Annotated in this window: 45 protein-coding genes and 1 pseudogene; 15 read left to right on the top strand and 31 right to left on the bottom strand. The window is 64.3% G+C overall.

Annotated elements, in window-relative coordinates:
- The first annotated feature begins 61 nt into the window (after positions 1-61).
- The 7 genes from MMB74_RS24460 (at position 62) to treY (ending at position 18,531) form a co-directional block, all read left to right on the top strand.
- On the top strand, positions 62-3,571 hold the full coding sequence (locus MMB74_RS24460; protein ID WP_277431247.1) for a maltotransferase domain-containing protein: 3,510 nt from the start codon (positions 62-64) through the stop codon (positions 3,569-3,571).
- Complete coding sequence (treS, locus tag MMB74_RS24455; protein WP_277431246.1) at positions 3,561-6,962, top strand: maltose alpha-D-glucosyltransferase; 3,402 nt, start codon at positions 3,561-3,563, stop codon at positions 6,960-6,962. The genes MMB74_RS24460 and treS overlap by 11 nt, the downstream gene beginning before the upstream one ends.
- Before the next feature lie 50 nt (positions 6,963-7,012).
- Positions 7,013-9,226, top strand: coding sequence for a 1,4-alpha-glucan branching protein GlgB (gene glgB / locus MMB74_RS24450; protein WP_277431267.1), 2,214 nt, complete (start codon positions 7,013-7,015; stop codon positions 9,224-9,226).
- A 72-nt stretch (positions 9,227-9,298) separates the two neighbouring features.
- A complete protein-coding gene (gene glgX, locus MMB74_RS24445) occupies positions 9,299-11,437 on the top strand; it encodes a glycogen debranching protein GlgX (RefSeq protein ID WP_277431245.1) in 2,139 nt (712 codons plus the stop codon).
- A 37-nt stretch (positions 11,438-11,474) separates the two neighbouring features.
- A complete protein-coding gene (gene treZ, locus MMB74_RS24440) occupies positions 11,475-13,397 on the top strand; it encodes a malto-oligosyltrehalose trehalohydrolase (protein WP_277431244.1) in 1,923 nt (640 codons plus the stop codon).
- Complete coding sequence (gene malQ / locus MMB74_RS24435; RefSeq protein WP_277431243.1) at positions 13,394-15,661, top strand: 4-alpha-glucanotransferase; 2,268 nt, start codon at positions 13,394-13,396, stop codon at positions 15,659-15,661. Before treZ ends, malQ begins: the two co-directional genes overlap by 4 nt.
- Complete coding sequence (gene treY, locus MMB74_RS24430) at positions 15,658-18,531, top strand: malto-oligosyltrehalose synthase (protein WP_277431242.1); 2,874 nt, start codon at positions 15,658-15,660, stop codon at positions 18,529-18,531. The genes malQ and treY overlap by 4 nt, the downstream gene beginning before the upstream one ends.
- On the opposite strand, the gene MMB74_RS24425 is transcribed toward treY, so the two are convergent.
- Positions 18,518-19,288 carry a HAMP domain-containing sensor histidine kinase gene (locus MMB74_RS24425; RefSeq protein WP_277431241.1) on the bottom strand — a complete coding sequence of 257 codons (771 nt, stop codon included), beginning with the start codon at positions 19,286-19,288 and terminating at the stop codon, positions 18,518-18,520. The two genes, treY and MMB74_RS24425, sit on opposite strands and share 14 nt — an antisense overlap.
- A gap of 180 nt (positions 19,289-19,468) precedes the next feature.
- Here MMB74_RS24425 and MMB74_RS24420 point away from each other — a divergent pair, with 180 nt between their 5' ends.
- Both MMB74_RS24420 and MMB74_RS24415 read left to right on the top strand, forming a co-directional pair.
- Positions 19,469-19,810, top strand: a complete 342-nt coding sequence (locus MMB74_RS24420) for an FKBP-type peptidyl-prolyl cis-trans isomerase (protein WP_277431240.1) — start codon at positions 19,469-19,471, stop codon at positions 19,808-19,810.
- A gap of 38 nt (positions 19,811-19,848) precedes the next feature.
- The gene (locus MMB74_RS24415) at positions 19,849-20,691 is read left to right on the top strand and encodes an AraC family transcriptional regulator (RefSeq protein WP_277431239.1); all 843 of its coding nucleotides are present in this window, start codon (positions 19,849-19,851) and stop codon (positions 20,689-20,691) included.
- On the opposite strand, the gene MMB74_RS24410 is transcribed toward MMB74_RS24415, so the two are convergent.
- The 14 genes from MMB74_RS24410 to asd all read right to left on the bottom strand — a co-directional run bounded on the left by MMB74_RS24410 (position 20,636) and on the right by asd (position 36,837).
- On the bottom strand, positions 20,636-21,331 hold the full coding sequence (locus tag MMB74_RS24410; protein ID WP_277431238.1) for a hypothetical protein: 696 nt from the start codon (positions 21,329-21,331) through the stop codon (positions 20,636-20,638). The two genes, MMB74_RS24415 and MMB74_RS24410, sit on opposite strands and share 56 nt — an antisense overlap.
- A 306-nt stretch (positions 21,332-21,637) precedes the next feature.
- Positions 21,638-22,828 (bottom strand): O-succinylhomoserine sulfhydrylase, encoded by a 1,191-nt coding sequence (locus MMB74_RS24405; RefSeq protein WP_277431237.1) that lies wholly within the window; start codon positions 22,826-22,828, stop codon positions 21,638-21,640.
- A gap of 283 nt (positions 22,829-23,111) precedes the next feature.
- A complete protein-coding gene (gene purF / locus MMB74_RS24400; protein ID WP_277431236.1) occupies positions 23,112-24,659 on the bottom strand; it encodes an amidophosphoribosyltransferase in 1,548 nt (515 codons plus the stop codon).
- A 60-nt stretch (positions 24,660-24,719) separates the two neighbouring features.
- Positions 24,720-25,214, bottom strand: a complete 495-nt coding sequence (locus MMB74_RS24395; protein WP_277431266.1) for a CvpA family protein — start codon at positions 25,212-25,214, stop codon at positions 24,720-24,722.
- 8 nt (positions 25,215-25,222) lie between these two features.
- Positions 25,223-26,125: an SPOR domain-containing protein gene (locus MMB74_RS24390; protein ID WP_277431235.1), complete on the bottom strand. Its 903-nt coding sequence runs from the start codon at positions 26,123-26,125 to the stop codon at positions 25,223-25,225.
- Positions 26,126-26,174: 49 nt separating this feature from the next.
- A complete protein-coding gene (gene folC / locus MMB74_RS24385; protein ID WP_277431234.1) occupies positions 26,175-27,485 on the bottom strand; it encodes a bifunctional tetrahydrofolate synthase/dihydrofolate synthase in 1,311 nt (436 codons plus the stop codon).
- 47 nt (positions 27,486-27,532) lie between these two features.
- Positions 27,533-28,405, bottom strand: a complete 873-nt coding sequence (gene accD, locus MMB74_RS24380; RefSeq protein WP_277431233.1) for an acetyl-CoA carboxylase, carboxyltransferase subunit beta — start codon at positions 28,403-28,405, stop codon at positions 27,533-27,535.
- 105 nt (positions 28,406-28,510) lie between these two features.
- Positions 28,511-29,311 carry a tryptophan synthase subunit alpha gene (trpA, locus tag MMB74_RS24375; RefSeq protein ID WP_277431232.1) on the bottom strand — a complete coding sequence of 267 codons (801 nt, stop codon included), beginning with the start codon at positions 29,309-29,311 and terminating at the stop codon, positions 28,511-28,513.
- A gap of 26 nt (positions 29,312-29,337) precedes the next feature.
- Positions 29,338-30,210, bottom strand: coding sequence for a site-specific DNA-methyltransferase (locus tag MMB74_RS24370; RefSeq protein WP_277431231.1), 873 nt, complete (start codon positions 30,208-30,210; stop codon positions 29,338-29,340).
- Between the two features lie 11 nt (positions 30,211-30,221).
- A complete protein-coding gene (gene trpB / locus MMB74_RS24365) occupies positions 30,222-31,415 on the bottom strand; it encodes a tryptophan synthase subunit beta (protein ID WP_277431230.1) in 1,194 nt (397 codons plus the stop codon).
- Between the two features lie 55 nt (positions 31,416-31,470).
- Positions 31,471-32,166 (bottom strand): phosphoribosylanthranilate isomerase, encoded by a 696-nt coding sequence (locus tag MMB74_RS24360; protein ID WP_277431229.1) that lies wholly within the window; start codon positions 32,164-32,166, stop codon positions 31,471-31,473.
- Positions 32,159-32,968 (bottom strand): tRNA pseudouridine(38-40) synthase TruA, encoded by an 810-nt coding sequence (gene truA / locus MMB74_RS24355; protein ID WP_277431228.1) that lies wholly within the window; start codon positions 32,966-32,968, stop codon positions 32,159-32,161. The genes MMB74_RS24360 and truA overlap by 8 nt, the downstream gene beginning before the upstream one ends.
- A gap of 8 nt (positions 32,969-32,976) precedes the next feature.
- A complete protein-coding gene (locus MMB74_RS24350; protein WP_277431227.1) occupies positions 32,977-35,496 on the bottom strand; it encodes a FimV/HubP family polar landmark protein in 2,520 nt (839 codons plus the stop codon).
- Positions 35,497-35,715: 219 nt separating this feature from the next.
- Positions 35,716-36,837 carry an aspartate-semialdehyde dehydrogenase gene (gene asd / locus MMB74_RS24345; RefSeq protein ID WP_277431226.1) on the bottom strand — a complete coding sequence of 374 codons (1,122 nt, stop codon included), beginning with the start codon at positions 36,835-36,837 and terminating at the stop codon, positions 35,716-35,718.
- 9 nt (positions 36,838-36,846) lie between these two features.
- Here asd and MMB74_RS24340 point away from each other — a divergent pair, with 9 nt between their 5' ends.
- A complete protein-coding gene (locus MMB74_RS24340; RefSeq protein WP_277431225.1) occupies positions 36,847-37,245 on the top strand; it encodes a hypothetical protein in 399 nt (132 codons plus the stop codon).
- Here MMB74_RS24340 and leuB read toward each other — a convergent pair.
- The 4 genes from leuB to leuC are packed head-to-tail and all read right to left on the bottom strand — an operon-like array spanning position 37,197 to position 40,518.
- On the bottom strand, positions 37,197-38,264 hold the full coding sequence (gene leuB / locus MMB74_RS24335) for a 3-isopropylmalate dehydrogenase (RefSeq protein ID WP_277431224.1): 1,068 nt from the start codon (positions 38,262-38,264) through the stop codon (positions 37,197-37,199). The two genes, MMB74_RS24340 and leuB, sit on opposite strands and share 49 nt — an antisense overlap.
- A gap of 40 nt (positions 38,265-38,304) precedes the next feature.
- Positions 38,305-38,955: a 3-isopropylmalate dehydratase small subunit gene (leuD, locus tag MMB74_RS24330; RefSeq protein WP_277431223.1), complete on the bottom strand. Its 651-nt coding sequence runs from the start codon at positions 38,953-38,955 to the stop codon at positions 38,305-38,307.
- Positions 38,956-38,960: 5 nt separating this feature from the next.
- Positions 38,961-39,104, bottom strand: a complete 144-nt coding sequence (locus MMB74_RS24325; protein ID WP_277431222.1) for an entericidin A/B family lipoprotein — start codon at positions 39,102-39,104, stop codon at positions 38,961-38,963.
- Positions 39,105-39,108: 4 nt separating this feature from the next.
- Complete coding sequence (gene leuC / locus MMB74_RS24320) at positions 39,109-40,518, bottom strand: 3-isopropylmalate dehydratase large subunit (protein WP_277431221.1); 1,410 nt, start codon at positions 40,516-40,518, stop codon at positions 39,109-39,111.
- A 302-nt stretch (positions 40,519-40,820) separates the two neighbouring features.
- Here leuC and MMB74_RS24315 point away from each other — a divergent pair, with 302 nt between their 5' ends.
- Entirely contained in the window at positions 40,821-43,604 is a 2,784-nt protein-coding gene (locus MMB74_RS24315) for an EAL domain-containing protein (protein WP_277431220.1), read from the top strand.
- Positions 43,605-43,681: 77 nt separating this feature from the next.
- Here the strand turns inward: MMB74_RS24315 and MMB74_RS24310 are convergent, their stop codons facing one another.
- The 3 genes from MMB74_RS24310 to MMB74_RS24300 form a co-directional block, all read right to left on the bottom strand.
- The gene (locus MMB74_RS24310) at positions 43,682-44,410 is read right to left on the bottom strand and encodes an SDR family oxidoreductase (RefSeq protein WP_277431219.1); all 729 of its coding nucleotides are present in this window, start codon (positions 44,408-44,410) and stop codon (positions 43,682-43,684) included.
- Between the two features lie 794 nt (positions 44,411-45,204).
- Entirely contained in the window at positions 45,205-46,470 is a 1,266-nt protein-coding gene (locus MMB74_RS24305; protein ID WP_277431218.1) for a dicarboxylate/amino acid:cation symporter, read from the bottom strand.
- Positions 46,454-47,119 (bottom strand): GntR family transcriptional regulator, encoded by a 666-nt coding sequence (locus MMB74_RS24300; RefSeq protein ID WP_277431217.1) that lies wholly within the window; start codon positions 47,117-47,119, stop codon positions 46,454-46,456. Before MMB74_RS24300 ends, MMB74_RS24305 begins: the two co-directional genes overlap by 17 nt.
- Positions 47,120-47,436: 317 nt before the next feature.
- On the opposite strand from MMB74_RS24300, the gene MMB74_RS24295 reads away from it, so the two are divergent.
- On the top strand, positions 47,437-47,922 hold the full coding sequence (locus MMB74_RS24295) for a GNAT family N-acetyltransferase (protein WP_277431216.1): 486 nt from the start codon (positions 47,437-47,439) through the stop codon (positions 47,920-47,922).
- Positions 47,923-48,049: 127 nt separating this feature from the next.
- Here MMB74_RS24295 and MMB74_RS24290 read toward each other — a convergent pair whose 3' ends face one another.
- From MMB74_RS24290 to MMB74_RS24250, 9 genes are all read right to left on the bottom strand, one after another.
- Positions 48,050-48,574 carry a DNA-binding protein gene (locus MMB74_RS24290; protein WP_277431215.1) on the bottom strand — a complete coding sequence of 175 codons (525 nt, stop codon included), beginning with the start codon at positions 48,572-48,574 and terminating at the stop codon, positions 48,050-48,052.
- 8 nt (positions 48,575-48,582) lie between these two features.
- Complete coding sequence (locus MMB74_RS24285) at positions 48,583-48,867, bottom strand: hypothetical protein (protein ID WP_277431214.1); 285 nt, start codon at positions 48,865-48,867, stop codon at positions 48,583-48,585.
- Positions 48,868-49,101: 234 nt separating this feature from the next.
- Complete coding sequence (gene gltA / locus MMB74_RS24280; protein WP_277431213.1) at positions 49,102-50,406, bottom strand: citrate synthase; 1,305 nt, start codon at positions 50,404-50,406, stop codon at positions 49,102-49,104.
- A gap of 69 nt (positions 50,407-50,475) precedes the next feature.
- Positions 50,476-50,775, bottom strand: a complete 300-nt coding sequence (locus MMB74_RS24275; protein WP_277431265.1) for a succinate dehydrogenase assembly factor 2 — start codon at positions 50,773-50,775, stop codon at positions 50,476-50,478.
- Between the two features lie 52 nt (positions 50,776-50,827).
- Complete coding sequence (locus tag MMB74_RS24270; protein WP_277431212.1) at positions 50,828-51,532, bottom strand: succinate dehydrogenase iron-sulfur subunit; 705 nt, start codon at positions 51,530-51,532, stop codon at positions 50,828-50,830.
- A 28-nt stretch (positions 51,533-51,560) separates the two neighbouring features.
- Entirely contained in the window at positions 51,561-53,336 is a 1,776-nt protein-coding gene (sdhA, locus tag MMB74_RS24265) for a succinate dehydrogenase flavoprotein subunit (RefSeq protein ID WP_277431211.1), read from the bottom strand.
- A gap of 3 nt (positions 53,337-53,339) precedes the next feature.
- Positions 53,340-53,708: a succinate dehydrogenase, hydrophobic membrane anchor protein gene (sdhD, locus tag MMB74_RS24260; protein WP_277431210.1), complete on the bottom strand. Its 369-nt coding sequence runs from the start codon at positions 53,706-53,708 to the stop codon at positions 53,340-53,342.
- Between the two features lie 5 nt (positions 53,709-53,713).
- Complete coding sequence (gene sdhC, locus MMB74_RS24255) at positions 53,714-54,130, bottom strand: succinate dehydrogenase, cytochrome b556 subunit (RefSeq protein WP_277431209.1); 417 nt, start codon at positions 54,128-54,130, stop codon at positions 53,714-53,716.
- Positions 54,131-54,285: 155 nt separating this feature from the next.
- The gene (locus tag MMB74_RS24250) at positions 54,286-55,074 is read right to left on the bottom strand and encodes a GntR family transcriptional regulator (protein ID WP_277431208.1); all 789 of its coding nucleotides are present in this window, start codon (positions 55,072-55,074) and stop codon (positions 54,286-54,288) included.
- Between the two features lie 238 nt (positions 55,075-55,312).
- Between MMB74_RS24250 and MMB74_RS24245 the strand changes: the two genes are divergently transcribed.
- The 3 genes and pseudogenes from MMB74_RS24245 to prpB all read left to right on the top strand — a co-directional run.
- On the top strand, positions 55,313-56,296 hold the full coding sequence (locus MMB74_RS24245; RefSeq protein WP_277431207.1) for a malate dehydrogenase: 984 nt from the start codon (positions 55,313-55,315) through the stop codon (positions 56,294-56,296).
- 208 nt (positions 56,297-56,504) lie between these two features.
- Positions 56,505-57,518 carry an aldolase/citrate lyase family protein gene (locus tag MMB74_RS24240; protein WP_277431206.1) on the top strand — a complete coding sequence of 338 codons (1,014 nt, stop codon included), beginning with the start codon at positions 56,505-56,507 and terminating at the stop codon, positions 57,516-57,518.
- Positions 57,515-57,671: pseudogene (prpB, locus tag MMB74_RS24235) on the top strand (methylisocitrate lyase); the annotation flags it as partial. The gene MMB74_RS24240 and the pseudogene prpB, both read left to right, overlap by 4 nt.

Raw genomic sequence — 57,671 nt, 5'->3', positions numbered from 1 at the left:
GCGCGCTAACCGCGCCGCTTTGGACGTGCATCCACATCGCCGGACGAACTGGAACGGACCGATGGAACATCGTCATACGTATGCGCCGCGGATTTACTTCATTCACCCCCTCCTCGTTGGGCCGCTCGCGGCTTGGCCGGCTCAGTTCGAGCGCGCGGCGGCGCTCGGCTTCGATCACGTTCTGATCGGCTCGCCGTTCGCCACGGGGCAAGCGGCTCACCTGCAGCTCGTAGCCGACCATACACGGCTGCATCCCATCTTCGAAGCGACCGGCGGCGCCGACGACACACTGCGTCGGCTCGCACAAGAGGCGCAGGCGCAAGGGCTCCAGTTGCTTCTGGACATCGTGCTCGATCGCGTCGCGGCCGACGGCGCGCTCATGCGCACGCATCCGCAATGGTTTCATCCCTATGAGCCGGCCCAGGTCCGGCTCGATCCCCGGCACGTGCGGCACGAGGACAACGCAGCCTATGTGAACTTCGGCGATCCGCATGCGGTCACGCAGTGGACGACCTGGTGGGGCGAGCGCCTCACCGCGCTGGCCGATGCCGGCGTCGCGGGGTTTCGCTTCGATTCGCCGCATCACGTGCCCGTCGATGCCTGGCGCGAACTGAGCACGGCCGTGCGCGCCAAGCGGGTGAATGCACGCCTGCTCGCGTCCACGCCTGGGCTCGCGCGGGGCGACCTCGCGCGGCTCGCGCCGGTGGGGTTCGACAGCGTCTTTTCATCGGTGCGCTGGTGGGATTTCCGCGAAGACTGGCTGGCCGACGAACATGCGGCGCTCGCACGCGTAGGCGCACCGATCGCCTTTCCCGAAGCGCCCTACGGGCCGCGCCTCGCGAGCGAGTTCGCTTATGCGGCCGACGCGACCGCGATCGAGCGGGCCTATCGCCGCGCGATCGCCGCAAGCGTCGCACTCGGCACGGGTTGGCTCATGCCAATGGGTTTCGAATACGGCATCGCCGAACCGCTCTCGCCCACGACCGGCACCGCAGCGCGCTATCGCGACGCCTGCGCGGCCGCGCGGTTCGACTTGTCCGCTGCCGTGCGCGAGGCCAATGCGCTGCAACAGCAAACTTCGCTGCTCGCTACCGTCGGCGAAGTGCGTCAGTTGTCGGCCGCGGGCGCGAACGTGGCGGCCGTACTGCGCGGCGAATGCCCCGATTTGCGCGGCGCGCGAGAAGCCGTGCTGCTGCTCGCGAACCCCGATCTGAGCCGCCCGGCGTTCGTCGAGCCCGCGCGCTTTCTCGATGGCGTGCCCGGCGACTTCATGGCGTTCAAGCCTTTGGCCGAGCCTTGCACGACGCCGCCTGAGCCCCTCCAGCCGTTCGCGCTGGCCCCGGGCGAGGTGCGCCTTTATCGTGCCCAGCCATGCCCCCGCGTGGCGACGCCGCGCACCTCCAAACGCGCGGCGACCGCTTCGGCGATGGAGGCGATCGCCGCCCCGCGTATCGCCATCGAGAGCGTGACGCCCTCGGTCGATGGCGGGCGCTTCTTCGTGAAACGCGTCGTCGGCGAAGCGATCGACGTCGGCGCGACGATCTTCGGCGAAGGCCACGACAAGATCGCTGCCGCCGTCATCTGGCGCGCGGTCGACGAAACCGCCTGGCACGAGGCGCCCATGCGGCCCGCGCAGCCGGCCGGGCTCGATCTCTGGCAAGGCCGCATCACCCTCTCGCGCGTGGGCCGCTACGAATTCACGGTGATCGCATGGCGCGACGATTTCGCCTCGCTCGTCGATCACATCCGCAAGAAGCTCGACGCCAATCAAACGGTCGAACTCGAACTCGAAGAAGCGCGTCATCTGCTCGCGCGCGTGCTGGCCGAAGCCGAGACGGCCGACGAAACCGGCGCGCAGCAGCAGATCCATCAAGAACATCGCGAGCATGCCGCTCAGCACGCGGCCATTGCGGAGCTCAAGCGCATCGCGTTGCGCTTTTCGAATGCTAATGCGGCCGCGCGGCTCGAAGTCTTGCTAGCGCCCGAAACGGCCGAAACCGTCGCCAAAGCGCGTCACCGGCCGTTCCTATCGCGCGATGCCACGATCTACCGCATCGACGCCGAACGCGCCGCCGCGCGCTTCGCGAGCTGGTACGAGATCTTCCCGCGCTCGATGAGCGGCGATCCTTCGCGTCATGGCACGTTCGACGACGTCATCGCGCAAATGCCGCGCATCCGCGACATGGGCTTCGACGTGCTCTACTTTCCGCCGATTCACCCCATCGGCAAGATCAATCGCAAGGGCCGCAACAACACGCTCAATGCGCAACCGGGCGATGTCGGCAGCCCGTATGCGATCGGCAGCAGCGAAGGCGGCCATACCGCCGTTCATCCGGAACTGGGCACGCTCGACGATTTCAAGCGCATGCTCGCCGCCGCGCATGCGCACGGGCTCGAGATCGCGCTCGATTTCGCGATCCAATGCGCACCGGATCATCCGTGGCTGACCGAACACGCAACCTGGTTCGCTTGGCGCCCCGACGGCACCCTGCGCTATGCGGAGAATCCGCCGAAGAAGTATCAGGACATCGTCAACCCCGAGTTCTACGCGCACGATGCGAAACCTGCTCTGTGGCTCGCGCTGCGCGACATCATCGCCTTCTGGATCGATGCCGGCGTGCACATCTTCCGCGTCGACAATCCGCACACCAAGCCGCTGCCGTTTTGGGAGTGGATGATCGCCGACATTCGCGCACGTGAGCCGGACGTCATCTTCCTATCGGAGGCGTTCACGCGCCCGCGCCTCATGTACCGGCTCGCGAAACTCGGCTTTTCGCAGTCCTACACGTACTTCACGTGGCGCGAGTCCAAACGCGACTTCACCGAATACCTGACCGAACTCACGCAAACCAACGTACGCGAATTCTTCCGGCCGAACTTCTTCGTCAATACGCCCGACATCAATCCGCGCCATTTGCAGGCGCAAGGGCGCGCAGGCTTCATGATCCGCGCGGCGTTGGCTGCCACGTTGTCGGGGCTGTGGGGCGTGTACAGCGGCTTCGAGCTTTGCGAAGCGTCGGCATTGCCGGGCAGCGAGGAGTATTTGGACTCGGAGAAATATCAACTGCGCGCATGGGATTGGCACCGGCCCGGCAACATCGTCGACGTCATCACCATGCTCAACCGCGTGAGGCGCGCCAATCCCGCCTTGCACTCGCACCTGGGCCTCACGTTCCTCACCGCGCACAACGATCGCATCTTGTTCTTCGAGAAAGCCACGCCTTCACGCGAGAACGTGGTCCTCGTTGCGATCAGCCTCGATCCGTTCGCGGCGCAAGAGGCCGACATCGAACTGCCGTCGCAGGTGTTCGAGCACTGGCGCATGCAGGAGTGGGACGCCCTCGCCGCGACCGATCTCGTGACAGGTGCGACCACCGAATGGCGCGGGCGGCGCCAACACGTGCGGATCGAGCCGGATCGGCCGTTCGCGATCTGGCGCATTGCGCCGGCCGCGGGCATGCCGCACGATGAACGCGCGCAGACATTGGCAGTGCAACTCGGCCACGCGGGCCACGCAGCGCACGGCAGCCACGGCCGGCGCGACGCCTCGGAGACGCACCATGAAGCGTGAAGATCACCCCCTCGATTCGGCCGCCACCGCGCAGACCGGATCGGCCGACAACGCGCGCACGTCGCGGCGTGCGAGCAAACCGGCGCTGTCCGACGATCCGCTTTGGTACAAAGACGCGATCATCTATCAAGTCCATGTGAAGTCGTTTTTCGATGCAAACAACGATGGCGTAGGCGACTTTCCCGGGCTCATCGCCAAGCTGGACTACATCGCCGAGCTCGGCGTCGACACGATTTGGCTGCTGCCGTTCTATCCGTCGCCGCGTCGCGACGACGGCTACGATATCGCCGACTACCGCAACGTTCACCCCGATTACGGCACGCTGTCCGATCTGCGCCGCTTCATTCAAGGCGCGCACGCGCGCGGCATGCGTGTCGTGACCGAACTCGTGATCAATCACACGTCGGATCAACACCCGTGGTTTCAGCGCGCGCGCCGCGCCAAGCCCGGATCGAATCATCGCAATTACTACGTCTGGTCCGACACGGACAAGAAGTACCAAAACACGCGCATCATCTTCATCGACACGGAGCCGTCGAACTGGACGCACGACCCCGTCGCGGGCGCTTATTACTGGCATCGCTTCTACTCGCACCAGCCCGATTTGAACTTCGACAATCCGGCCGTGCTGCGCGAAGTGCTGCAGGTCATGCGGTTTTGGCTCGATATGGGAATCGACGGGCTGCGGCTCGATGCGGTGCCCTACCTGGTCGAACGCGAGGGAACGAGCAACGAGAACCTGCCCGAAACGCACGCGGTGCTCAAACGCATTCGCGCCACGATCGACGCCGAATATCCGAACCGCATGCTGCTCGCCGAAGCGAACCAATGGCCCGAGGACGTGCAGGAATACTTCGGTAGCGAAGACGAATGCCACATGGCATTTCATTTCCCGCTGATGCCGCGCATCTATATGGCGATCGCGAGCGAGGATCGGTTTCCGATCACCGACATCATGCGGCAGACGCCGGAGTTGCCACCCTCGTGTCAATGGGCAATCTTTCTGCGCAACCATGACGAGCTCACGCTCGAGATGGTCACCGATTCCGAGCGCGACTATCTCTGGAATACCTATGCGAGCGATCGGCGCGCGCGGCTCAATTTAGGCATTCGCCGCCGCCTTGCACCGCTGATGGAGCGCGATCGGCGCCGCATCGAGCTCATCAACTCCCTGCTGCTCTCGATGCCGGGCACGCCCGTGATTTACTACGGCGACGAACTGGGCATGGGCGACAACATTCATCTTGGCGATCGCGACGGCGTGCGCACGCCGATGCAGTGGTCGTCGGATCGCAACGGCGGGTTCTCACGCGCGGACCCCGAGCAGCTCGTTCTGCCGCCCGTCATGGGCACGCTATACGGCTTCGATGCGATCAATGTCGAAGCCCAGACGCGCGATCCGCATTCGCTGCTCAATTGGACGCGCCGCATGCTAGCCACGCGGCGATCCAAGCGCGCGTTCGGCCGCGGCACGATTCGCTTCTTGCGGCCGTCCAATCGCAAGATCCTGGCGTACCTGCGCGAGATGGAGGGCGAAGCGCCGATACTGTGCGTGGCGAACCTCTCGCGCGCGCCCCAAGCCGTCGAACTCGACCTGTCCGAGTTCGCGGGGCGCTCGCCCGTCGAGATGACGGCCGACTCCGTGTTTCCCGCGATCGGTCAACTCACGTATCTGCTGACGTTCCCGCCGTACGGTTTTCTATGGTTCTTGCTCTGCAGCAACGAAGACCGTCCGTCCTGGGCGCAGGCGGGCTCCGAGCAGCTGCCGGAGTTCATCACGCTCGTGCTGCGCGCGGGGCAAACAGGCCCGACGCCGGAGAACGTGCGATTGCTCGAATCGGAGGTACTGCCGTCGTACTTGAGCCGCCGCCGCTGGTTCGCGTCGAAAGACCAGAAGCTGCATGCCGTGCGCCTAGCCGCGCTGACCACGATCCCCGACGCGGGCTTCGCCTTCACCGAGATCGAGGCCGATGTCGGCCGCCACACGGAGCGCTACGTTCTCCCACTTGCCATCTCCTGGGGCACCGAGACGACGGTGCCGCTGTTCATGCAACTCGCCCTTGCGCGCGTGCGGCGGGGCCGCAACATCGGCCATCTGACCGACGCCTTCGCGCTGCCGCTGTTCGCGCATGGCGTGCTGCAAAAGCTGCGCGAACGGGCCGTCGTGCCGACGGTGCAAAAGAGCGAAATCCGCTTCGTGCCGACGGCGCGGTTCGACGAGCTGGACTCGCTTGGCGCCACGCCGGAAATTCGCTGGATCGCCGCCGAGCAAAGCAATAGCTCGCTCGTGATCGGCGATCGCGCCGTGCTCAAGCTCGTGCGGCGCCTCATCGGCGGGATCCATCCCGAAGCCGAAATGAGCCGGCATCTGACGGAGATCGGCTATGCCAACACGGCGCCGCTTTACGGCGAGGTCGTGCGCGTCGATCCGCAGGGTGTGCCGCACACGCTGGCGCTGCTGCAAGGCTTCATCGACAATCAGGGCGACGCATGGAACTGGGTGCTCGACTACCTGCGCCGCGTGATCGACGAACTCGTTCTCGCGCCCGAAACCGAGGACGCCGATAGCGAGAAACTCGAAGGCTATCGCGCCCTCACCGGCACGATCGGACGGCGCCTGGGCGAATTGCATGCCGCGCTGGCGGCGCCCAGCGACGATCCCGCATTCGCCGCGGAGAAAGCGACGCGCGCCGACGTGCGCGGTTGGATCGACGGTGCGCGCTCGATGCTCGAGCACGCACTCGACGTGCTGGCCGCCGAGGCCGCCAAGGAAAATGGCCCGCTGGATGAAGAGACGCGCGCGCTCGCGCAGGAGCTCGTCGGTCGGCGCGCGGCGCTCGTCACCGCATTGGAACGGCATGTGCCGCACGACGTAGATGCGTTGCGTATCCGCGTTCACGGCGATTTCCATCTTGGGCAGGTGTTGATCGCACAAAGCGATGTCTACCTCATCGATTTCGAGGGCGAGCCGGCCCGCAGCTTGGAGGAGCGCCGCATGAAGCGCAGCCCGCTCGTCGACGTGGCCGGCATGCTGCGTTCGCTTTCGTATGCCAGTGCGGCGGCGCAGCCCGTTTCGGAAAATGCGCCGGCGCAAACGGCCGACCGCAAGCGCGCACTGTTCGAACGCTTCCTCGAAGAAGGCCAACAGAGCTTCCTGGCGGGCTATCGCGAAGCGGTCGGCCGTGCCGTGCATCCGCTCGTTGCGCCGCAAGCGGAAGGCCCCTTGCTCGACCTGTTCCTGGTCGAAAAAGCGGCCTATGAGGTGCGCTACGAAGCCGCGAACCGGCCTACTTGGCTCGGCTTGCCGCTGCGCGGACTTTCCATGCTGGCCGCGCGCATGCTTGGCAAGTCGGATGACGGCGACGCGGCCCCCGCGCCCGCGCAAACCTGAGAATCGCGGAAATGGGCTCCTTGAACGATCAAACTTCACGCATTCGCGAGATCGCCGACCGCGATCCGCTGGCGGGCATGCATCCTGTCGATATCGAAGCGCTCGTCGACGGGCGGCACCCCGATCCGTTTTCTCAACTGGGCATGCACCGCACGAGTTCGGGCTACGCCGTGCGCGCGATGCTGCCCGGCGCCGCCGGCGTCGAGGTTCTCTCGCGCGCAAACGGAGAATGCCTCGGCAAGCTCGGGCAGATCGACGCGGGCGGGCTGTTCGCCGGACCTGTGAAGCGCGCCGAACCTTATCGGCTTCGCGTCGATTGGCATGGCGTCGAGCAAGAGACGGAAGATCCTTACTCCTTCGGGCCGGCGTTGTCCGAAGACGCTCTCGCGCGCCTGGCGCGCGCCGACCCCTATGCGGTGCTCGATTGTCTGGGCGCGCGGCCTTGCACGCTCGAAGGCATTCCTGGCGTGCGCTTCGCCGTCTGGGCGCCGAATGCGCGACGCGTATCCATCGTCGGCGACTTCAACACATGGGACGGCCGCCGCCATCCGATGCGCCTGCGGCACGTGGCCGGCGTGTGGGAGCTGTTCGTGCCGCGTCTCGCGGCGGGCGCACGCTACAAGTACGAAATCGTCGCGCGCGACGGCCGCACGTTGCCCCTGAAGGCGGACCCCTGCGCGCTGCAAACGGAGCGCACGCCCGCCACGGCGTCGATCGTCGCCGATTGGGGCGCGCTCGAGCAATTCACTTGGACGGACGGCGCTTGGATCGCCAACCGCGGCACACTGCAAAACGCACGCGCGCCGATCGCCATTTACGAAGTGCACGCCGAGTCTTGGCTGCGCATCGAAGAGGACGGCCGCCGCGGGCTCGACTGGTATGAGCTGGCCGATCGGCTCATCCCGTACGCACTCGGGATGGGCTTCACGCACGTCGAATTCCTGCCGATCGCGGAACACCCGTTCGGGGGCTCGTGGGGGTATCAGCCGCTCTCGCCGTTCGCGCCGTCCGCGCGTTTCGGTCCGCCGCAGGGATTCGCACATTTCGTCAATCGCGCGCATGAGGCCGGGCTAGGCGTGATTCTCGATTGGGTCAGCGCGCACTTTCCGAACGACGCGCACGGCCTGATCCAATTCGACGGGACGCCGCTTTACGAGCACCAAGACCCGCGCGAGGGCTACCACCAAGACTGGAACACGATGATCTACAACCTCGGCCGCAACGAGGTGAGCGCGTTCCTGGTCGCATCGGCACTCGCGTGGCTGCTGCGCTATCACGTCGACGGCTTGCGCGTCGATGCGGTTGCGTCGATGCTCTACCGCGACTATTCGCGCGCCGAGGGCGAGTGGGTGCCGAATATCTACGGCGGCCGCGAAAACCTCGAGGCGATCGCATTCTTGAAACGCGTCAACCACGAGGTCGAATATGCCCCGGGCGTGCCGGGCGCCATCACGATCGCCGAGGAATCGACCGCATGGCCCGGCGTCACGGCCCGCCCCGAGGAAGGCGGGCTCGGCTTCCAGTTCAAGTGGAACATGGGGTGGATGCACGACACGCTGCATTACATGCAGGAAGACCCCGTTTATCGCCGCTACCATCATCACAACATGACGTTCGGAATGGTCTACGCCTATTCCGAACGCTTCGTTCTGCCGCTCTCGCATGACGAAGTCGTGCACGGCAAGGGCTCGCTGCTCGGCAAGATGCCCGGGGACCGCTGGCAACAATTCGCCAATCTGCGCGCGTACTTCGGTTTCATGTGGACGCACCCGGGCAAAAAGCTGCTCTTCATGGGCGGCGAGTTCGCGCAATACGCCGAATTCAACCACGACGCGTCGCCGCATTGGCACCTGCTCGACGAGCCGATGCACCACGGCGTGCAAACGCTCGTGCGTGACTTGAACCGCCTGTATGCGGCCGAACCGGCGTTGCATGCGCTCGACTGCGATCCGGGCGGCTTCGAATGGCTCGTCGGCGACGACGCTTCGAACAGCGTCTTCGCGTATCGGCGCTGCGACGGCAGCGGGCGGGAGGTTGCCGTCGTCTGCAATTTCACGCCCGTGCCGCGCCACGGATACCGGATCGGCATGCAGCGCGCCGGCTGGTGGGCCGAAATCCTCAACACCGATGCAGCCGCATACGGCGGATCGAACGTGGGCAATGCCGGCGGCGTCGTCACGGAAGAGATCGCCAGCCATGGCAAGCCGCAATCGGTCGTGCTGACGTTGCCGCCGCTCGCCACCATCGTGCTGCGCGCCGAGTGACGGCCGACGCCTTGGCGCCCCCAGCCCGACGCGACACGAGCGCAGCGATTCACATCAGAACAAGGACGCGGCATGTCGAACTCCCTACCCAGCCGGCTCGACCCCGGCACGCCGTATCCGCTCGGCGCGACGTGGGACGGGCTCGGCGTGAACTTCGCCGTGTTTTCAGCGAATGCGGAGCAAGTCGATCTGTGCCTGTTCGATCCGGCCGGACACAAGGAGCTCGCGCGTCTGCCGCTGCCGGAATGCACCGATGAAATCTGGCATGGGTATCTGCCCGGCGCGCACCCCGGCACGGTCTATGGGCTGCGCGCATACGGCCCCTACCTGCCGCAATACGGCCATCGCTTCAATCCGGCCAAGCTGCTGATCGATCCCTACGCCAAAAAGCTGACGGGGTCGTTTCGCGCATCCGATGCGCTGTTCGGCTATCGCCCGCATTCGAGCCGGCACGACTTGTCGCTCGACAAACGCGACTCGGCGCCCGCCATGCCCAAATGCGTGGTGATCGACGAAGCCTTCGACTGGTCGCGCGACGTACGCCCCGAAGTGCCATGGCCGGAGACCGTCATTTACGAAGTCCATTTGCGGGGCGTGTCGATGCTCAATCCCGACGTGCGCCAACACGAGCGCGGCACCTTCGCCGCGCTCGCGTCCCCGCGCTTCATCGAGCACCTGCACAAGCTCGGCATCACCGCGGTGGAATTGCTGCCGATTCACGCTTTTCTCGACGAGCGCTTCCTGCTCGAACGCAAGCTGACGAACTATTGGGGCTACAACACGAGCGCATTTTTCGCGCCCCACCCTTCATACCTTTCGAGCCGCCGCTTGAACGAAGTGCGCATCGCCGTGCGGCAACTGCACGCGGCCGGCATCGAAGTCATTCTCGACGTGGTCTATAACCATACCTGCGAAGGCAACGAACTGGGGCCAACCGTGTCTTGGCGCGGACTCGACAATGCCAGCTATTACCGGCTCATTCCCGGCGACGAGCGCTACTACATCAACGATACCGGCTGCGGCAACACGCTGAACCTGTCGCATCCGCGCGTGCTGCAGATGGTGATGGATTCGCTGCGCTATTGGGTGAGCGCCTTTCACATCGATGGATTCCGTTTCGATCTGGGCGTCACGCTCGGGCGCGAAGGCACCGGCTTCGATCCCGGGTCGGGATTTTTCGACGTGATTCGGCAAGACCCGGTGCTATCGCAGCGCAAGCTGATCTCGGAACCCTGGGACGTCGGCCCCGGCGGCTATCAGGTTGGCCGCCATCCGCCGGGCTTCGGCGAGTGGAACGATAAATTCCGCGATTGCGTGCGGCGCTTCTGGCGCGGCGATGCGGGGATGCGGGCCGAACTCGCCGCGCGCATCGCCGGCTCCGCGGAACTGTTCAATCATCGTTTCAGACGGCCGTCGGCATCGGTGAACTACGTCGCTTCGCACGACGGGTTCACGCTTGCCGATGTCACCGCTTACGAACAGAAACATAACGAAGCGAACGGCGAGAACAACGCCGACGGCCACAACGAAAATTGCAGCGCGAATTGGGGCGTGGAAGGCCCCACCGAAGATGCGCAGATCAACGCAACGCGCGCACGGGTCGCACGCTCGATGCTCGCGAGCGTCTTTACCTCGCTCGGCACGCCGATGCTCGCTGCCGGCGACGAATTCGGACGCAGCCAGCAAGGCAACAACAACGCATATTGTCAGGACAACGCATTGTCGTGGCTCGATTGGCACCTGGCCGAATCGGAAGAAGGCCGCGTGCTGACTGCGTTTGCAGCGCGCCTGATCGCGCTGCGGCGCCAGCATCCGCTGCTGCGCGATACGCGCTTCTTGCGCGGCGACGTCGATGTATCACCGGGCATCAAGGACGTCGACTGGTTCGACGAACGCGGCGAGCCGCTCACGAGCGAGGCATGGCAAGACCCGCAGGCGCGCGCGCTGACGTTGCGCCGCGCGGGCCGCGACCTCGACGGCAACATCGAGGTGCTGCTGTTGATGCACAACGGCTCCGAGACCGATCTCATGTTCTCGCCGCCCGCGCCGCGCCTGGAATGGAATGTGCTCGCGGACAGCACTGACCCCGGCTCGCCTGCGCATCGACTCGACGGCGAACAGATGCGAGTCGGTGCGCACGGTTTCGCGTTACTCGCCGCGCAACCGCCGCAACCCGAGCGCTCGCCGCATGCCGGCGCGGCAGGTGCTTAGATCATCGTTCCGAATGCGCACACAAGGAGCCGCTGATATGTCCGACCACCGATCCGAGCTCGCGTATCGGTTGCCGTTCGGCGCCGAGGTCATACGAGAGCCTACGGGCGCCACGCATACGCGCTTTCGTCTTTGGGCGCCGGCGCGCTCGGCCGTGCGCGTCGAATGGGAGTATGAAGGGCAACCGGGCGTCGTCGACATGTCGCCCGCCGGCCAGGGCTGGTTCGAAGCGCACGCCCCATGCGGCGCGGGCGCGCGGTACCGCTATCGTCTCGACGGCGAGTTGGCCGTGCCGGACCCGGCTTCGCGCTTTCAGCCCGAGGACGTGCACGGGCCGAGCGAAGTCGTCGACCCCCTCGCCTACCGTTGGCTGTGCGAGCAATGGAGCGGGCGCGCGTGGGAGGAGATGGTCGTCTACGAATTGCACGTGGGGGCGCTCGGCGGCTACGCCAATGTCGCTCGCCGCCTGCCGCACATCGCGCAACTGGGCGCGACGGCGATCGAGTTGATGCCGCTCAACGATTTCCCCGGCCATCGCAACTGGGGCTATGACGGCGTGCTGCCGTTCGCGCCCGATTCCGCTTATGGGCGCCCAGAAGATCTGAAAGCGCTGATCGATCGCGCGCACGAATTGGGCATCGCGGTGCTGCTCGATGTGGTGTACAACCACTTCGGCCCCGAGGGCAATTATCTGTCGCAGTACGCGCGCGCCTTTTTCCGCAACGACGTCGTGACGCCCTGGGGTCCCGCCATCGATTTTCGGCGCAGGGAAGTGCGCGGGTACTTCTGCGAGAACGCACTCTATTGGCTGCACGAATACCGCTTCGACGGCCTACGCCTAGATGCGGTCCACGCCATCGGCGACGACGGTTGGCTGCGCGAGCTAGCCGATCGCGTGCACGCTTCGATCGCACCGCAACGACAGGTGCACCTCGTTCTCGAGAACGAGCGCAATACGGCCAGCCTGCTGCAAACGCACTTCGACGCGCAATGGAACGACGATGCGCACAACACGCTGCACGTGCTGCTCACCGGCGAACACGAGGGGTACTACCGCGCCTACGCGGATAAGCCCATTGCGAAACTCGCGCGCGTGCTGTCGGAGGGCTTCGTCTATCAGGGCGAGCCCTCACCGATCCACGACGGTGCGGCGCGCGGCGAGCCGAGCGCGCACTTGCCGCCGACGGCCTTCGTCATGTTTCTGCAGAACCACGATCAAATCGGCAACCGCGCGTTCGGCGAACGCTTGCGCACGCTCTGCGCGCCGCAGGCGCTGCTTGCGGCCACGGCCCTCTTGTTGCTGTCGCCGCAAATTCCGCTGCTGTTCATGGAGGAAGAGTTCGGCTCGACGCAGCCGTTTTTGTACTTCACCGATTACGGCGGCGAACTCGCTCAAGCCGTACGCGACGGCAGGCGGCGCGAATTCGCAAAGTTCTCGGCTTTCAGCGATCCAGAGCGACGCGCGCGCATCCCCGATCCGAATGCGGCGCAGACTTTCGCGTTGTCTTCGCCGCCGACGGAAGAAGAGCCGAACAACGGCGCGGGCGCCGCATCGCGGGCCAACGGAGCCGGGGACCGGACCGGCTGGCTGCATTTCTATCGCTCCGCACTCGCCGTGCGCGCAAAGCTCATTGCGCCGCGCTTGCGCGGCGCCCGCGCGCTCGGCGCGACGCTGTTGCGAACGGCCGGCGGCCTGGACGCCAATGCGCTCGTCGCGCGCTGGCGGCTGGGCGACGGCGAGACCTTGACCATCGCGCTCAGTCTGACCGCCGATACCCTGCCATTCGATGAACAGCCCGAAGGCATGATCATCTTCGAAACGCCGCCGCGCACGCGCGACATCGTCGATGGCAAGGCGCTGCCCGGCTATGCGTTCGTCGCCTGGCTCACGGGCGACGTCAACACGTTCGCTTTGGGGCATGACGTCCGCGCTCCCACACCGCCAAGGAGCGATGCATGAGCGGACCCGCCGCCTCCTCGCCGCCCGGCCGCGAAACGGTCGAGCGGATCGCCGCGCGCGCCGGCTTCGAAGTCCACTGGGACGATGCGAACAAACGAACGCATCGCGTGAAGCCCGAGACGCTCACCACGTTGCTGGCCGCGCTGGGCTTGCCGTGCGATACGCGCGAGCGGGCCAACGAGACGCTGGCGCTGCTCGATGCCGAACGCGCCGAGCGAGCACTGCCCCCGCTCGTGACGGCCGAGTGCCATCGCGCGACGGCGCTACCGATTTCGCCAGCTCAGGCGGGCGCGACCTACCGCATAGAACTCGAGAACGGCGGCGTCGTCGAAGGCCGCTTGGGCACGCCCAAAGGCGAATCGGCGCTGCTCGCGCCGATCGCCGAGCCGGGCTATCACACGCTCGAGCTCGGGGGGCAACGCATACGGCTCGCGGTTGCACCGCCGCGCTGCTATACGATCGACGACGCGTGCCGCGACGCAGGCGGCATCGGCGCCGCCCAGGCGGCACGGCGCGCCGACGCCGATCCGCCGCGCACGGCGGCGATCTGGGGCATTGGGGCGCAACTCTACGGCTTGCGTCGCGCAGGCGATGGCGGCATCGGCGATTACACCGCGCTCGCCTGCTTAGCGCGCCATGGTGCGCAAGCAGGCGCGGACGCATTGGCCATCAGCCCCACGCACGCGATGTTCAGCGCCGATGCGGGCAAGTTCAGCCCCTACTCTCCGTCGTCTCGGCTGCTTCTAAACATCGCCCACATCGATCCGGCCGCCGCGTTTGGCGCCGATGCGCTCTCATCGGTACTCGATTCGCCCCGCGCGAGCGGCGAACGCTCGCTGCGGGAAGCATGGGCAGAAGCCGAAGCGCTGCCGCTCGTCGATTGGCCGCGTGCGCTGACGCTGCGCTTGACGGTGCTACGCGCGCTCTACGAGCGGTTTTGCGCGCACGAGCGAGCGAGCGCCACGCCGCTCGCTGCGCAATTCGACGCATTCTGCGCGCACGGGGGACAGGTGCTCGAGGACCACGCACGCTTCGAAGCGATCGACGCCATCGAGCGGGGCGAGCACGGCATCCATCATTGGCGCGATTGGCCCGCATCGCTCACGGATCCGCGCAACCCGCAGGTGCAGGCATTCGCGCGCGATCATCGCCATGAAGTCGACTTCCATCGTTTTCTGCAGTGGCTCGCCGCCAACGGCCTGAAAAGCGCCCAGCAAGCCGCACGAGAAGCCGGCATGGCGATCGGCGTCGTGACGGATCTCGCCGTCGGCTGCGATAGCGCAGGCAGCCACGCGTGGTCCTATCCCGACGACATGTTGCAGCGCGTCTCGGTGGGCGCGCCTCCCGATCTGTTCAATCAAGCCGGTCAGGCGTGGGGGCTGACCACGTTCTCGCCGCGCGCCATGCGCAGCCAGGGCTTCAGTGCTTTCATCGACATGCTGCGCGCCACCTTCGCCCATGGCGGCGGCATGCGCATCGACCACGTGCTCGGCCTGCAACGGTTGTGGCTCGTGCCCGAAGGCGCGAGCGCGGCAGACGGCGCGTACTTGCGCTACCCGATCACGGACCTCCTGCGCTTGATCGCGCTCGAATCGGCGCGTCACCGCGCGATCGTGATCGGCGAGGACTTGGGCACGGTACCCGACGGATTCCGCGACCGCCTGGCGCGGCACGGCTTGCTCGGCATCCGCGTGCTCTGGTTCGAACGCGGCGAAGAAGGCGGCAGCTTCATGCCGCCATCGCAGTGGAGCCGAAGCGCGCTCGCCACGACGACCACGCACGACCTGCCGACGATTGCGGGCTGGTGGAGCGGCGCCGACATCGCCTGGCGCGATCGCATCGGCCAAACCGCCCCACGCGCGGACGGCCGCGATCCGGTGGCGCTCGCCCAGACCGAGCGGGCGGCCGATCGCCATGCGCTGTGGCGCGCGTTCCAGCATGCGGGCGTGGCGCCATTGGGCGTCGGCGCGCCGCCCAAAGATCAGGCGCCGATCGATGAAGCGATCGCCTTCGTGGCGTCGACGCCAGCTCCGCTCGCGCTCTATCCGCTCGAAGACCTGTTGGGTCTCGCCGATCAACCGAACTTGCCGGGCTCGATCGACGAGCACCCGAACTGGCGCAGACGTCTGCCCTCGCCCATCGATGCGCTATTCGAAGACAGCGCCTTGACCGACCGTCTGCTCGCGCTATCGAGCAAACGCCGGCGCGGCACGCGTGCTCGATCCGCCCCCAGCCCCGCTCCCGAACCGTCCCGCAAGCCATGACCGTCCCGCGCTCCACGCTACGCCTGCAGCTTCACCGCGGCTTCACGTTCGACGATGCGCTCGCGCACGTAGACTACTTTGCCACGCTCGGCGTGAGCCACTTGTATCTGTCGCCCATCACAGCCTCGGTTCCCGGGTCGCTGCACGGTTACGACACGATCGATTATGCGCGCGTGAATCCGGAACTCGGCGGGGAAGGCGCGCTGCTGCGACTGGCCGATGCCGTGCATGCGCGGCAAATGGGGCTCATCGCCGACATCGTACCGAATCACATGGGGATCGCGGGCGGCCATAACGGCTGGTGGCTCGACATCCTCGAATGGGGCCGCCACGGCACCTACGCGCGCCACTTCGACATCGACTGGCACTCGCCCGATCCTGCGCTGCGCGGCAAAGTGCTCGCGCCGTGCTTGGGTGCGCCCTACGGCCAAGCGCTCTCGGCCGGCCGCATTACGCTCTCGTTCGATGCGGGGCAAGGCAGATTCTTCGCTTGCTATGCCGAGCATCGATTCCCGATTTGCCCGATCGACTATCCGCAGATCTTGCGCGCCGCGACGCAAACAGCGCCTGCGGCATTGGCCGCCCTCGCCGATCGCTTCGACGGCCTGACCACGCAATCGGAACACCGCGAGCGAGCGCAGGCGGCCTTGGAAGCGATGCGCGCATTTGCGGCGGAACACGGAGCGAAACCGTTCGACGCGGCCCTCGAAGCCTATTCGCCCGGCACGCCCGCCTCGCGCGAGCGGTTGCATCGCCTGCTCGAGCGTCAGTTCTTTCGGCTCGCCTGGTGGCGAACCGCAGCGGACGAGGTGAATTGGCGGCGGTTCTTCGACATCGGCACGCTCGCCGCCGTGCGCACCGAGCGCGCCGAAGTGTTCGATGCCGTGCACGCGCTCGTCTTGCGCTTGTTCGCGCAAGGCGTGATCGATGGCGTGCGCGTCGACCACGTCGACGGTCTCGTCGATCCGCGCGAGTACTGCCAACGCCTGCGCGAGAAGCTCACCGAGCGCGAAGCCGAGCGGCCGCCGCAGCTCGACCATTCGCGCGCTTACGTCGTTGTCGAAAAGATTCTCGCGCGCGGCGAAGCGTTGCCTGCCGACTGGGGCGTCGACGGCACGACGGGTTACGACTTCATGAGCGATGTCGGCGCGCTGCTGCACGATCCGCAAGGCGAGGCGGCGCTGACGGCCGCATGGGCAGAGCTCTCGGGGTCGCGCGAAACCTTTGCCGATGCGGCCCGGGAGGCGCGGCGCAAGATCCTTGCCGAAAACCTATCGGCCGAACTCGATCGAGCGGCACGCGGCCTGCACCGCATCGCACGCGAGAACCCGAGCACGCGCGATTTCACGTTCAGCGCGATTCGGCGCGCGGTGTCCGAACTGGCGGTGCACTTCCCCGTGTATCGCATGTATCCGGCCGCCGGCGTACGCACGGCCGCCGACGATGCCTATTTCCGCCAAGCATTGAACGCCGCGCGCAGTGCGTTGGCGCACGGCGACCATGACGTGCTCGCGTTCATCGATGCATCGCTCGGCGGGCAGCGCGAACCGGGCGCCGCCGATGGCGCGCCGCCGAGCCGCGAACGGCGCACCGCTGCAACGCTGTTTGCCCAACTGACCGCGCCGCTGGCCGCCAAGGCGATCGAAGATACGACCTTCTATCGCTACGGCCGCTTGTTGTCACGCAACGAAGTGGGCGCCGACCCGAGCGAATTCGCGCTGAGCGTCGATGGGTTCCACGAAGCGAATCTCGAGCGCGCGCGGCGTTTCCCGTACGCGCTCGTGGCGACGGCCACTCACGATCACAAACGAGGCGAAGACGTGCGCGCCCGGCTTGCCGTGCTGAGCGAAATCGCCGATGAATGGACTGCGAAACTGCGCGCGTGGTCCACGCTCAACGCGCCGCATCGTCGTGCCTCGTCCTCCCCGTCGCCTATCGGACTTTCGACGGCTTGCACGCCCTTGCCTGGACCCGCGCCGGATTGGGCGCCGGGACCCGCTGCCGAAGCGATGCTTTACCAAACGCTGGTGGGCGCATGGCCTTACGAGCTGGACCATGCCGATGCCGACGCCGTCCAAGGATTCGCCGAACGCGTCGCGCAATGGCAGTTGAAGGCCGCGCGCGAAGCGAAACGGCAGACCAGTTGGCATGCTCCCGACCAAGCCTACGAAGCCGCCTCGCGCGCCTTCTTGTTCGATATCCTGGCGCCGCAGCGGCGGGAGGGATTTCTGCAGGAACTGTCGTCCTTCATCGCTCGCATCGAGCGAGCCGGTGCGATCAACAGCCTGCTGCAAACGATCTTGCGAATGACCTCGCCGGGCGTACCCGATTTGTACCAGGGCGCCGAGCTGTGGGATTTCAGTTTGGTCGATCCCGACAACCGTCGGCCTGTCGACTTCGGCCGGCGCAGTGCCTGGCTCGTCGACACGCCGCCGAGCGAACAACTGCACAACTGGCGCGACGGCCGCGTCAAGCTCGGGATCGTCCATCGCGCGCTGACGCTGCGCGCCGTGTCGCCGGCGCTGTTTCTCGAAGGCTCGTACATTCCGCTGACGGTATCCGGCACGCGCGCGCGTCACGCGATCGCCTTCGCACGCCAGCACGGCGACGCGTACGCGATCGTCATCGCCACCCGGCTGTCCGCATCGCTGCTGCCCGAGTCCGGCGACCTGCCCCTCGTCGATCCGAGCGCGTGGGAGGACACTTCGATCGAGTTGCCTGCCGCCCTCGCGGGACGCGCACTGTTCGACTGCCTCAGTCCCGCCGCGCAGAAAGCTGACCAAGCGGGCAGGCTTTACTTGCGCGAAGCGTTGAGGGCACTGCCCGTCGCCCTGCTCGTCGAAGAAGGCGTGCCCGTCACTGCGCAGTAAGCGGCACGCGCAGCACGAGCGACGAGCGCTCGCCGTCGACGGTCGCACTCTGTTCGAAGGCCCCCCCATGTGCCGCTGCGACGCGTTGCGGCAGCGCGAGCGCCCACGCAATGCGCCCAGCCTCGCGGGGCTGCATCGCCTGACTGCGCGCGAAGGGCTCCATGGCGTGCGGCAACTCGGCATCGGACAACGCAGCGAAACTCGCCGTATAACCCACTTCGACGCGCCAAGACGCGTTCTCGAGACTGCTGGCGAGCGTGATGGCCGCGCCGGGCGCGCTCGCTTCGGTAGCAAAAACGAGCATGGTCCAAATCGCTTGAGCGAGGCGCTCGCGATCGCCGTCGCACCACTGCGCATCGACCGACGATTGAATCTCGATGGGCGTGCCGCGCGCTTCGACGATGGCGAGCCTCGCATCCGCGAGCGCGCGCTCCACGGCCGCACTGATCGGAAACGACTCGCGCGCGAGCGGCAACGATTTGGTTTCCGCGCGCGTTTTGTCGACGGCATCCTCGAGCAGCTTCACTTGCTGCTCGACGCCCGAGCGAATGCCGGCCAGCGCGCGCTGAGCGGATGCATCGGTCGCATCGAGCTTGCGTTCGAGGACATACGCCCAGCTATGAATCGCATTGAGCGGGCTGCGTAAATCGTGAGAGACGAGGGACAAAACATGATCGCGCATGAACAGCGCGACTTCGGCCCGCAGATGAGCGAGACGTTCGTCGGATGCGGCAACGGCGTGGGAAAACGTCGACACGGTCGGCCTCTCGAAAAGTCGCTCGGCGGCCCGGGCCGCGGCGGCGCGCGAGCAAGCGCGGCCCGCAACGTTGCACAACCGGGTGACGCCGTAAGCGTGTTGAGCAGACGGACATTATAGGCACCGTGCCGGGCTGAACGCCTACAATGGCGGTTTCATCACCATTGGAGCGTAACGACCATGACGACCGTCACTACAGAATCGGGGTTGAAGTACGAAGATTTGACCGTGGGCGCAGGCGCCGAGGCCGCGGCGGGCACGACCGTCACCGTGCACTACACGGGGTGGCTCACAGACGGTCAGAAGTTCGATTCGAGCAAGGACCGCAACGATCCGTTCGCCTTCGTCCTCGGTGGCGGCATGGTCATCAAGGGTTGGGACGAAGGCGTGCAGGGCATGAAAGTGGGCGGCGTGCGTCGTCTGACCATTCCGCCGCAACTGGGCTACGGCGTGCGTGGCGCGGGCGGCGTGATTCCGCCCAACGCGACGCTCGTTTTTGAAGTCGAGTTGCTCCAGGCATAAGCGTCGGCCGGCGAGCGACGCAAGCAAGCCATACGAAGATGAACGATCGCGCGATCGAATCGCCCGCCTTGTCGCTGCGTCGTTACGGCGCCGACAGCGCCTGTGACGTGCATGCGTTTCATCAGATCGTGCTCGGCGTGGACGGTGTGATGGAGATGGCCGTCGACGGTGTCGGCCACCGTATCGACGCGCGTCACGCGTGGTTGATTCCGGCCGGTTCGCGCCACGAGTATGCGGGCGTCGGCGAGAACCGGCAGTTGGTGCTCGACGTGCCTTGCGCATCGCTCGCACTGCCCGAACGCTTTTTTTCGCGCGCGTTGGCATTGACGATGAACGACGCGCTCGCGGCGCTCGTGCGCGATACCGCTTCCTATGCGGCGCGCGCCATGCCGGCGGCGACACCGGCCGGCGGCCACGAAGCAAGCGAAGCGGAACGCAGCGATGCGGATCTCGCCCGCTCGGTGGGCATGAACGAGCGAGCGCGCCGTTTGGCATGGGACACGGCGGCGCGCTTGGCCATCGTTTTGGGCGAGAACGTCGGCGTGCAAGCCCCCGCTTCTCGGCTCGACTACGCGCGCATCGACAACTGGTTGCGCGCGCATCTATCCGAGCCGCTGCGCGTGGTCGATCTCGCGAGGCACTGCGGGTTGGGCGAGCGGCGCTTCCATCAGTTGTTCGAGGAAGCATTCGGCACGACGCCTCACCGCTATTTGCAGCGGCTTCGCCTAGACACGGCGCTCGTACTGCTGTGCGCCTCGCGCAAAACTTTGACCGACGTCGCACTGACGGTCGGTTTCGGCGATCAGAGCGCCTTTACGCACGCGTTCACGCGACGCTTTGGGATTCCTCCAGGCCAATGGCGGGGGAAGCCGGCGCATTGAGGGCCGAGCGCGGGGAATGATCATCGACGTCCGATGCGGGTTCGTTCTCCGCAGGTTCGTCGCTCGCATCAACTGCCTGGGGCTCGAAGTATTTGGGCACGTAGGTCCAATTAAACGGGTTGACGCATTCGAAGACATGCTTCCAGGGCCTGGACTTCGCCAGTTTCATTCGGTATGCGCTGTAATAGCCGTTGAGCGCTGAATTGGCCTGTTCCGCCGCATAAGCGGCGGGCTCATGCATGTTTTGCTGTGTTGCATGGTCAGACGCCGCATCGAAGTTGATGTCGTAAGCCCAGACCATATCGTCAATAGAGGTCCTTCGGTGAACCGCCACGGTCCCTTTGAAGGCCTTCACTCGCTTGCCGGTGATATTCGCGAACTGCTGCGCGAAAGAGCGCTCATCGCCGTTCGCCGAGTGACAGATGACGAGGCGGATACAGTCCACGCCGGAAAGATCTCCCGCCGCTTCGGCGAATGCCCCCGGGTCGAGCCGCCCGTGCTCGGAACCGACTATGAGCGCCGTGCCGTCCTTACCGAGTTCGCCGTGGGCAAAAAGATTCGCTCGTTTTGGGTATTTCCTCGTGCTGTCGAAGAACTTGAAAGCGTTGACATCGGGGGCCACCCGCCTCACGTCGCTCATGGCCCGCTTAGCGGCCTTGTGGTCCCTTATCGAATCCCGCTGCCCTGCGTGCTTGGGCTCACGAGCAGAGAAGGCATGACCCGGCATCGGTATCTCTCGAGGAGGAAGCGCGGCAAATGGATAAACGACCCGCGCAGCAGATGCAAACTTGGAGCCAACGTAGCATCCAGCGACGAAAAGGTAAATCGCTAACGTCGCCCCGGCAGCGGGCACCAAGGGGTTGTCTCACATTGTCGATGAACGAAGCGATTCACCGCGGGGACCTGCCCGCGGTGCTCCGGCAAAGCGGGTCGCACTTCGCCACGCTCACTGCTGCAAGCCGTGCCCCAAGTCTCGGCAGATATCGTCCGCATCCTCGAGCCCGATCGCCACGCGAAGCAGGGCCTCGGATATCCCGGCCGCAGCGCGCGCTTCTGTCGTGATCCGGCTGTGCGTGGTCGTTGCCGGGTGCGTGATCGTCGTGCGCGTATCGCCCAAATTGGCCGTGATCGAGCACAGCTTCGTCCCGTCGATGACGCGCCAAGCGTTGGCGCGCTGCGCCTCGGGCGTGTCGCCGACCACCTCGAATGCGAGCACCGAGCCGCCCGAGCGTTGCTGGCGCTGCGCGATCTCGTATTGCGGATGCGATTCGAGTCCCGGATAGAAGACGCGCTTCACGCCGGGATTGGACTCGAGCCAGCGCGCCACATGCAGCGCGCTGGCCGAATGGCGCTCGGCGCGCAGCGATAGCGTCTCCAACCCCTTCAACAGGATCCACGCATTGAACGCGGACAGCGTCGGCCCAGCGGTGCGCACGAACGGAAACACTTTTTCCATGATGAAGGCGCGCGTGCCGACCAGCGCACCGCCTAGCACCCGTCCCTGACCGTCGATGAGTTTCGTCGCGGAATGCATGACGACATCGGCCCCAAGCTTCAAAGGCTGCTGCACCGCCGGGCTGCAGAACGAATTGTCGACGACGAACAAGGCCCCCGCCGCTTTCGCGATCTTGCCGATGGCCTCGATATCGCACAGTTCGGTGAGCGGATTGGACGGCGTCTCGACGAAAAACAGCTTCGTCTCGGGCCGCACCGCCGCGCGCCACGCATCGAGGTCGTTCGGGTCGACGTATGTCGTCGCGATGCCGAAGCGGCCGAATATCTGCGAGAACATGCCGAGCGTCGAGCCGAACAGCGCCCGCGAACTGACGATATGATCGCCCGCCTGCATCGCCGCCATCACGACCGACAGGATCGCGCTCATGCCCGAGGCCGTCGCAATGCATGCTTCCCCGCCTTCGAGCGCCGCCAAGCGCTCCTGAAACATGGTGACGGTCGGATTCGTGAAGCGCGAATAGGTGTAGTAATCCTCGGAATGCTTGAAGCGTTCTGCCGCCTCGGCCGCGCTGTTGAAGCAGAAGCTCGACGTCAAGAAGAGCGCTTCCGAGTGCTCGTTGTAGTCCGTGCGCACAGTGCCGGAGCGCACGGCGAGCGTATCGAAGTTCAAAGAGTCGTCCATAGTCCTGATGCCTTATGCCTTGAGCGTTAGACGCCGTTTCGCCGGAGTCTGGAAGCCGGCAGCCGCAAAAGCGGCAGCCAGCAAAAAGCCCGCTTCGCGTCGGCAAAAGCGGGCTTCGTATGCGGGGTCCGTCTCGGCGTCGGACGGCGCAATCGCCGTCTTTCGCTTTAGCTGTTTCGGGTCGCCCCGCGTCCGCAAGCTGAATTCAAATCGACGCTGAGTGGCATCTTAGCACGCCCATCCCAGCGCACGCCTGCCGCCCGACGACGCGGGCCGGCGCGGCTTACTCGACCGACAGCTGCAAATGCAGTTGCGAGCGCGTCATGGCGCCGTCCACGGCGTCGCCGGCCGAATCGCGCTCCGACTGCGATTGCGGCGAGAGCCGGGCGCGTTCGATGACGTCGAGATACTGTGCCGTGACATCGCCCGTGATGTAATCGCCGTCGAAGCAAGACGCCTCGAAACGCGTCAGCATCGGATTGATGTCGCGCACCGCTTGCTTGAGCGCATCGACATCCTGATAGACGAGATGATCGGCGCCGATGATCTTGGCGACTTCCTCGTCGGTGCGGCCATGGGCGACGAGTTCGCTGCGCGTGGGCATGTCGATGCCATACACGTTGGGGAACTTCACGGGCGGCGCAGCAGACGCGAAGATCACGCTCTTCGCCCCCGCATCGCGCGCCATCTGCACGATCTCGTGTGAAGTCGTGCCGCGGACGATCGAATCGTCGACGATCAGCACGTTCTTATCCTTGAACTCGATCGCCATCGCATTGAGCTTTTGGCGCACCGACTTCTTGCGCACCGCCTGGCCCGGCATGATGAAGGTCCGGCCCACGTAGCGGTTCTTGAAGAACCCTTCGCGGTATTCGACGCCGAGCTTGGCCGCCACCTGCATCGCGGCGGGCCGCGACGAATCGGGAATCGGCATGACCACGTCGATCGGCACGTCGGGCAGGACGCGTTTGATCTTGGCGGCGAGGTAGTCGCCCATGCGCAGGCGCACGTTGTAGACGGAGACGCCATCGAGCACCGAATCGGGACGCGCCAGATAGACGTACTCGAAAATGCAGGGGTTCAGGCTCGGCGTATCCGCGCACTGCTGGCTGTGCAGATGGCCGTCGTTGTCGATGAAGATCGCCTCGCCGGGCGCGACGTCTCGCACGAAATCGAATCCGATGCCTTCGACGGCCACCGATTCCGATGCGACGATCCACTCGACGCCGTGTTCCGTTTCATGCTTGCCGATGCACAGCGGGCGAATGCCGTACGGGTCGCGAAACGCCAGCAATCCATAACCGGCGATCAACGAAACGATGGCGTACGAACCGCGCACGCGGCGATGCACGCCCGCCACGGCCTTGAACACCGTGCCGGGATCGAGCTGCAGGCCCGAGCTTGCCAGTTGCACCTCGTGCGCGAGCACGTTGAGCAGCACTTCCGTGTCCGAGTTCGTGTTCACATGACGCCGGTCGATGCGGAACATCTCGTCTTTCAGTTGCTGCCAGTTCGTCAGATTGCCGTTATGCGCGAGGATGATGCCGAACGGCGCATTCACGTAGAACGGCTGTGCCTCTTCTTCGCTCGAGGCCGAGCCAGCTGTCGGATACCGCACTTGGCCGATGCCCGCGGTGCCCGGCAAACTGCGCATATTGCGCGTGCGGAACACGTCGCGCACCATGCCGTTGGCCTTGTACATGTGGAAAGTGCTGCCGTTCGCCGTCGCGATACCGGCCGCATCCTGGCCGCGATGCTGCAACAGCAGAAGGCTGTCGTAGATCAACTGATTGACCGGGGAGTGGGAGACTACGCCTACGATGCCGCACATGGCAGGTCCTTCAAAGATACGAAAAACGATGGTGCCGGCCATGGGGCCGACGCACGCGCTTCACACGCGAACGTACGCGGCGAGCGCCGGGGGAAGCAGAGGCTTCAACTCATGCACGCCTCGCTCGACATAGGGCCGCAGCAAAGCGTCGCGCCAAAATTGTTGCTTCGGCAGTTCGGTCAACCCGGCCAGCGCCACGAGCAACAACACGAACACCACGCCGCGCACGATACCGAACAGCAATCCGAGCGACCGATCCACGCCGCCCAGCCCTGTCACGGCCACCAACCGTGCGATCAGCGCATTCGCGACACTCGCCACGAGCACCACGCCCACCATGATCGCCGCGAACGCCAGCAACCACTGCGTGAGCGCACCGCCGGGCCAGTCGCTTGGAATATAGGGCACCAGGAGCTGCACATAGCGCGAAGCGACAAAAAAAGCCACGACCCAGCCGATCAGGCCGAATATTTCCGAAAGCAACCCGCGCCACGCACCGCGCAGCGCCGACAGGCCGATCACCGCAAGCACGGCGTAATCGAACGCGGTAAGCATCGATGCCGTCACTGCGACGCGTTGCCCGTGCCCGCCGCCAAGCCGGCCTCGCGCACCTTCGCGACCGCCGCGGACGCCGCCGCGCGATCGGCGAACGGACCGGCGAACAGCATCGTGCGGGATTTGCCATCGGCTTGCTTGCGATGTTCGATGTAAGCGGGCACGCCCGCCGCCTTCAGCTTGCTCTCCCATGCGCGGCCGCTTGCCTCGTCGGCGAACACGCCGAGCCGTACGGCGAAACGCGAACCGGGCGGTGCCGCCGGCGTACCCGAATCGGGTTTTGCCGCGCTGGGGCCGGGAACGGTGACGGTTTTCGCCGTTTGCGCTGCCTCCGCGGGGGGAGTCGCCGCCGGGGCGGTGCTCGTCTGCTTCGATTGCGTCTGCTTCGATTGCGTCTGCTTGGATTCTGCCTGCTTGGATTCCGTCCGTTTGGTCGCGCCTTGCGCACGGCTTGAAGACTGCGAGGTCCCGCTGGCTGACGCGGCAGCCAGCCCCGCCGTGCCGGGACCGGAAGCCGTCGCACCGCTCGCATCGGCGCGATCGGGCGCAACGGCGTCTTGCGTGTCCTCGGGGATGTCGTCGCTAGCGCGGGACGGAACCGTTGCCGGGCGATTCGGAATGTCGATCGCGATGTCGTTGGTCACCGGCTTCGGATGGGAATCGAGCACCATCGGCAGGACGACCACGGCGGCGAGCACGAGCGCGATCGCGCCAACTAGGCGCCGGCGCGCCCGTTGCTTTTCTGGAAGCGTCGGATCGAGCAGCATCGCATCGGCGTCGGCCGCGCGCTCTTTGCGACGGCTCGGTCGCTCGTCGCGTGCCTCGAACGTGCCACCGCTACGCGCGGATCTAGCGCTGGCGCCACGCCGGCGCGGCGTGTCGTCTTTTTTGCCGAACGAGAAAAAGCCCATGAATCCGCTGAGTTCGAGGGGGGGCGGCCGTCAGTGCGGCGCGCGTCGGTCAATGTTGCCGCGACTTGCGGTAGGCCATGACGCCCGCAACAGTATAGAAGCTACCGAAAACCACGATTCTATCATCGTCCGTCGCTCGGCTCAGCGCATCTTGGAAAGCTTCGGCCGGCGAGGCGAAACGGCGGATGCTGCTGTCGGGGCCGTCTTCGACGCCCTCGGTCCGCAGGATCTCATCCAGGTCCGCCGCGCTCGCGGCTCGGCCAAGCGGCAAATCGGTCAAGCACCAGTGATCGATTTCGCCTTTGAGATGTTTGACGACGCCCGCGATATCCTTGTCGCGCATCGCCCCAAAGACGGCGTAGGTGTAGCGGAAAAAGCCCATGCTGCCCAGATTTTGAGCCAGGACGGCCGCCGCATGGGGATTGTGCGCGACATCGAGCACGATCGCTGGCCGTCCAGGCAGCACCTGAAAGCGCCCGGGCAGCTCGACGTTGGCCAACCCGAGCCGCACGTCTTGAGCGGAAACGGGCAGCCGGTCTCGCAGCGCCTCGAGCGCGGCCAGCGCCGCGGACGTATTGATCAGCTGATTCGCCCCGCGCAGGGCCGGATAGGCGAGCGCCGAGCGCCGCGCCGTAGGGCCGACGTAGCTCCACTGTTGCCGCTCGCTACCCGCCTGGCCTTCGTAGCGGAAGTCGCGCCCGAAGAGCCAGAGTTCGGCGCCGATCGCTTGCGCATGATCGATCAACGATTGCGGCGGAGCGGGATCGGCGCAGATCGCGGGCCGGCCAGGGCGAAAAATGCCCGCCTTCTCGTAGGCGATCTTCTCGCGCGTATCGCCGAGATACTCCGTGTGATCGATGTCGATGCTCGTCACGATTGCGCAGTCGGCGTCGACGATATTGACGGCGTCGAGCCGCCCGCCAAGCCCGACCTCGAGAATCACGGCATCGAGCTCGCGCGACGCGAACCAGTGCAAGATCGCAAGCGTCGTGAATTCGAAGTAAGTCAGCGACACGGGTTCGGCCAAGCGCGTGCGCGCCGCCTCAACCGCTTCGAAATGCGGCAGAAGCTCGTCGTCGGTCGCATTGCGGCCGTCGATGCGCGCGCGCTCATTGAACTCGAGCAGGTGCGGCGACGTATGGCAACCAACGTGGTAGCCGGACGCGCGCAGGATCGACTCGAGCATCGCGCAAGTCGATCCCTTGCCATTCGTGCCGCCCACCGTGATGACAGGACAGTGAAACGCAAGTCCGAGCGCATCCTTGACCTGGCCGATGCGCGTGAGCCCCATGTCGATGCCGACCGGGTGCGCCGACTCGAGATGCGCGAGCCAAGCGTCGAGAGTGGGAAAATGAGTCATCCAAAACCGCGGGCCGTCCCGCGTGAGATCTGCAGTTGACTTACCGTTCAGGCGACGGCATCCGCGGGCTGGCGCGTGAGCAGCGCGATCAGACGCGCCAACTCTTCGCGAAGCTTGCGGCGATCGACGATCATGTCGATCGCCCCCTTTTGCAACAGGAACTCGGCGCGCTGGAAGCCTTCGGGCAGTTTCTCCCGCACCGTCTGCTCGATCACCCGCGGGCCGGCAAAGCCGATCAATGCCTTCGGCTCTGCGATCACGACATCGCCAAGGAATGCGAAGCTCGCCGATACGCCGCCCATCGTCGGGTCCGTCAGTACGGAGATGAACGGCAATTTGGCGTCGGCAAGCTTGGTCAGCATTGCAGTCGTCTTGGCCATTTGCATCAACGACAGCAGGCTTTCCTGCATCCGCGCCCCGCCCGAGGCCGTGAAACAGATGAACGGGACTTGTTGCTCGATCGCGTTTTGGGCGCCGCGCGCAAAGCGCTCGCCGACGACCGAGCCCATCGACCCGCCCATGAACGCGAACTCGAAGCAAGAAACGACGACCGGCAGCGTATGAATCGCGCCACCCATCACGACCATCGCATCGGTTTCTCCGGTTTCGTCCATCGCATCTTTGATGCGGTCCGGATACTTGCGGCTGTCCTTGAACTTCAGTGCATCGACCGGAACGATCTCCTGACCGATTTCGTAACGGCCTTCCGCGTCGAGCAGCCCGTCAAGGCGCGCGCGCGCGCCGATGCGCATGTGATGGCTGCATTTCGGACAAACATGCAAATTCGCCTCGACGTCGTTGCGGTACAACACCGCCTCGCACGACGGACACTTGACCCAAAGGCCTTCCGGGATGCCTTTGCGGCTTTTCGGATCGGTCTGTTTGATCTTCGGCGGCAATAGCTTGTCGAGCCAGCTCATCGTTGTTCCTTCAATTGTATTGTTCCGTACGTACGTCGCACGCAGCGCCTTCACCACCCCGCGCCGGCCAGCTTCCCCCGTCCGGCGAGAGGCCCTGCGCTACATTCAACCGGCGTCGAGCGCCTTGCGGATCTCGGCAACGAACGCCGTCAGCTCCGTTGCGGCCGACTGCGCCGGCGCCTGTTCGAGTAGCTGCACCAGGCGGCTACCAATGACCACGGCATCGGCCACCTCGGCAACCGCACGCGCCGTGGAGGCGTCACGAATACCGAATCCGACCCCAAGAGGTAGCTTTACTTGCGACTTGATCGCCGGGATTTTACTCGCGATGCTGGAAACGTCCAGATTTGCCGAACCGGTCACCCCTTTGACCGACACATAATAGACGTAGCCGCTCGCCACCTCGGCGACGGCCGCGATCCGCGCATCGGTCGAAGTGGGTGCGAGCAAGAAGATCGGATCGATACCCGCCGCGCGCATGCTCCGGGCGAAGTCGACCGATTCCTCGGGCGGGTAATCCACCGTGAGAACGCCGTCCACGCCTGCTTGCGCCGCCGCTTCAACGAACGCTTCGATGCCCATGCGCTCGATCGGATTGGCGTATCCCATGAGGACCACCGGCGTCGTGGCGTCCTGCTCGCGGAACCGCTTCACATCGGCCAGCACGTGCTTGAGCGTCACGCCGTGGGCCAGCGCGCGTTCGGACGAACGTTGAATGACGGCGCCATCGGCCATCGGGTCCGAGAACGGCACGCCCAGTTCGATCACATCGGCGCCTCCGGCCACAAGCGCATGCATGAATTCCACCGTGCGGGCCGGGTCCGGATATCCAGCCGTAATGAAGGGAATCAACCCCTTCTTGTTTTGTGCGGCCAAGGCCGCGAAAGTCTGTTCGATGCGGGACATGATGTCTTCTCTGCCAATAAGCGCGACTACCGTGCCGCTTCCAAGGCAACGGCGGGCGCGTCGGACGATATGCCGCTGACAGCGGCGACTCGTTCGCGCGCGATCGCGCAGTAATTTTCATTGATCTCATAGCCAACGAATGCGCGCGCATGCCGCGCACAGGCCACCGCCGTCGTGCCGCTGCCCATGAACGGATCGAGCACGCGCCCGCCCGGCGGACAGCTTGCGAGCACCATCCGCTCGACGATCTCGAGGGGCTTTTGCGTCGGATGATCGACGCGCTCGGCATGCTGCCGATGCAGCCTCGACACCGACCAGACATCCTTCGGGTTGTAGCCCACCTCGAGCCACTTGCTCCCCTCGAACAGCTTGCGAGAGCGCGCCTTCTTCGTGGCTGCGTCGTACGGAATCCGCACGGGGTCGAGGTCGAAGTAATAGTCCTTCGACACGGCGAACAATCCGATGTTGTCGTGCACCGACGTGAAACGCCGCGTCGTGCCGCCCATGCTCGGCACGCGCCGGTCCCAGATGATCTCGTTGACCATCGTGAGCTTGGTCTTCAAGAACGAAAAGATTTCCGGCGCGTACTGCCAAGTGCAGAACACGTATAGCGAGCCGCTCGCCTTGAGCTTCGGAACGGCCAGCTCGAGCCAAGCGCGCGTCCACTCGAGAAACGCCTCGCCCGAGCGCATGTCGGAATCGTTGCCGTAATCCTTGCCGAGGCCGTAGGGCGGATCGGCGACGATCAGATCGATCGATCCGTCCGGCACCGTCTGCGCATCCGCCAAGAAATCGCGGTTGCGCAGATCGATGGCCGGACGCGGCGCACCCGAGCTGCCGAGCGCGCCGCCCGCGGCCGCAGGCCGCGGTGCGTCGAATTCGTCGATGAGATCGCGCATGCTTCGGTGGCTCAGAGCGCGAGGCCCGAGCGTTCGGCGACTGTATGCATATCCTTGTCGCCGCGGCCAGAAAGATTGACGAGCAGATGCGTCTCGCGAGAAAGCGAAGGCGCGATCTTGGCCGCATAAGCGAGCGCGTGGCTCGACTCGAGCGCGGGGATGATGCCTTCGATCCGGCAGCAATCGTGGAACGCCTTGAGCGCTTCCTCATCGGTGATACCGACGTATTGCGCGCGGCCGCTGTCCTTCAACCAGGCGTGCTCGGGGCCGACCCCCGGATAGTCGAGGCCCGCCGACACCGAATGTGTCTCGATGATCTGGCCGTTCTCGTCCTGCAACAGGTACGTGCGATTGCCGTGCAGCACGCCGGGGCTGCCGCCGATGAGCGAGGCGGCGTGCCGTCCCGTCTCGATCCCGTCGCCCGCGGCCTCGACGCCGATGAGCTTGACCGCCGCATCGTCGATGTAGGGATAGAAGATGCCCATGGCGTTGGAGCCGCCGCCGACGCAGGCGATGACCATGTCAGGCTGGCGTCCCGTGAGTTCGGGCATCTGCACGCGGCACTCGTCGCCGATCACCCGCTGGAAATCGCGGACCATCATCGGATACGGATGCGGACCGGCAACCGTGCCGATGATGTAGAACGTGCTCTCGACGTTCGTGACCCAGTCGCGCATGGCTTCGTTCAGCGCATCCTTGAGCGTGCGCGAACCGGACTCGACCGGCACGACGGTGGCGCCGAGCAGCTTCATTCGATAGACGTTGGCCGCTTGCCGCCGCACGTCCTCGGCGCCCATGTAGACGACGCATTCCATGCCGAAACGCGCTGCGATCGTGGCGGTCGCGACGCCATGCTGGCCGGCGCCCGTTTCGGCGATCACGCGCGGCTTGCCCATGCGCTTGGCGAGCAACGCTTGGCCGATCACGTTGTTGACCTTATGCGCGCCCGTGTGATTGAGGTCCTCGCGTTTGAGGAACACCTGCGCCCCGCCGAGCAGCTCGCTCCAGCGCCGCGCGTGGTAAATCGGCGACGGGCGCCCGACGAAATATTTGAGCTCGCGCTCGTACTCGGCGATGAACTCGGGGTCCTTGCTGTACTGCTCGTAGGCCAAGCGCAGCTCGTCCAGCGCATGGACGAGCGTTTCGGCGACGAAAGTGCCGCCGTATGGGCCGAAATGGCCCCGTTGATCCGGAAGGTCGTACATGGTTGTCACTCTTCGCAGCGGCGGCGAGGCACGTCCGGCCGCGCCGCCTAGGCTTTCACTCGGCGTCCGCTGCGCGCACTGCACGCACGAACGCCGCCATTCGGGCGGGATCCTTCACGCCCCTGGCGCCCGGCACTTCGATGCCGCTCGACACATCGACCGCGTACGGGCGCACGCGCCGAATGGCGTCACCGACGTTTTGCGCGTTCAACCCACCACTCAAAACGGCCCGACGCGCGAGCTCTGCTGGAATAAGTGACCAATCGAATGTCTTCCCGCCGCCGCCATAGCCTTCGACGAGCGTGTCGAAGAGCAAGCCGCCGGCTGACGAATAGTTAAGCGCCGATTCTACCAAATCGCGGGGCTGCGTATCCGCCGCGACGCGCAATGCGCGCAGCCAAGGCAACCCGGCCACGCTCGCTAGCTCCTCGCATTGCGCGGCGGTTTCGTCGCCGTGAAACTGCAGCATGGTGAGCGGCACGTTGCTCGCCACTTCACCGATCCAGTCCACGGTCGGATTCACGAACAAGCCTACGATCGAGACGAAAGGCGGCAGCGCGCGAGCGAGGTCGATCGCCTCGGCGACGCCGACCGAGCGCGGACTCGGCGGATAGAAGACCAAGCCGATCGCATCGGCTCCGAGATCGACGGCTAGCTCGACGTCTGCCCGGCGCGACAACCCGCACAGCTTGATGCGCGTGCGGTGAGGGATCGAGCCGGCGGCGGGCGAAACGGGGACGGCGCTAGACATGGCTTGACTCGCTCCAAATGCCGCTCCAAGGTACGCTGCCGAGGGGCGCGGGCGGCACCGCGAAGACCTCGGGATAGCCGACATGGGCCAGGTACAAGCCTTCGGGCATGAACGTCGGCGCGGCGCGGTTGCGGTCGCGGCTTGCGAGCACATCGGCCAGCCACGGCACCGGGTAGCGCCCCCGGCCTACGGCCACGAGCGAGCCCATCAGATTGCGGACCATGTGATGCAGGAACGCGTTCGCCCGAAAACGAAAGTGGATGATGTCGCCCGCTTGGCGAATGTCGATCTCGTAGAGATGTTTGACCGGCGTCTTGGCCTGGCACTCCGACGAGCGAAACGCCGAGAAGTCGTGCTCGCCGAGCAGGCACCGCGCGGCGGCGCGCATGGCCTCGAGGTCCAGCGGCGTATGAATCCAGCCCGCGCGCCCTGCCAGCATCGGCGAGCGGACGGCATTCACGTAGAGCATGTAGTAATAAGTGCGCTCGAACGCCGAAAATCGCGCATGAAAAGCATCGGGCATCCGCTTGGCCCACAGCACGGCCACGGTCGGCGGCAGGAAGGCGTTCGTGCCGCGCACCCAGGAAAAGTCCTCGCGATCGAGATCGGTGTCGAAATGCACCACCTGCCCGAGCCCATGCACCCCCGTGTCCGTGCGGCCCGCGACGACCGTCGGCAACGGCTTGCAAGCGAAATCGGCCAGCGCGCGCTCCAACGCGTCTTGCACAGTCTTGCCGTGAGGTTGGGACTGCCAGCCGCAAAACGCGGTGCCGTCGTATTGGATCCCGAGAGCGATGCGCATGGTAGCCGTCACGAAAGCGGCGCTAGCGTCGCCAGCAACGCGTGCGCGTCCTCTCGCGTAGCCGCATCGTTGGACTCGATGACTTCGTGAATCAGCGTGCGCGCGCCGCCGAGATCGCCGAGCGCGATATATTCGGCAGCGAGATCGAGCTTGTTGCGCGCGATCTTGGCGAGTTGCTCGGGCGTGAATTGCGGCAACGGCGCGGCGGCGGCCATTGCGCCTTCGCTTGCGTCCGCACCCGGGAGATCGAGGTTGAACGAAAGCTTGAGCGGCCCGACCGGCGCAGCGCCCAGCCCTGTCACGCTAGGCGCGGCTAGCGGCTCGGCAGGGGCAGCTTCGGGCTCGTGGGCCGCGTTCGCCTTTGGCTCGTGCTGCGCGGAAGGCTCCGCGTGCGGCTCATGCGGCGCGGCCGCTGCGGTTACTTGCGGCGACGGCTCGCTCTGGGCTGATTCGGTCCCGGCCTGTTCGTGCGTTTCCATGTCATGAAATGGAACCGACGCATTGGGGCCGGGCTCAGCGCGCGGAGGCAAACCGAGGTCCAGGGCGCCTAGCGCCGCGACGGCTTCCGGCGGAAGCGTTGCATCCGGGCGAGATGCACTTGCCGGTTCGCCCGATTCGGCTTCGAGTTCCTGCTCATGCTCCGATTCGGAGTGTGCCGCAGGCGCTTGCGCTGCTTGGGGCGCGGTTTCGATCGCAGGCGTTGATTCCGGCGAGGATGTCGGCTGGGGTCCCGGCTGAAGTTCGGGCTGGGGTTCCGGCTCGATGCCCGGTTGCGGCTGCGCGATGACGTCAGTCAACTCCGGAACCGTCGCGCCCTCGGGCGGGTGCTCGACCGGCACCTCGGCACGGGGGCGTTGCTCGGGCTCATCCGCGCGCGGCCATTCCGACGACGCGCTCGCCTCGGACGTCGTTTCCTCCGCCGCGCCACCGTCCTGCGTCTCAGCCAAGCCGGATTCGTCGCTTTCGGCGGCTGGAAGCGCGAACATCGAGTTCTCCGGATCGAGCTGACGGCCGAGCGCGGCAACGTGGACCCAGTTCGGACCGCGCCCGCCGGAAAGGCGATAGATGCGTTGCGCGATTTCGTCGAACCCGCGCACGTTCCCGCGCTCGGCGTAACGTCCGGCGAGCCCCATCAGCGCACGTTTGCTCGTGGGATTTCGCGCGAGGATGCTCAGAAATTCAGCTTCGATGGGGTCGTCCGCCGGCGTAGCCGGCCTGGCCGGCGGCCGCGCCCTCTCGCTCTCCTCGGCCGCCGGCGCCGCGCTCGCGGCGCCACCGGTGGAGGCCGCGGATGCAACCGCTGCGCGCCGCTTGCGCCGGCTCATGCCGAGCGCGACGAGCAAAACGAGCAGCGCTGCCGCCACAGCGGCCGCCATGGCGGCGATAGCCGGGATGTCGTCGCGCGCTACGCCGTAACCGCCCACGCTGATGAAACGCTGATTGGCGGCAGCCGCGGCGCGCGAAGGTCCTGGGGCAGGCGCAACCACGCCGGACGCGGGCGGCGCGGCAGCGAAACCTGATGCGCCCACGGGTGCATTGCCCGTCGCGCCGGAACGACTCGACGAAGACGTTCCGAACCCGTGCCGCTGCAATTCCATCAACACCCTGTTCTTGAGCGTCAGTAGTTGCTGCAGGCTCGAGACTTTGGGGTGTGACGCTGCCATGGCGGCCGCTGTGGCGGCGGAAGCTCCCGCCTTGCCCGCCGCGCTCGCGGCGGTGACAGTCGAAGCGCCGGCCGTTGCCGCACCGCTCGCTGCCGGTTGACTGGCCGCGGCGGCCGAGGCAGCGCCGGCCGCGGACTCCTGGGTCGCACTTGCCACTGCTTCCGCGGGCGCGCTCGACGCAGCGCTGGGCGCGGACTCGATCGCTCCGCTCCATGCATGCCCGCCAGCCACCGCTGCCGGAACGTTCGGTTGCGGATGCGTCGCGGGCGACGCCACCGGCTTGGCGGGCGCCGCGGCACCCGCGCCAGCGGATGCCTGCGATACGGCCGCCGCGGGCGCCGATGCCGGCGCCGCCGATTGCGCGCCGCTTGCCTTCGCGCCGGCAGCAGCAGCCTGCGAAGCCGCGGCAGCCGTCGAAGCTGCGCTCGGCGCACTCGGCGCACTCGGCGCACTTGACGCGGCTGGCGCGGCCGGCTCAGGCGCGCTCTTGGCTAGCGCGCCCGTCTCATCGAGCGGCGGCACATTCAGCACGGCGCCCAACTTCAACAAGCTAGGATCGCCGCGCGAAAACGCGGACGGATTGGCATCGAAAATGACTTTCGCCGCGCGGCTGAGCACGGCCTTGTCGTGCGACTGGGTGGCGGCCGCGGCGATGTCGGCGAGCGATTGCCCGGGCTTCACCGCGTACTGAGTGGTTCCGGGAGCAACGGCCGGCGTCGCTGCTTGGGCGCTCGAGGCGGTGGCGGGGGCCACGGCGGCGGGCGCGGCCATTGCACGCGGCGACGCGCCGACGAGCCATGCGAAGACGAGCGCCGGACCGGCGATCGCGAGCGGGACGGTGCGACGCGTCGAACGTGTTGTCATGAAGATGTCACGCGCGTCAAGCGCGCCTCAATATGGCGTTTGGGAGAGACCAACATTTGCTGCGGCAATGAAAAAGGCGTCGCGACAAGGCGACGCCTTTTCGGGGTTCCTCTGCGTCGTAGCCGCATAGTTTACGTGAGGAACCCGGTCAAAACCACTGCGAGGCATGGCGGGCGGCTCGATTCGGCGCCCGTGGCGGACTGCCCCGCGCGATGCAGCTTACTTCTCCAACAGGATGCGCAGCATGCGGCGCAGCGGCTCGGCGGCGCCCCAAAGGAGTTGATCGCCCACCGTGAACGCGGACAGGTATTCGCCGCCCATGGCGAGCTTGCGCAACCGGCCGACCGGCACCGACAGCGTGCCCGTCACGACCGCGGGCGACAATTCGCGCATCGATGCTTCGCGCTCGTTCGGCACGACCCTCACCCAATCGTTGGCCGCTGCGAGGATGCCGTTGATCTCGTCGAGCGGCACGTCCTTCTTCAGCTTGATCGTCAGCGCTTGCGAGTGGCAGCGCATCGCGCCGATGCGCACGCACAGGCCATCGACAGGAATCGAACCGGCTTGTCCCATGGCAGGCTTGCCGAGAATCTTGTTGGCCTCGGCGCCGCCCTTCCACTCTTCCTTGGACATGCCGTTGCCGAGATCCTTGTCGATCCAGGGGATCAACGACCCGGCCAGCGGCACGCCGAAATGCTGCGTCGGCATCGCGTCGGAATTCATCGTTTCGAGCACGCGGCGGTCGATATCGAGAATGGCGGAGGCCGGATCGGCCAGTTGCGGCTTGACGGCGTCGTGCAATGCGCCCATTTGCGAGAGCAGCTCGCGCATGTTTTGCGCGCCCGCGCCCGAGGCCGCCTGATACGTCATGGCCGTCATCCAGTCGACGAGGTCCGCGCTGAACAAACCGCCGAGCGCCATCAGCATCAGGCTGACGGTGCAGTTGCCGCCGATGAAATTCTTCGTGCCTTTGACGAGTGCGTCCTTGATCACGTCCAGGTTCACCGGATCGAGAACGATGACGGCGTCGTCAGCCATCCGCAGCGACGACGCAGCGTCGATCCAGTAACCGTTCCAGCCCGCCGCACGCAGCTTCGGGAACACCTCGTTCGTGTAATCGCCGCCTTGGCAGGTGATGACGACGTCGCACTTCTTCAGATCGTCGATGCTCTTGGCATCCTTGAGCTTCGTCTCGTTCTTGGCGAACGACGGCGCGTTGCCGCCCACGTTGCTGGTGCTGAAAAACACCGGTTCGATCAGATCGAAATCGCCTTCCTGCTGCATCCGCTGCATCAGGACGCTGCCGACCATGCCGCGCCAACCTACGAGACCTACGTTCATGACTAACCCTTGGAGTGGACGCTTCCCCGCAACTTTGCCCGGCGTGACCGCGCGGGGAAGACGAGCGGGCACGACGGACGATCAGCGTTTCGTGATCGTTTTGGGGGTAATCGTAATAATGGCGATGGCGCCGGCAATGCCGACGACGCCAGCCATGGCGAACCCGCCCGCACGGGCCGTATCGCCGTGCGGGGTTTCAATCGAGGAGATTGGGGACAATTTCGCCATCGGCACAGTCTACACGAAAAATCCACATCGGCGCGCCAGCCGGTGCAGGCGATCCAGCAAAAAAACCTTGATTTCAGCGGTTTCGTGCGAACGGAGCAACGACGCCCGGCCGCACGAAACGCCGTCGCGGATCAGAGCGCCGCGCGCACCGCGTCGCCCATTTCCGCCGTGCCGACCTGACGGCAACCCGGCGTGGCGATGTCGCCCGTGCGGTAGCCCGCCTCGAGCACCTTCTGCACCGCCTTCTCGATCCGGTCGGCCTGTTCCGCCCTGTTCAGCGAATAGCGCAGCATCATCGCCGCCGACAATATCGTTGCGAGCGGATTGGCCACGCCCTTGCCTGCTATGTCGGGCGCTGAGCCGTGCGAGGGTTCGTACAGGCCCTTGTTGTTGCGATCGAGCGATGCCGACGGCAGCATGCCGATCGAGCCCGTGAGCATGGCCGCCTCGTCGGACAAAATGTCGCCGAACATATTGCCCGTCACGATGACGTCGAAGGATTTCGGCGCCTTCACGAGCTGCATCGCGGCGTTATCCACGTACATATGCGACAACTCGACGTCCGGATATTCCTTCGCCACGTCGATCATGACGTCCTTCCACAACTGCGACGTCTCGAGCACGTTGGCCTTGTCCACCGAGGTCAGCCGCTTCGCGCGCTTTTGCGCCGCTTGGAACGCGACGTGCGCGATGCGCCGCACCTCCGGCTCCGAGTAGCGCATCGTGTCGAAACCCTCGCGCGCGCCTTCGAAAGGACCGTCCGGCGCTTGCCGGACGCCGCGCGGCGAGCCGAAATAGATGTCGCCGTTCAGTTCGCGCACGATCAAGATGTCGAGGCCCGAGACGATTTCGGGCTTGAGCGAGGACGCGCCCGTCAGTTGCGGATAGCAGATCGCCGGGCGGAAGTTGGCGAACAGCTCGAGATGCTTGCGCAATCCGAGGATCGCCTGCTCGGGGCGCAGCGCGCGTTCGAGCGAATCGTACTTCCAATCGCCCACCGCGCCGAACAAGATGGCGTCGGCCGCTTTCGCGAGCGCCAGCGTCGATTCGGGCAGCGGATGCCCTTTCGCCTCATAACCGGCGCCGCCGACGGGCGCCTCTTCCATCTCGAATTTTTCGCCGAGCGCATCGAGCACCTTGACCGCTTCCTTGACGATTTCCGGGCCGATGCCGTCACCGGGGAGCACAGCAATTTTCATTAGGAGTCCTATCGGGTTGTCGGTTTGCCGTTTTGTCGCTTCAGCCGATGATTCGGTGGCCGAGCCAAGGCTGCTTGGCGATCCGTTCGGCTTCGAACGCGCGAATCTTGTCGGCGTGACGCAGCGTAAGGCCGATGTCGTCGAAACCGTTCAGCAGGCAATATTTGCGAAAGCCGTCGACTTCGAATGCGTACTCGCGGCCATCGGGCGTGCGCACACGCTGCGCTTCGAGGTCGATCGTCAATTGATAGCCGTTGAACGCGTAGGTCTCGTTAAACAGATGATCGACCTGTTGCTCCGAAAGCACGATCGGCAGCACGCCATTCTTGAAACAATTGTTGAAGAAAATATCGGCGAAGCTCGGGGCGATCAGCGCGCGAAAGCCGTACTGCTGCAACGCCCACGGCGCGTGCTCGCGCGAGCTGCCGCAACCGAAGTTCTTGCGGGCGAGCAACACCGATGCGCCCTGATAGCGCGGCTGATTGAGCACGAAGTCGGGGTTCAGCGGCCGGCGCGAATTGTCCTGGCCGGGCTCCCCATGATCGAGGTAACGCCACTCGTCGAACAGGTTCGGCCCAAAGCCGGTGCGTTTGATCGACTTCAGGAACTGCTTCGGGATGATCGCGTCGGTATCGACGTTTTCTCGATCGAGGGGCGCGACGAGCCCGGTATGTACGATGAATTTATCCATGTTCTCTACTCCGCAGCCTTCTTGATGGCGTGGCCCGCATCGGTCATGTCCTGACCGAACCCGGCAACCGTGTTGCAGCCCGCGAGGCCCAGCAAGGTACCGGCAAGCGCAATCGATGCGGCGCGCCGCCAGAACGTCCAAGCTTTCATCACCTCACCCCAATTTGCGAATGTCGACGAAATGACCTTCGATCGCGGCAGCCGCGGCCATCGCCGGGCTCACGAGGTGCGTGCGCCCGCCCGCACCTTGGCGCCCTTCGAAATTGCGATTCGAAGTCGAGGCGCAACGCTCGCCCGGATCGAGCCGGTCGGCATTCATCGCGAGGCACATCGAACAACCGGGCTCGCGCCATTCGAAGCCGGCATCGACGAAGATTTTGTCGAGCCCTTCGCGTTCGGCCTGCGCCTTGACGAGCCCAGAGCCCGGCACGACCATTGCCAGCCGGATATTCGACGCGACACGGCGGCCGAGTTTCTTCACCACGTACGCAGCGGCGCGGATGTCCTCGATGCGTGCATTCGTGCACGAGCCGATGAACACCTTGTCGAGCTTGATCGACTCCATCGGCACGTTCGGCTCGAGCGCCATGTACTGCAGCGCACGCTCCATCGCGCCGCGCTTGACCGGATCTTTTTCGCGCTCCGGATCCGGCACCCGGCCGTCTATCGCCGTCACCATCTCCGGGGAAGTGCCCCAGGTCACTTGGGGCACGATGTGGGCCGCGTCGATCTCGACCACCCGGTCGAAATGCGCGCCCGGATCGGAGACGAACGTGCGCCAGTATTCGACGGCGTGATCCCATTCGACGCCCTGCGGCGAATACGGCCGGCCCTTCAGGTAGTCGATCGTCGTATCGTCGACGGCGACCATGCCTGCGCGCGCGCCGGCTTCGATCGCCATGTTGCAGACGGTCATCCGGCCTTCCATCGACAGCGAGCGGATGGTCGAGCCGCCGAATTCGATTGCGTAGCCCGTGCCGCCGGCCGTGCCGATCTTGCCGATCACGGCGAGCACGATGTCCTTGGCCGTGCAGCCGCGCGGCAACGGACCCTCGACCTTGACGAGCATGTTCTTGCTCTTCTTTTGCAAGAGCGTTTGCGTGGCGAGCACGTGCTCGACCTCCGACGTGCCTATGCCGTGCGCGAGCGCGCCGAACGCGCCGTGCGTCGACGTATGCGAATCGCCGCACACGATCGTCATGCCAGGCAGCGTGGCGCCTTGCTCGGGACCAATGATATGAACGATGCCTTGGCGCATGTCGTTCATTTTGAATTGCGTGATGCCGTAGGCGTCGCAGTTGGCATCGAGCGTATCGACCTGCAGCTTCGATACGGGATCGGCGATCCCGTGGCTGCGATCGGTCGTCGGCACGTTGTGGTCCGACACCGCCAGGTTCGCGCTCACGCGCCACAGCGGACGTTCGTTGAGCTTGAGCCCTTCGAACGCTTGCGGGCTCGTGACTTCGTGCAGCAAATGACGATCGATGTAGAGCAACGTCGTGCCGTCTTCTTCGGTATGGACGACGTGCGAGTCCCACAACTTGTCGTAGAGAGTCTTTGACATGGTATGCGCGGTAATCGTGGCAACGGGCAATTCCCGGTGCGGTCGATTATGCCACGCCGACCGCCGCCGCGACACCGGCGCATCCGGAAAAAGTGATAAAAAACAGTGAGTTGGCTGGTAGTTCCAGTACCAGGTTCATATCTTCCCGGGTACGCCGGCGCAGCCATTAGGGTGATCGCTCACTGAAGTATTTTTGCCGGCGACCGATATACGGGTAGGGAAGCATAGTGCGGCTGGTCGCCGGTGTTTCCCTTTGCGCGTCTCCCCATGCCTGTGCTTTTACGCGCCCTTAGTTCGATCCGATGAAATTCGCCCGCTTTTTCGACCTCGCCGGCCTCGCGATGAGATGGTGGCAGCGCCATACCCATGCGGCCAGCCGGCTTCCGCTCACCGTTGCCTTGGTGCTGGCGGGAATCGGCATGTTCGCAGTCGGCACCGGATACACGCTGTTGTGGAGAGAGCACGTCGACGGAATCAGAATTCACGCAGCGGGCCTACGCAATCAGATCGATGTGCTCCAAACCATCTACCTGCGCGCCAATGCGGATTTTCTAGAAGGCTTCGGCACCGCTCGCCAGGCGTCCTTCGCGTGGCCGGTCGCGCGCGTAGGCGCCGCCGTCGCTTCGTTCCAGCAATTGGAGCAGGGCTATGCGAACAGCCCGAAAGATGCGGCGACGGTTCGCCTCCTGCGCGAGGAAACCGCGCGCTGGGCATGGCAACTGGCCGAAATTTCCGTCAACGCTCGCCTGGAAGGCCAACGCGCGTCCGTGGATAGCGCACGGCTGCTCGATGCGAACCGGTTGCTAGAACAGATCGTCGCACAGCTCGCCAGCTTGAGGGAGGCGCAAACCGCGATATTGCACGCCGGCTCCGAAAGCGCCAACCAGCACATCGAAATCGAGGGGATCGTGCTCGCGCTCAGTGCACTCGTGGCCTGCTCCTTGCTCGGTTACGCGTTCATCGCCCACTATCGCGAAGGCCTTGCGCGGCAACGCGTGCGCGTCATCGCCGAGGAACACGAACGGCGCTTCCAAGGGTACTTCGAGCATCATCCGCTGCCGATGCTAATCTTCGACGTGGACACACTGCAGATCATCACCGCGAACCGCGCGGCGGCAACGCAATACGGCACCACCCGGGACGACCTGTGCGCACGCAACATGGCGTCGCTCTATGCGCAAGCCGACATGGCGGCATTTCGTCGCGATCTGAGCAAGATGCATTCGACGGCCACCTCGAGCGGAGCGGCGGGCATATGCCGGCAGCGGCGCGCGGATGGAACGCCGGTCTATGTCGATCTTTCCTTTCACTTCCTTACCTACGCCAAACGCAAGGCATGCTTCATCACCGCCATCGACGTCACCGAGCGCAAGCGCGCCGAACTCGCATTGCGGCTGCGTAGCCGCGCTCTGGACGCCATCGGCAATGGCGTGCTGATCAGCCGGGCGGAGGAGGACGGCGAGGTGATCGAATACGCCAACCCGGCCTTCGAAAGAATAACGGGCTACGCGCTGTCCGAAATGATCGGCCACGACTACGCATCGTTGTGCGGAGGACGCAGCGAGCGCGAATTGCTTCCGCAAATTCGCGCCTCGATAGCGAAGGGAAGCGACTCGACCGTGCTACTGCAGAGCCGGCGCGCAAACGGCGCGCCGTTCTGGAATCAGATGGATATGGCATCGGTATCCGATGAGCGCGGCGCGCTCGCGTACCACATCACGGTGGTCAGCGATCTGACCGAGCTGATCGAGTCTCGGGACCGGGTCGTCATGCAAGCGCGCCGAGACGCGCTGACCGACCTGCCGAACCGGCTGACGTTGCGCGAGCTGGTCGACCAAGCGATCAAAGAGGAGCGCGGGTTCGCGTTGCTCTTCATGGACCTCGATCGCTTCAAGGACGTCAATGACAGCCTTGGTCATGGCGCTGGCGACCGCCTATTGCGCAAGGTCGCGGAACGCCTGTCCGCTTGCCTCGGCTCGGACAGCGTCGTTACGCGCTATGGGGGCGACGAGTTCGTGGCCATGCTCGGTCGGCCGCACGAAGACGGCAGGCTTGCCGCGCTGCTCGAGCGCGTCACGCACGCCTTCGAAGCGCCCGTCTCCCTCGACGATACCCAGTTGCGCGTGCAGATGAGCATCGGCGTAGCGTGCTACCCCGCGGACGGCGCAGACGCCGAAACGCTGCTCAAGCATGCCGATCTTGCGATGTACGAGGTCAAAGGGCGAGGCCGAAACGGCATCGAGCGCTTCAAACGCAATCTAGCGGACGCGGCAGATCAGCGAATCGCGCTATTGCGCCGGTTGCGCGATGCCGTCGATCGGAACGCATTCGAGCTCGTCTATCAGCCGCAGATCGACGTGCGCGAGCACCGTCTATGCGGCGTCGAAGCGCTGATCCGGTGGCGGGACCCGCAGATCGGCACGGTGAGCCCGTCCACGTTCATTCCGCTCGCCGAAGAGAACGGGATGATCGAACAGATGGGCGAATGGGTCCTCCATACCGCTTGTGCGCAAGCCAAACAGTGGGCGCACATCTATCCGCGATTGCGAATGTCCGTCAACGTTTCGCCCAGTCAGCTCGCGCGCGAGGATTTTTGCGACGTCGTGCGACGTGCGCTCGCGGCGTCGCAGCTCGCCAGTCCCCAGCTCGAGCTCGAGATCACGGAAAGCGCGTTGGTGGTGCCCGGAGCACTTCCGGCGCTGCACACGCTCAACCAGATGGGTCTATCGATCGCGATCGACGATTTCGGCATCGGCTACTCGAGCTTGTCGTATCTGCGCACGTTCCACGCCGATAGGCTGAAGATCGATATGTCGTTCGTCCGCGGAATCGGCGTCAATCGCACGGACGAGGCGATCATCCGCGCCGTCCTGGCGCTCGCGCGCAACTTGGATTTCGACATCGTGGCCGAAGGCGTCGAAAGCGCGGACCAACTGGCGTTCCTCCGGGCGAGCGGCTGCCATGTGATGCAGGGCTACTATTTCGCCAAGCCGCTGCCTGCCGCAGAGATTCCGGCCTACTTCGCGAGATTCGAGGCCGCATCGCCGATCGCATACGCGGCGGCCTCCGCCGTAAGCGATCGATGATCCGCGCAGCCTGCTCGCCGCATGAGCGCGTCGAGGCATGACATGCCGTGGACGTCGCAGCGTTGGGCGTGCGGGCGTTACAGATCGAAGTTGGTGGGCATCAGCACGATGTCGCGGACCGTCACGCCGCGCCGCCGCGTCAACATGAAGAGGATGGCCGACGCAACTTCGTCGGCTTCGATCAGGCTGCCCGAGTCTTTTGCCTCTTTGAGTTTTTCCTCAGGCCAATCGGCGAGCAATGCGCTGATGACGGGGCCGGGCGAGACCGCCCCGACGCGTATGCCATGTTTGAAGACCTGACGACGCACCGTTTGCACGAAACAATTGATCGCCCATTTCGACGAAGCGTAGACAGGCTCCCACGGTGTGGGGAAATGTGCGGCCAGTGAACTCGTCACGATAATGTCGCCGGTCCGCCTCTCGATCATATGCGGCAGGACGTCATGGACGTTCTTCATCACGACGTTGATATTCAGGTGCAGCATTCGATCGATCGCCTCGCTCTGTGCGTCGACCAAATCGCCGCCGACGTAGGTTCCCGCATTGGCATGCAGGATATCGATCTGTCCCGCCATTTCGAGCGCGCGCGGCACGAGTGCGGCGCACGCTTTCGGATCGAGCAGATCGATCACGAGCGGCATGGCGGCCTCGCCGCGTTCACCGCATAGCGAAGCCAACGCGGCTTGATCGCGATCGGCCAGCACGACGCGTGCGCCGGCCGCTAACATCGCATCGGCGCTCGCCCGCCCGATTCCCGACGCTGCGCCGGTTACGACAGCGACTTTTCCCTGCAATTCTCCTGACATCGTCTCCGCCCTTTTTTGGTTGGTCGTCGTCGCCGGCTCGATCGAGCAGCGGTGATGGGTAGACAGCCGCAATCGCGACTAATGAAACGGCACTTTGCGGCGTCGCAGCACAGACCGGCTCGCAGCGGCCGGATGCCGAGTACGATCATTTGCTCTATTTACGAGCAAATGATCGTACTCAGCGAGCGAGTTGTCAAGGGGACTCCAGAGTGATCATGAAGGCGTGACGCAACGACCGGTTCACCGTGCGCCAGCAGTTCAATGCGCTTGGCGGCTCTATGCCCGCCCTCGTCTGGCCGCTCGCGCAGCCTCGAACCTATTGCTATCGGCGGGCCGTCAACGTCGGCAAAGGCTAATATCCCATTTCGCAGTCGACGAGCCATGCCGACATGCACTCGAAGCGAACCAGAAGAACGATGACAGAGCTCGGATACAAGAAAGCCCCGGGGGGACGCTGGCGCACCCCAACATCAAATCGCTCATCTTCAGCAAGCTGAGTCCCGATACGAAGTGCCTCTGGGATGTCGGCGCTGGGACCGGTCAGATCTCGATCGAATGGCAAAAGTCGCACTCGGATTGCCGGGTCTATGCGATCGAACGCGACGGCGCTTGCATTCAGACCCGCAAAACGGGGCGACTTGAGCGCGACGAGGCCGCCTGCGTCCGAGGCCTGAACAAAGCTTTACTGGCAGGCGGGACACGACACCGGCGGCGCGTGCCATGAGGGATCGAGAACGTTCGGTTGGTTTGCCACCGCGTACCAGCGGGCAGTAACGGCTGGAACCATTGCGCCCTTAAGCGTTCCCGCGTAACGACGCCAGCGCTTGCGAGCGGTCGCTTCGCTCGAGCGCCGGCTGCAACGGCTCGCCCGAAACTCGCAGCGCAAATGCCGTCGCGACGGTGCTCGCATAGACATTCAATGCCGTGCGGCCCATATCGAAGAACGCATCGACGCCGAGAATCAGCAACACAGCTTCCGCAGGCAGACCGATGGCTGCCAGAATGACGGTAATCGCGACAACCGCCCCTGACGGCACGTTGGCGGCGCCATCGATCATGATCGTCGTCAGCACGACAATCGTGAATACGAGAGGCCAATTCCACGTCAAGTGATAGACGTCGGCCAAATAACCGACGGCTAACGCGGTATAGAGCACCGCACCGTCGCGATTGAAAATGTACGAAAGCGGCAGAATTGTCGATGCAATAGGCTGCGGCACGCCCATTTCCGTCAATTTCTTCAAATGCAGCGGAAACGTGATTTCCGATGAACGCGTCGTGAACGCGAGAATCAGCGGTTCGCTCACGTGTTTCACCACCGCTCGCGCCGAAAGCCCCGTGGCCTTGACGATCAGCGTCAACAAGATCGCAAGAATCGCCATGCCAAGGTAAGCGACGCCGAGCAACTTGAGCAACGGCGTCAACGCGGACGTGCCCTTGGAGGCAAGCAAGCCAGCCAGCGTCGCAAAAATGGCGACCGGCGAAAATGCGACCACCCAATCGGTCAACTTGAACAGTGCGGCGAGCATCGAATCTAGCACCGCCACGAGCGGGCCCGCCTTATCTTGCACGGCAGCCAACGCGGCGCCTAGCAAAACGCCGAACACCAGCACGGGGACCGAGTTGCCGGCGGCGAGCGCCGACACGACGTTCGCCGGTATGAGATCGACCACGAACTGCATCCAATCGACGCCCCCGGCCAGATTCTTCGGCATCGAGGCGGTCTCGGTCATGCTCGCGCCTACGCCCGGGTGAAACAGAAAATTGAGCCCGAGACCAAGCGCGGCCGCAACGAACGTCGCCACGACGAAAAATGCGATGCTGAGCACCGCGGTACGCCCCAGGCGGCCGCGCTGCGCACCGGCGCGGAATGTGCCGACGGTGACCGACAGGAGGATCAACGGCATGACGACCATTTTTATCGCATGGGCGAACATGGCCGATAGGAACGACAGCTTCGTCGCAATAGCCGGCACGAACATGCCGAACAACGCACCGAGCACGAGCCCTGCGACCATCTGCACGGGAACGGAAAGAATCCCTTTACGCTGGTTTGCCATGTTGCCCTCGGATGAGTTTGATTCTGGCGTCGGTGCCATCCAGGATGTGATTCCACATGTGCCGACGTGCAGCTTCCGGCTCTCTTGTTTGAATGGATGCGTAGATGCTGAGGTGCTCCAACGTGCCGCGGCGCACGGTCGCAGCATCATCCCGATGCAACTCGTTGAGGGCAAGCCCCGTTTGGGCCCGCAACATCCTGTAGGAGGTGTAGAGCCGATCGTTTTTTGCGGCGGCGAACAGCTCCTGATGAAAGACCCACCCGATGCGCTGCTCTGTCATCAGATCGGACGACCCCTCATCGACAATGCGGCGTAACTGCTGCGCCGCGGCCGCCAAACCGTCGGTCGGCCCGCTCACCGCCGCCAAATAGGCCGCCGTGCTCTCCAATGCAAGCCGCACTTCAAATATTTCACGTAAGTCGATTTTGGTCGGGGCAGTCACGTAGGTGCCTTTGCGAGGAATGACCTCGACCAGCCCTTCCACCACGAGGCGCTGGATCGCCGAACGCACAGGCATATGGCCAAGCATCAACTCGTCGGCCATATTGCGCGGTGAAAGGGGATACCCAGGGGCAAGGCGCCCGTCGAGAATTCGAGAGCGGATCTGCGTATAAGCCGTTTGCGTATCGGATTGACGGTCTGCCGCCATCTGAGATCTCAATTGGTTCGTTATTTCCGAAAAATTATTCCGTCGGCCAAGAGGGTACGCTCTCGTACAACGAAATGGACCCTGATAATCCTGGGAGTATAAACGCACTACCAATTCCGGTACCCCTGTGCGCAACGGCGCCAGTAATCGAGCCAGCGAGCGATCGATCAAGCAACCGGAGGCGGTCAATTCCATAGCATATTGCACTATCCCTCGCACATTGGGCGACTGTATGATAGATAAAATGGTCTTACACGCTCGAATCTATATGTAAAACATTAGAAAGATTCGCAAATAACCGACAAAGTAGATTCGCTATGCCCGATAGCCCCGCGTTCTTTTCCATACACGCCGTATCGGTGGAGCACGTTATCCCGCTACGACGCACGATCCTTCTCGACAACCCGGCCAACCCGTGCCGCTTCCGAGGCGACGACGAACCGACAACGTTGCACATTGCCGTCTACGATCCGGAACGCATCATCGCCGTCGCAACGGTGTGCGCTGAAGCGTTGCCCGGATCGCAAAGCGACTCGACTTGGCGCTTGCGCGGTGTGGCCGTCGAGCCCCAGGCGAGAGGATTTGGATTCGGCCGCACTTTGATCAAGCTGTGCTTCGACCATGCTCGCCAGCACGGCGGCAGGCTCGCTTGGTGCACCGCGCGCGAATCAGCCAGCGGATTCTACGAGGCGCTCGGCTTCACATCTTCGTCTCCCCCTTTTACCTTACCCTCGAGAGGCGACCTGCTGTTCTACGAAATGCATTATGTGTTGCCCGGTAAGCCGATTTGCGATGTCGAATAAGTAGGACAGGCTATTCGGCCAGACAATCGGCGCGCTGCCGACCGCGTTGGCCGGCACGTCCGGAAGCAGCACTGGCGGCGACTACGGTTCGTTGCCACTCTGACACTACGCGTGCGCTGGCTCGCGCTCACGCCACGAGTGCCGACAATTGACGTGTGACGCGCGGCTCGAGCTCGCGCGCCTCCTTGGCCAAATTGACTTGCTTGGTCGACTTTGCGACCTCGATGAGGTCAACGCTGACGGCATAGCCGCCACGGCTCATGAGCCAAGCGAGCACGTCCGAAAGATGCCACACAGACGGATTGCCTTCATGCACCGGAAGCGGAAACTGCGATGCGTGTGTGAGCATCAGCTTGCGCATGTTTTGGCGTGTCACCCCGGCGACATCGGCAACGTCGGTCAGGCCGACGAAGTCGGGGCCGGCCTCGACGAGGCGCGCCGAAACGATCGCTCGCTTGACATCGCGCAGCGCCGTATAGATCGCCGACCATGCGTCCGTGCTTTCACGCGTGAATGCAAGTGCGATTCGCCCCGCCTGGCCGACGCCGATCGTAGCATCGTCGCAACCCGCTTCAAAAAGACGTTCGACGATTTGCTCGTGATCCGAGTCGGCGTCCCCCAACTGATATTTGAGTGTAAAACTGTATTTCATTCGTACTCCTAAGTGTTTGAAGCTTTACGCGATGTCAAAGCGCCGATCCATTGCGCCAAAGCGCAGTGATCGACAATGCGCTTCAAGTCCTTCGCGTGATTGGCTGCGCAGCGCGGGGTACTCCACACACTGGTGATGCAGAATTCTCCGCAGCGACAGTCGGCATCGTTGTACGGGCAAAGCATTTTTCCCCAAGCATGCCCGTTGCCCCTCTTTGGCTGGACGCGCCAGCCACGGGCTTCGGCATACACGAGTGCTGCTTCGATTTCCTTCTTCGGATGTGGTCTTTGCATTCGTCAACGCGGCAAGAATACCGCTCGCTGGTTGAGTTGTCAATCGACAACCTTTGGTTGGTCGACGAATGAAGCGTACCGGGTGAGCCATCCGAGCGTGAGTCCGCCAAATGGGCTAGGGCCTCGCCCAAGCATCACGGCGCGTCGAAAAGACAAAAGCCCCGACGGGACGACCCGTCGGGGCTTTATCGATTCATGCCGGCTTGTCCTGCCGGCGCAGCCGCGTCTGCGCGGTTAGGCGCGCTGGCCGATAGGCTTAGCTTCGCGAGGCGTCTCGCCAATGAACAACTGACGCGGACGGCCGATCTTCTGCTCCGCTTCCGAAATCATCTCGTTCCATTGAGCGATCCAGCCAACGGTACGCGCCATCGCGAAAATGCAGGTGAACATCGACGTCGGGATCCCGAGCGCGCGTTGAACGATGCCCGAGTAGAAGTCGACGTTCGGATACAGCTTGCGCGAAACGAAGTATTCGTCTTCAAGGGCGATCTTTTCGAGCTGCATCGCGAGCTTGAACAGCGGATCATCGTGCAGGCCGAGTTCCTCGAGCACTTCATGGCACGTTTCGCGCATGAGCTTCGCGCGCGGATCGTAGTTCTTGTACACGCGGTGGCCGAAGCCCATCAGCTTCACACCCGAGTTCTTATCCTTCACCTGCTTGATGAACTCGGAGATGTTGTCGGGCGAACCAATTTGCTCGAGCATGTTCAGCGCCGCCTCGTTCGCACCGCCATGCGCGGGCCCCCACAGGCAAGCGATACCCGCGGCGATACAAGCGAACGGATTGGCGCCCGAGGAGCCGGCCAGACGAACCGTCGAGGTCGAAGCGTTTTGCTCGTGGTCGGCATGCAAAATCAAGATGCGATCGAGCGCGCGCACGAGCACGTCGCTGATCTTGTACTCCTCGCACGGATTCGAGAACATCATGCGCATGAAATTCGCGCTATACGACAGATCGTTCTTCGGATAGACGAACGGCTGGCCGATGCTGTACTTGTACGCCATCGCGACCAGCGTCGGCAGCTTCGCGATCATGCGAATGGCCGAGACATCGCGGTGATGCGGATCGTTGATGTTCAGCGAATCGTGATAGAACGCCGACAACGCGCCGACCGACGCCACCAGAATCGCCATAGGATGCGAATCGCGACGGAAACCGCGGAAGAAGAACTGCATTTGCTCGTGCACCATCGTGTGGCGCGTCACCGTGCCCACGAATTCCGCTTTCTGCTTGGCGTTGGGTAGATCGCCCTTGAGCAGCAGGTAGCACGTCTCGAGGAAGTCCGCGTTTTGCGCGAGATTGTCGATCGGGAAGCCGCGGTAGAGCAGCTCGCCCTTATCTCCGTCGATATACGTGATGGCGGAGTTGCACGAGGCCGTCGACATGAAGCCGGGGTCGTACGTGAACTTGCCGGTTTGGCCGTACAGCTTGCGGATGTCGATTACGTCCGGGCCCATCGTGCCCTTGTAGATCGGCAGTTCGACGCTCGGCGAATTGTCGCTGAACGAGAGCGTGGCTTTAACATCTGACGGAGTCATAGCATCCTCAATCGAAGTTGGAACGGGTTTTCCGATCATGCGCGCGCGGCGCGTCCAGCAATACGGCGCTCAAACGGCGCGCAACAGCCCCAGCACCCGGACGACGTCCGGGTCGGAAAGGTCGCCTTCCGGTTCCTTGCGAGCGAGAAGCAAGTCCATCAGGTCGTTGTCGCCCAGCTCGAACAGACGCGTGAGCGCGCCCACGTCGTCATCGCTGAGGCTATCCTCGTATCGGCTGAAAAAACGCTCGAAGATCAGGTCGTTTTCCAGCAACCCTCGCCGCGAGCGCCAACGAAGGCGCGCACGGCGAAGGGGGTCGGACTGATGCGAGGCATCAGTATGCGCCGCGCCGCTCCCGGACGCGCCAATCGAATCGTCGGGAGCCGGCGCGTACAGGGAGCGCGGAAGATCCAGTCTCATCTCAGACCGCGCGACGAACCATCAATTCCTTGATCTTGCCGATCGCCTTCGTCGGATTGAGGCCCTTCGGGCACACATCGACGCAGTTCATGATCGTATGGCAACGGAACAGACGGTACGGATCTTCGAGATTGTCCAAGCGTTCGCCGGTGGCTTGGTCGCGGCTGTCGGCAATGAACCGGTACGCCTGCAACAACCCTGCCGGACCGACGAACTTGTCTGGGTTCCACCAGAAGCTCGGGCACGACGTCGAGCAACTCGCGCAAAGAATGCACTCGTAAAGGCCGTCCAGTTCGTCGCGCTCTTGCGGCGACTGCAAACGCTCCTTTTCGGGCGGCGGCGTGTCGTTGATCAGGTACGGCTTGATCGAGTGGTACTGATTGAAGAATTGCGTGAAATCGCAAATCAGATCGCGCACCACGGGCAGCCCCGGCAGCGGACGCAGGACGATCTTTTGCGGCAGATCGTTCAGATTCGTCAGGCATGCGAGGCCGTTCTTGCCGTTGATGTTCATCGCGTCGGAGCCGCATACTCCCTCGCGGCACGAGCGGCGGAACGACAGCGTCTCGTCCAGCGCCTTCAGCTTGACGAGCGCATCGAGCAGCATGCGGTCGCCGGGCCCGATCTCGAGCTCATACGTCTGCATGCGCGGCGCGGCGTCCTTGTCCGGGTCGTAGCGGTAGATTTCAAAAGTACGTGTTGCCATTTCGCGTGTGTCCTTGGATTGCGCCGGCTTAGAAGGTACGGGCCTTCGGCGGCACGGATTCGACCGTCAACGGGTTCATATGCACCGGCTTGTAATCGAGGCGATCGCCTTCGCTGAACCACAGCGTGTGGCGCAGCCAGTTGACGTCGTCGCGCTCCTCGTAATCGCTCTGAGCATGCGCGCCGCGGCTTTCCTTGCGCGCTTCGGCCGAAACCATCGTCGCACGGGCCACTTCGATCAAGTTCGCGAGCTCGAGCGCTTCGACGCGGGCCGTATTGAACACCTTCGACTTGTCCTTCAAATGCACGTGCTCCACGCGCTCGGCGACTTCCTTGATCTTCTCGACGCCTTCGGCCAGCAGCTTCGAGGTGCGGAACACGCCGGCGTGCGATTGCATCGTCGAACGAATATCGCCGGCGATCGCTTGCGTGTATTCGCCCGAAGTCGACTTGTCGAGCTTGTCCAAGCGCGACAGGGCCAAATCGGCCGCGTCGGCCGGCAACGGCTTGTGCTCCTTGATTTCCTTGACGTGCTTGACGATGTGATTGCCGGCAGCGCGGCCGAAGACCACCAAGTCGAGCAGCGAGTTCGTCCCCAGGCGGTTCGCGCCATGCACCGAGACGCACGAGCATTCGCCGACGGCGTAGAAGCCATTGACGACTTCCTCGTGGCCGCGCGGCGTGCCCACCACTTGGCCGTGGATGTTGGTCGGGATGCCGCCCATTTGGTAATGGATCGTCGGCACGACGGGGATCGGCTCCTTGATGCAATCGACGTTCGCGAACTTCAGCGCGATTTCGCGAATCGACGGCAGACGCTTCATGATCGTCTCGGCGCCGATATGCGACAGGTCGAGCAACACGTGATCCTTGTTCGGACCCACGCCGCGGCCTTCCTTGATTTCCTGGTCCATCGAACGCGAAACGAAATCGCGCGGGGCCAAGTCCTTCAGCGTGGGCGCGTAGCGCTCCATGAAGCGCTCGCCGTTCGAATTGCGCAAGATGCCGCCTTCGCCGCGCACGCCTTCCGTGATCAGCACGCCCGCCCCGGCCACCCCCGTGGGGTGGAATTGCCAGAACTCCATGTCCTGCAGCGCGATGCCCGAACGCGCAGCCATGCCCAGACCATCGCCCGTGTTGATGAACGCATTGGTCGACGCCGCGAAGATACGGCCCGCGCCGCCCGTGGCGAACAGCGTGCACTTACCTTCGAGGATGTAGACGTCGCCCGTTTCCATTTCGAGCGCCGTCACGCCGAGCACGTCGCCGTCCGCATCGCGGATCAGATCGAGCGCCATCCATTCCACGAAGAATTGCGTCTTCGCTGCGACGTTTTGCTGATACAGCGTGTGCAACAGCGCGTGGCCGGTGCGGTCTGCCGCCGCGCAAGCTCGCTGGACCGGCTTCTCGCCGTAATTGGCCGTATGACCGCCGAACGGACGCTGGTAGATCGTGCCGTCGGCGTTGCGGTCGAACGGCATGCCGAAGTGCTCGAGTTCATAAACGGCATTGGGCGCCTCGCGGCACATGAATTCGATCGCGTCTTGATCGCCGAGCCAGTCCGAGCCCTTGATGGTGTCGTAGAAGTGGTAGTGCCAGTTGTCTTCGCTCATGTTGCCGAGCGATGCGCCGATGCCGCCTTGCGCTGCAACCGTATGCGAACGCGTGGGGAACACCTTCGAGAGCACGCACACGGACAACCCGGCCCGTGCGAGCTGCAGCGACGCGCGCATCCCCGAACCACCGGCGCCGACGATGACCACGTCGAAGCGGCGACGCGGCAGAGAATTCTTGATTGCAACCATTCTTTACACTCTCCAGAGAATCTGCGCAGCGTAGCCCGCGCACGCGAGCAGCCAGACGATCGTCAGCGCTTGCAGCACCAGCCGGGTGCCGACGGGCTTCACATAGTCCATCCAGATGTCGCGCACGCCCACCCACGCGTGGTAAAAGAGCGAGAGCAACGTGACGAACGTCGCGAGCTTCATCCATTGAGTGGCGAAAATCGAGGCCCACCCGTCGTAGGAGAAGTCTTGCGCGCCGAAGAACCAGACGAGCAGGATGACGGTGTAGATGGCCATGATCGCGGCGGTGAGACGTTGTGCGAGCCAGTCGCGCAAGCCGTAGTGCGCGCCGACGACGAGGCGCTTCGAGCCGATTCGGTTGTTGGCTGCCATTTTTCTTAGAAAGCTCCGAATAGTTTGAGCGCGAAGGCGATCGTCAGAACCGACGACACCACCAAGACGATCACGGAAGTGCGCTTGCCGCCTTCCTTGGACACGGCGTCATGATTCGTGTCCATCACCAGATGACGGATACCGGCGCAGAAGTGAAAGAGGAACGCCCATGCCAGCGCGAGCGTGATGAGCTTGACGACAATGTTGGAGAGAAAATCTTTGAAGACTTCGAAGCTGAGTTCGGAGGTGAGGCTCTGACTGAAGAGGTAAAGCAGAAACGGCAGAAACAGGAAGAGTAGCGCACCGCTGACTCGATGCAGGATCGACACGCGCCCCGCTAACGGTAGACGGTACGCCGTCAAGATTTGCCCCAGACCGATGTTCCGGTACTCCGGCCTCGGTTTTTTTACGGCTTCTGCCATGCTAGACCCCTACTATGTAGTCACACTAACCCGCGATTTTAGCGCCTTTTCATTCCGCGGCGCAGCGAAACCCGGATAACACCGTTGCATTGCGTGCAACGAACGCGCCCATCCCCACCCCGTCCGGCGCCGTCTGCGCGGCGCGCGAACCCCCATCAGCTCAAGTCGTTTTGATAGTAGTACCCGGTTGTGACATACCAACCGCGGCGCACTTCGACAGGCCGATCTCCGTAGGTATAGGACACGCGCTCCACGGATAACAGTGGAAATGCAGCGGGCACGCCGAGCAACTCGGCTACCGCCGGCTCGGCCGCCACCGCGCGGATCTTCTCGGACGCACGAATCATGCGCGTGCCGAACTCCGCTTCGAACATCGCATACAGCGGCCCTTTGTATTCGCTCAGGCGCTCGAGCGTCAGCCCGCGGAACACGGCGCCGGGCAACCAGATTTCGTCGAGCACCGTCGTCACGCCGTCGAACTGCAACAACCGTTTGATCAGGACGACGGGGTCGGCCGGCTTCAAATCCAGTTGGCGCGCGATCTCGGCCGGGGCGCGCAAGCGCCGGCATTCGAGCAGCTTGCTGATGTGAGGATGTTCCGCGCCGTCCTCGGCCAGTAGCCGCAAGAAGCGAAACTGGGCGCGGTCCTCGTTGTGCGTCGCAACGAACGTGCCCTTTCCCTGGCGACGCACGAGCAGGTTTTCGGCCGCGAGTTCGTCGATCGCCTTTCTCACCGTGCCCTGGCTCACCTTGTAGCGCACGGCCAGCTCGACTTCGCTGGGAATGATCTCTCCCGGCTTCCATTCGCCCGATTCCAGGCTTTGCGTGATCAGCCCCTTGATTTGCTGATACAGGGGGCTGAACGTAGGCGAAGCCCCGCCCGCGGCCGGGCCGTCGCCGCTCTGGCCGTTCGGGTTGCTCGCGCTTGCCTGGTTCGGATTCATCCGCGCATTTCAACACAAAGGGCGCACACCCGTCCAGATCTTCGGCGCAAATTCATATGTCTTATATAAGACATAAGATACGGTTGACTTTGCCCTGCCTCGCTCCTACACTCCGTCGCGGGCACGGGCCGAGTGTCTTGGGACACTACGCCTACACGCTTTGCTTAACGCGCATAAAATAGCGCTTTTCCCTAGCGTAGTCGCACCAAAACGCACCAACGCATCCCTGGAGAGTTCAATGGCTAAGTCCGCAAAGCGCGTTGCCGTCACCGGCGCCGCAGGTCAAATCGGTTACTCGCTGCTGTTTCGTATCGCCAATGGCGATCTGCTCGGCAAGGACCAGCCCGTCATCCTGCAACTGCTCGACCTCCCGCAAGCGCAAGGCGCGGTCAAGGGCGTCGTCATGGAGCTCGAAGACTGCGCATTCCCGCTGCTCGCGGGCGTGGTCGTGACGGACGATCCGAAGGTCGCGTTCAAGGACGCCGACGTCGCGCTGCTGGTGGGCGCGCGTCCGCGCTCGAAGGGCATGGAGCGCAAGGATCTGCTTTCCGCCAACGCCGAGATCTTCACCGTTCAAGGGCGTGCGCTCAATGAAGTGGCGAGCCGCGACGTGAAGGTGCTCGTCGTGGGCAACCCGGCGAACACGAATGCTTACATCGCCATGAAGTCGGCGCCGGATCTGCCGAAGAAAAACTTCACGGCCATGTTGCGCTTGGACCACAACCGCGCGCTCTCGCAACTCGCAGCGAAGTCGGGCAAGCCCGTCGCTTCGATCGAAAAGCTCGCCGTGTGGGGCAATCACTCGCCCACGATGTACCCCGATTTCCGCTTCGCGACGGTCGAAGGTCAATCGCTGGCAAAGCTCATCAGCGACGACGAATGGAACCGCAACGTGTTCATCCCGACCGTCGGCAAGCGCGGTGCGGCGATCATCGAAGCCCGCGGGCTGTCGTCGGCCGCGTCGGCTGCCAATGCGGCAATCGACCACGTGCGTGACTGGGTGCTCGGCACGAACGGCAAGTGGGTCACGATGGGCATCCCGTCGGACGGCTCCTACGGCATCCCCGAAGACATCGTCTACGGCGTGCCCGTCACCTGCGAAAACGGCGAATACAAGCGTGTGGAAGGCCTCGAGATCGACGCCTTCTCGCGCGAGAAGATGGATTTCACGCTGAAAGAACTCCTCGAAGAGCGCGACGGCGTGCAACATCTGCTCGGCTGATCGCCGCGCCCGGCATCGCCCGCGCAGGCGGGCATGCCGCTCGAGAGGCCGACGCCGCGCACTGCGTCATTTTCACGCAGGCAACCGGCGCCGGCCTTTCGTCCGGATTCGCACGCGCTTTGCGGCAATTGGCCGCTTCGCACGCGGCACGAAGCAGAGCCCGTTCGAATCCGTTTTCTCGTAACGATTGAAGCTGCCAACGCCGACGATGCGCGCCCTCACTCCCGCGGAAGTGCTGTTCGATGGCGAAGCGCCGCCCGCGCCCTTGCCCGTATGCGATCACTATGCGGGAAGCGAAAAGCTGATGCTCAAATCGCTCGCGCTGCAGGTGCAGCTCGGGCCCGTTTTCGATGTGACGCTCGATTGCGAAGACGGCGCAGCGGTCGGCCATGAAGCCGAGCACGCCGAACTCGTTGCCTCGCTGATCGGCGGCGAGCACGATCGCTTCGGGCGCGTGGGCGTGCGCATTCACGATTTCACCCATTCGCACTGGCGCGACGACGTTCGGCTCATCCTACGCGCGGCCAAGCGCGCGCCCGCGTACGTTGTGCTCCCGAAGGTGCGCAACGTGGCCGATGCCGCCGAGATGTGCGCGTTCATCGAAGCGACGCGTCGCGAGTTCGGGATCGAAAAACCCGTTCCCACTCAGCTTCTGATCGAAACACACGGTGCGCTCGCGGATGTTTTCCGGCTCGCGTCGCTGCCGACAGTCGAATCGCTCTCGTTCGGCTTGATGGATTTCGTCTCGGCGCACGAAGGCGCGATTCCAGATTCGGCGATGCGCTCGCCGGGGCAGTTCGATCATCCGCTCGTGCGGCGCGCCAAGCTCGAAATCGCGGCGGCTTGCCACGCACACCGGCGCGTTCCCTCGCACAACGTCAGCACGGAAATCCGCGACATGTCGGTCGTCGCCTCCGATGCCGCACGAGCACGCGACGAGTTCGGCTACACCCGCATGTGGAGCATCCACCCCGCACAAGTTCCTGTTATCGTCGGCGCGTTCGCGCCGCGTGACGAGGCGATCGCCGCCGCGGCCGAGATTCTGCTTGCGGCTCAAGCCGCGCAATGGGGTCCCACACGCCACGGCGATACACTGCACGATCGCGCGAGCTACCGTTTCTATTGGTCGGTGCTGCGTCGAGCGCGTGCAACGGGCCGGCCGCTGCCGCCCGAAGCCGCGCCCCTTTTCAACACTCACGCTAGCCCCCCGGGGACATCATGACTGCACAACCCTCAGCTGTCGGTTCGGCCGGCGCGGCGTTCCGCGCCGCCGTAGCGCAAGAGCAGCCCTTGCAAGTCGTCGGCACGATCACCGCTTATGCGGCCAAGATGGCGCAGGCCACCGGCTTCAAAGCCGTCTACCTCTCCGGCGGCG

Origin of the sequence: Trinickia sp. Y13 (genome assembly GCF_029522115.1) — a bacterium.
In the GTDB taxonomy this organism is placed as follows: Bacteria; Pseudomonadota; Gammaproteobacteria; order Burkholderiales; family Burkholderiaceae; genus Trinickia.
Note: the sequence above shows the minus strand (reverse complement) of the source record. Positions and strands in the feature narration are given on the sequence as shown.

Bases quoted from the DNA above. Each gene is read 5' to 3' on its own strand.
- MMB74_RS24305 (WP_277431218.1), bottom strand. From the start codon at position 46,470: ATGGCAAACCAGCGTAAAGGGATTCTTTCCGTTCCCGTGCAGATGGTC.
- asd (WP_277431226.1), bottom strand. From the start codon at position 36,837: ATGAACGTAGGTCTCGTAGGTTGGCGCGGCATGGTCGGCAGCGTCCTG.
- MMB74_RS24240 (WP_277431206.1), top strand. From the start codon at position 56,505: ATGCGCGCCCTCACTCCCGCGGAAGTGCTGTTCGATGGCGAAGCGCCG.
- leuD (WP_277431223.1), bottom strand. From the start codon at position 38,955: ATGGATAAATTCATCGTACATACCGGGCTCGTCGCGCCCCTCGATCGA.
- MMB74_RS24390 (WP_277431235.1), bottom strand. From the start codon at position 26,125: ATGGGCTTTTTCTCGTTCGGCAAAAAAGACGACACGCCGCGCCGGCGT.
- treY (WP_277431242.1), top strand. From the start codon at position 15,658: ATGACCGTCCCGCGCTCCACGCTACGCCTGCAGCTTCACCGCGGCTTC.
- truA (WP_277431228.1), bottom strand. From the start codon at position 32,968: ATGCGCATCGCTCTCGGGATCCAATACGACGGCACCGCGTTTTGCGGC.
- trpB (WP_277431230.1), bottom strand. From the start codon at position 31,415: ATGTACGACCTTCCGGATCAACGGGGCCATTTCGGCCCATACGGCGGC.
- folC (WP_277431234.1), bottom strand. From the start codon at position 27,485: ATGACTCATTTTCCCACTCTCGACGCTTGGCTCGCGCATCTCGAGTCG.
- MMB74_RS24295 (WP_277431216.1), top strand. From the start codon at position 47,437: ATGCCCGATAGCCCCGCGTTCTTTTCCATACACGCCGTATCGGTGGAG.
- sdhA (WP_277431211.1), bottom strand. From the start codon at position 53,336: ATGGTTGCAATCAAGAATTCTCTGCCGCGTCGCCGCTTCGACGTGGTC.
- leuB (WP_277431224.1), bottom strand. From the start codon at position 38,264: ATGAAAATTGCTGTGCTCCCCGGTGACGGCATCGGCCCGGAAATCGTC.
- accD (WP_277431233.1), bottom strand. From the start codon at position 28,405: ATGAGCTGGCTCGACAAGCTATTGCCGCCGAAGATCAAACAGACCGAT.
- gltA (WP_277431213.1), bottom strand. From the start codon at position 50,406: ATGACTCCGTCAGATGTTAAAGCCACGCTCTCGTTCAGCGACAATTCG.
- MMB74_RS24460 (WP_277431247.1), top strand. From the start codon at position 62: ATGGAACATCGTCATACGTATGCGCCGCGGATTTACTTCATTCACCCC.
- MMB74_RS24245 (WP_277431207.1), top strand. From the start codon at position 55,313: ATGGCTAAGTCCGCAAAGCGCGTTGCCGTCACCGGCGCCGCAGGTCAA.
- treS (WP_277431246.1), top strand. From the start codon at position 3,561: ATGAAGCGTGAAGATCACCCCCTCGATTCGGCCGCCACCGCGCAGACC.
- sdhD (WP_277431210.1), bottom strand. From the start codon at position 53,708: ATGGCAGCCAACAACCGAATCGGCTCGAAGCGCCTCGTCGTCGGCGCG.
- MMB74_RS24395 (WP_277431266.1), bottom strand. From the start codon at position 25,214: ATGCTTACCGCGTTCGATTACGCCGTGCTTGCGGTGATCGGCCTGTCG.
- MMB74_RS24370 (WP_277431231.1), bottom strand. From the start codon at position 30,210: ATGCGCGATCTCATCGACGAATTCGACGCACCGCGGCCTGCGGCCGCG.
- MMB74_RS24405 (WP_277431237.1), bottom strand. From the start codon at position 22,828: ATGGACGACTCTTTGAACTTCGATACGCTCGCCGTGCGCTCCGGCACT.
- glgX (WP_277431245.1), top strand. From the start codon at position 9,299: ATGTCGAACTCCCTACCCAGCCGGCTCGACCCCGGCACGCCGTATCCG.
- MMB74_RS24350 (WP_277431227.1), bottom strand. From the start codon at position 35,496: ATGACAACACGTTCGACGCGTCGCACCGTCCCGCTCGCGATCGCCGGT.
- purF (WP_277431236.1), bottom strand. From the start codon at position 24,659: ATGTGCGGCATCGTAGGCGTAGTCTCCCACTCCCCGGTCAATCAGTTG.
- MMB74_RS24315 (WP_277431220.1), top strand. From the start codon at position 40,821: ATGAAATTCGCCCGCTTTTTCGACCTCGCCGGCCTCGCGATGAGATGG.
- MMB74_RS24285 (WP_277431214.1), bottom strand. From the start codon at position 48,867: ATGCAAAGACCACATCCGAAGAAGGAAATCGAAGCAGCACTCGTGTAT.
- malQ (WP_277431243.1), top strand. From the start codon at position 13,394: ATGAGCGGACCCGCCGCCTCCTCGCCGCCCGGCCGCGAAACGGTCGAG.
- sdhC (WP_277431209.1), bottom strand. From the start codon at position 54,130: ATGGCAGAAGCCGTAAAAAAACCGAGGCCGGAGTACCGGAACATCGGT.
- MMB74_RS24310 (WP_277431219.1), bottom strand. From the start codon at position 44,410: ATGTCAGGAGAATTGCAGGGAAAAGTCGCTGTCGTAACCGGCGCAGCG.
- trpA (WP_277431232.1), bottom strand. From the start codon at position 29,311: ATGTCCCGCATCGAACAGACTTTCGCGGCCTTGGCCGCACAAAACAAG.
- MMB74_RS24325 (WP_277431222.1), bottom strand. From the start codon at position 39,104: ATGAAAGCTTGGACGTTCTGGCGGCGCGCCGCATCGATTGCGCTTGCC.
- MMB74_RS24420 (WP_277431240.1), top strand. From the start codon at position 19,469: ATGACGACCGTCACTACAGAATCGGGGTTGAAGTACGAAGATTTGACC.
- MMB74_RS24360 (WP_277431229.1), bottom strand. From the start codon at position 32,166: ATGTCTAGCGCCGTCCCCGTTTCGCCCGCCGCCGGCTCGATCCCTCAC.
- treZ (WP_277431244.1), top strand. From the start codon at position 11,475: ATGTCCGACCACCGATCCGAGCTCGCGTATCGGTTGCCGTTCGGCGCC.
- leuC (WP_277431221.1), bottom strand. From the start codon at position 40,518: ATGTCAAAGACTCTCTACGACAAGTTGTGGGACTCGCACGTCGTCCAT.
- MMB74_RS24270 (WP_277431212.1), bottom strand. From the start codon at position 51,532: ATGGCAACACGTACTTTTGAAATCTACCGCTACGACCCGGACAAGGAC.
- MMB74_RS24300 (WP_277431217.1), bottom strand. From the start codon at position 47,119: ATGGCGGCAGACCGTCAATCCGATACGCAAACGGCTTATACGCAGATC.
- MMB74_RS24250 (WP_277431208.1), bottom strand. From the start codon at position 55,074: ATGAATCCGAACCAGGCAAGCGCGAGCAACCCGAACGGCCAGAGCGGC.
- MMB74_RS24410 (WP_277431238.1), bottom strand. From the start codon at position 21,331: ATGAGCGACGTGAGGCGGGTGGCCCCCGATGTCAACGCTTTCAAGTTC.
- MMB74_RS24415 (WP_277431239.1), top strand. From the start codon at position 19,849: ATGAACGATCGCGCGATCGAATCGCCCGCCTTGTCGCTGCGTCGTTAC.
- MMB74_RS24290 (WP_277431215.1), bottom strand. From the start codon at position 48,574: ATGAAATACAGTTTTACACTCAAATATCAGTTGGGGGACGCCGACTCG.